The organism is Allobosea sp. Root381 (assembly GCF_001429395.1).
GTDB lineage: Bacteria > Pseudomonadota > Alphaproteobacteria > Rhizobiales > Beijerinckiaceae > Allobosea.
This window is the reverse complement of sequence record NZ_LMJT01000005.1, coordinates 221,629-277,162: the sequence shown is the minus strand read 5'-3', so window position 1 is coordinate 277,162 and position 55,534 is coordinate 221,629. Positions and strand designations below refer to the sequence as shown.

Below are 55,534 nucleotides of genomic sequence, written 5' to 3'. Positions count from 1 at the left end.
AGGAAGAGCTTCACGGCGAAGCCTGTGGGGTCGCCACCGCCGAGTTTCAGCCGGCGGGAGAGGAAGTGCAGCGCGCCGAGAAGGGCGAAGCCGGCGGCGATGACCTTGAGCGTGTGCATGCCGCCGGTCTCCTCAGTGCCGGAAGTGTCGGTGGCCGGTGAAGACCATGGCGAGGCCGGCTGCGTCGGCCGCCTTGATGACCTCGTCGTCGCGCATCGAGCCGCCAGGCTGGATGACGGCGGTCGCTCCGGCCTCGGCAGCGGCGAGCAGGCCATCAGCGAAGGGGAAGAAGGCGTCAGAGGCGACGACCGAACCCTTGGCGAGCGTCTCTGGCAGGCCCGCGGCCCTCGCGGCCTCGCCGGCCTTCCAGGCGGCGATGCGGGAGGAATCGACGCGGCTCATCTGGCCGGCGCCGATGCCGACGGTCGCGCCGTCCTTCACATAGACGATGGCGTTCGACTTGACGTGCTTGGCGACGCGGAAGGCGAAGCGCAGATCGGCGAGCTCGGCCTCGCTCGGCTGGCGCTTGGTCACGACCTTGAGTTCCATGTCGTCGACCACGGCATTGTCGCGGGCCTGGGCGAGGAAGCCGCCGGAAACCGTGCGCAGCGACAGGCCGGCCTCGCGGACATCCGGCAGGCCGCCGGTCAGCAACAGGCGGAGGTTCTTTTTGGCGGCGATCAGCGCGATCGCTTCCTCATCCGCATCCGGGGCGATGATCACCTCGGTGAAAATCTCAACGATCTTCTTCGCGGCCTCGGCGTCGAGCTTGCGGTTGAGGGCGACGATACCGCCGAAGGCCGAGACCGGATCGCAGGCCAGTGCCCGCTCATAGGCCTCGAGCAGCGAGCCACCGGCGGCGACGCCGCAGGGGTTGGCGTGCTTGACGATGACGCAGGCGGCCGTGGCTGCGGGATCGAACTCGGCGACGCATTCGAAGGCGGCGTCGGTGTCGTTGATGTTGTTGAAGGAGAGCTGCTTACCCTGGACCTGGCGAGCGGTCGAGACGCCCGGCCGGGCGCCCGGCGTGCGGTAGAACGCCGCCCATTGGTGCGGGTTCTCGCCATAGCGCATGGTCTCGGCGAGTTGGCCGCCGAGCGCACGATAGGCCGGGCCCGTGTCGCCCAGTTCATTGGCGAACCAGTTCGAGATCGCAGCGTCGTAGGCGGCGGTGCGGGCATAGGCCTTCTGGGCGAGCTTGCGGCGCAGCGTGAGCGTGGTCGCGCCCTTCTGGGTCTCAAGATCGGCCAGAACGGCCGCATAGTCCGAGGCATCGACGACGACCGCGACGTCGGCATGGTTCTTGGCGGCGGCGCGGATCATCGCAGGTCCGCCGATGTCGATGTTCTCGATGCAGTCGTCATAAGGCCTGCCGGCGGCGACAGTCGCCTCGAAGGGGTAGAGGTTGACGACGAGCAGGTCGATTGGCGCGATGCCGTGGCCGAGCATCGAGGCCTGGTGCTCCGGATGCGAGCGGACCGCGAGCAAGCCGCCATGGACCTTCGGATGCAGCGTCTTGACGCGGCCGTCCATCATCTCGGGGAAGCCCGTGAGATCGGACACGTCGGTCACCGGAAGACCGGCCTCGGCGATCGCTTTGGCGGTGCCGCCGGTCGAGACCAGCGCTATGCCGAGCCGGTTCAGCGCACGCGCGAACGCGATCAGCCCGGTCTTGTCGGAAACGGAAAGGAGTGCGCGTTCGACACGGCGAAGCTCTGTCGGCATCGGGATCGTTCCAGGACTTTGCGAGGCAGGCGGTTCGGGCGAGCTATCATGCTGCGGCGTGCAAAGCAAAGAACGCCGGCGCCGAGGGATCATGCGCCCGGTGCCGGCTCCGGCGGACGGGCTGCTCCTGACGCAGGCGGCCGGAACCTCGCGCCGGGCGGAGCGGCGGCACCGACGCGGCTGAAACGCCAGGTGATCCGAGGCGTCGCGACGGCATCGAAGGCGACGCTGAGCTGCTCGCTCCGGTGCCGGCCATCGGTCGCGGCGAGGAAGATGCTCTCCTCGATGGAGATGATGGCGCCCGCGGCCTCGAAGGACCAGACCTCGCCATTGGGCAGCGCCAGCACGGCGCCTTCGCCCTCGCGGATCAGGCTCGGCTTGACCGAGGGGTGCAGGTGGAAGCGGGCGACCGCGGGCAGGCCGGCAGGCGAGCCGGTGAGGGTGACATCGTCCTCGCCGTCGAGCGCGCTCCCGTCGCGGGCGAGCAGCAGCCGGCGGGTGTGGACGGCGCCGAGGCCGCGGCGATAGCCGTCATGGCTGCCGACCCATTCCTGCCCGGCTTCGGCATCCTGCCTCGCGACGCGGACATCGCTGGGGCCGGCGACGATCCGCACCTCGCCGAGCACGAGGCCGAAGGAGGCGCTCGAACGGTCGTCGAGCACCACCGTCGAATGCGCCGCCGTGCTGCGCGCGGCGAGGCGCAGCTCGGCCGGGCCGTGGCGGCTGGTGCCGCAATTGACGACGAGCCGCTGAGCGCCGCTGGAGAATTCGAAGGCGAGGCAGCCGGCATGGGCTTCCACCGAGTGGGCGCCCCTTGGCGGTGGCCCCGCATCGACCACGACGATGCTGCGCTCGCCGGTCAGCCGGCTGTAGCCGGAATAGGCGGCCTGCTCGATCGGCCGGGCCCGGGCGTCGTCATAGGCGGCAAGCGTCGCCATCAGGTCCGGCGGCGTCGTGCCCATGCCGTTGAACAAGGCGAGCGCGCCATCGCCATGCCGGAACAGGCGGAGATGCGGCATCATCCGCTCGATCGCCATCAGCACGCCGCGCGGCGGTTCGACGCCGCGGGTCATGAAGGTCTCGCGCAGCGGCAGCAGGTCGAGCAGGAATTCGATCAGCAGGCGCGGATTGCGGCTGAGATGGCCGCCATCCGGCAGGATCTGCTGGTCGAGTTCGTCCGAGAGCATGAATTCCAGGCGCTTGCGCCGGGAATCCTGGCCGTCGAGGCAGATCGCCGCGAAGGTGACCGCGATCAGGCAGTTGAGCCGTGCGGCGCCGTCGACGGCACCGGCGAGGGCGAGGTTCAACTGGTCGGCCAGCCGCGCGACATGGCGCACATAGCGTTCGTAGAAGGCATGATCGGCGCCCTCCAACAGCAGGGGCGAATGCGAGAGGAAGGCGATCAGCCGCCGTGCCGCCACGGCCGGGCGGCGCGCGATCTCGCTGCGATGGCGCCGCTTCGCGATGAAGTCGTCGACGAGGGCTCGGGCATTGGCGCGCGCGATCGCCGTGTCGGCGGCGTGCATGTGTCGCAGCCAGGCGAAGCCGTGCAACGACTCGGCCCAGGCCTCGCTCGGTGGTGCGCTGTCGAAGGGCGATTCACCATGCGTGCGCAGCGTACGGCCGGCAAACGCATAGTAGCCGGCATAGATATCGCCGGCCGTCGTCGGGTCGGCGGTGCGCAGGTCATGCGGGGCGAAGAGCAGGCGCGTTGCGGGCGAGCGGCCGAAAGGCCAGAGCTTGCGCGCGAGCCCGACAAGCTGACCACGGGTCCGCCGCGCCGCCCGTCCGATCGCGGCCTGGGCAAGTCCCCTGCGCTCAGACCACCCGCTCAATGCCTCCATACGCCCCGTACTCATTACGCCTGTGGCTGTTCGCCGATGCGAATCCCGACATGGTCATAGCCTGATCAGACGGGTTGCGTAAAATCCGCTCCATCCGGAGAGGCGGGGTGTTTCGTTGCGTAGCTGGTGGGGCAGGGTGCGCAGGTCGCCGTTGCGATCGATCGCCTCGCTCAGACCGCCGATTTCGGCGGCCTCGATCGGCTTTCGGGCGAACTCCGGATGGGTGGCGAGGAAGGCCTCGACCTGCTCCTCGCCCTCCTGCGGTTCGAGCGAACAGGTGCAGTAGACCAGCCGGCCGCCCGGCCGCGTCAGCCGCGCCGCGGCCTCCAGCAGCCGTGCCTGCAGGGCGACGAGCTTGTCGCGATCCTCGGGCGTCTTGGTCCAGGCGACATCGGGGTGGCGCCTGATCGTGCCGGTGGCGCTGCAGGGGGCGTCGAGCAGCACGGCGTCGAAGGGCTCGGCCTCCCAAAGCGTGGCGTCCTTGCCGATGATCTCGGCCGTCAGGCCGAGCCGCTCGAGATTTGCCCTGAGACGGCGCAGGCGCGGGCCGGACCGATCGACCGCCGTGACGTTCGCGCCGAGCGCGGCGAGCTGCGCCGTCTTGCCGCCGGGAGCGGCGCAGAGATCAGCGATGCGCTCGCCGGCCTTCGCTGCCAGAAGCCGCACCGGAAGCGCGGCGGCGGCATCCTGCACCCACCATGCGCCCTCGTCGAAGCCGGGCAGGCCGGTGATGCCCTGGCGCTCGCGCAGGCGGATCGAGCCGGTCGGCAGCAGCAGGCCGTCCAGCCGCTCGGCCCAGCCCGCGGCGTCATCCTTCATGGAGATGTCGAGAGGCGGTTCGTCGCGATGGCTCTCGGCGATGGCGGCGGCGGTGTCCTCGCCATAATGCTCCATCCAGCTCTCGGCGAGCCATTCGGGCGTATCGAGGAAGGGATCGACGGCTTCCGCCAGGATCGCCTCGCGCTCACGCGCCAGCCGCCTCAGCAGCGCGTTGCCGAGCGCGACATAGCGCGAGGAGCGCGCATCCTCGTGCAGATGGCGGATGGCGAGGTCGACGGCCGCATGGTCGGGAACGTCGAGGAACAGGATCTGCGCCGCAGCAGCGACCATGATCGGCTCGAAGGGGCCGGAATTGCGCGGGCTGCCGCGCTCCAGCCGGGCATTGATCGCGTCCTGGATCGTGCCGAGGCGGCGGAAGGCCGTGATCGCGATGGCGCGGGCGAGTGCCGAGTCGGCCGGGTCGAGCCCGTAGGACAGCGCCAGCCGCTCATGGGTGTCGTCCAGCGCCAGTCGCGCGCGCAAAACCTCGTCGATGACGGCCGCGGCGAGCCTTCGCGCCGGCAGGCCGGGAACCGCAGCTGTGGTTTCGCCGGCTTCCTCGTGCTGCATCTGGCTGCGGTCGGCGTCCTTGATCCCTTTCGCCACCGGATCAGCCCCAGGGACCGGGCCGGCCGCCCGAACCCGACCCGCCCCAGGGGCCTTGCGACGCCTGGCTCATGAAGCCGCCGCCGGCGCTGCGACCGAGGCCCATGGCACGGGCCTGCTCCATCAGCGCGGCAATGCGGTTGCCGGTATCGGGGTGAGTCGAGAACAGGGAATCCATGCCGCCGCCAGTCAGGGGATTGATGATGAACATATGCGCCGTAGCAGGCTTCGCCTCCGCCGTCTCGTTGGGAATGTGGGCGACACCGCCGGCGATCTTGGCGAGCGCGTCCGCGAGCCAGACCGGATTGCCGCAGATCTCGCCGCCGAGCTTGTCGGCCTCGTATTCGCGCGAGCGAGAGATCGCCATCTGGATCACCATCGCCGCCATCGGCGCCAGGATCGAGAGCAGGATCTGGACGATGAAGTTCGGCCGGTTGTCGCGCGAGCCGAACATCATGCCAAAGGTGACGAGCGAGGAGATCGCGCCGGCGAAGGTCGCGGTGATCGTCATCGTCAGCGTGTCGTGGTTCTTGATGTGGGCGAGTTCATGCGCCATCACGCCGGCGAGCTCCTCGTAGCTGAGCGTGCGCATGATGCCGGTCGTGGCGGCGACCGCGGCATTCTGCGGATTGCGGCCGGTCGCGAAGGCGTTGGGCTGGTCCTCGTCGATCAGATAGACGCGCGGCATCGGCATGTCGGCGCGGGCTGCGAGGTCGCGGACCATGCCGTAGAGCTCCGGCGCGCTGCGCTCATCGACCTCGTGGGCGTTGTGCGCCGCCAGCGCCAGCCGGTCGGAATTCCAGTAGCCAAACAGATTGGTGACCGCGGCGAAGCCGAGCGCCATCAGCATGCCGCCGCTGCCGCCGATCAGGTAACCGACCGCGCCGAAAAGCGCGGTGAGGCCGGCCATCAGCATGCCGGTGCGCATGTAGTTCATCGTCACCCCCCGCAGGTCGCATGCGCGGGTCGCGGCGACATGCCTCTCCCCGGATGCGGATTTGCGTCTTATGTGGTGAAGGCGGTGCCGATCCCGCAAGAGTGAGCGAGCCGATGAGCCAGCAGACCGACGAGACCAGGGTCCCGGACGCGCGGGAGACGCAGCCGGCGCGCTCATTGTCGCCTGCGGCCCAGCGTGCCCTGGCCGAGGCCGAGGAGCGGCGGGCGGCGATCGATGCCAAGGCGGCCGAAGTCGCCGCGACGCGCGAGATCAATGGGCGCGGCGGGCTCGAGCCGGTCCGTTACGACGACTGGGAGGTCAAGGGCATCGCCAGCGACTTCTGACGCGGGCCTGAGCGCAGCCGTTCCGGACAATGCTGCCCGGAACGGCGTGTAGCGTTCGTCCTTACTTCTTCGCGCGCTACTTCTTCGCGCGCTGGGCGCCGACCATCTCGTCCCATTTGCGGAAGGCGACGACCATCTTGTCCGGCTTCAGCGGCAGCTCGATCGGGTTGTTGGCGATCAGGTCGGCATATTCCGGCCGGCCGAACTCGGCGATGACCTTCTGGCTGCTCTCGGGCGCGAGCGACAGCGGCACGTTCTTCACCGCAGGACCCGGGTAGAGATAGCCCTCGTCATAGGCGTAGGCCTGCATCTTCGGCGTCAGCACATGCGCCATCATGTCGAGCACGACCGCGAGGCGGTCGTTCGGCACGCCCTTGGGCACGCACATGAAGAAGGCGTCCGAGACCCAGTGGAAGCCCTTCAGCGTCTGGATCTTGGCTTCCTTCGGCACGATGCCGAGCGCGCGCGGATTGATGTCCCAGCCCGTGGTCGAGATGATGATGTCGCGCGAGCCGTCGCCGAACTCCTTCATCGTCGCGCCGGTGCCGGCGGGATAGTACTCGATGTATTTGCCGAGCTCCTGGAGATAGGCCCAGGTCTTGTCCCAGCCATTGACCGGGTCCTGCGGGTCCTTGTCGCCGAGGATATAGGGCAGGCCCATCATGAAGGTGCGCCCCGGGCCGGAATTGGTCGGGCGCGCATACATGAACTTGTTGGGATTGGCCTTCGCCCAGGCCAGCAGCTCCTCGGCCGTGGTCGGCGGGGTCTTGACCCGGTCGGGCATGTATTGGAGCAGCGGGCCGGACGGGTAGTAGTTCACCACGACGCCGAAGCCGTCGCCCTGCACCTTGTGCAGCGCGAGAGCGGCCGGCTCGTAATTCTCTTCGATGTTCGGGAACTTGTCGGCGAAATCGGGCAGGATCTTGAGCCAGAGCTTCTGCTCGAGGCCGGCGGCGAGACCGTCGCTGCCGGTCAGGACAAGATCGAGATCGGCGCGGCCGGCTTCCTGCTGCGCCTTGATCTTGCTCGCGAGCTCGGGAGCCGGCGCCTTCACGAAGGCGATACGCGAGACCAGCTTCGGATTAGCGGCGCGGTAGTCCTCGAAGGCCTTTTGCATCAGCGCGAGCGCGCCGCCGACATCAATGATCGAGATCGTCACCGGGGCGCTCGGCAACGGTGGCGAGGAAGCGAAGGCGCTGCCCGTTCCCCCCGCGGCCATTGCGCTCAGGCCGCCCAGGACGGTGCGGCGGTCGAGGCCTTTCAAATTCAGGCTCATATGATGGTCTCCCCTTTTATGGTTCAGGCGTCAGGCGGTTGTCGGATGTCCAGGTTTGCGACGGGGCCGAAGCGGCGTTCGATCGGGCCGAGGCGGATGCGGGTGACGGCGAGATCATCCGACCATTCGATTTCGCCGCGATCGGGCGTGATGCCGCGCGCCCGGAGCGCGGGCTCCAGCGCCGCGAGCGGATTGTCCGAGGCCAGGGCGACCGCCTCACGCGGTGAGGCCAGGCCCCAGGCGACGAGATTGCGCACGGCTTCGTCGAGGCAGAGCGCCGAGCCCGCGAGATTGGCGACACCCGGCTGGCGCACCGAGCCGTCCGTGCGCAGCTCCACCGTCATGCCGGCGAAGGGATGGTCGCCCGGTTGCGAGGCTGCGGCCGAGACCGCATCCGTCACCAGGATCGAACGGTCGAGGCCTTTCGCGCGCAAAAGCGAGCGCAGGGCTTTCGGATGAAGATGGATGCCGTCGGCGATGAAGGTCGCCCATAGCCTGTCCTCAGCCAGCTGGGCGAAGAGCGGGTTGACCAGCTTGTGGAGCTGCTGCGGCAGGCCGTTTCCGAGATGGGTCGAGAGGGTCGCGCCGGCATCCGCGGCGGTGCCGACCTGGTCGAAATCCGCGGCAGAATGGCCGAGGGCGATGACGCGGCCGGCCGTCGCCAGCGTGGCGATGAGCGCCGTCGCGCCCTCGACCTCCGCCGCCAGCGTCACCAGCAGGATCGGCCGCGACAGCGCGCCTTCGAGCCGGTCGACGAGCGTCGGGTCGACTGCCGTCATCGCTTCCGGCGGGTGGCAGCCGGCATAGCCGGGTGCCGGGTTCAGGAAGGGGCCTTCGAGGTGATAGCCCGGGCACATCAGCGGGCCGAGGCGGCTCGCCGAGATCGCTGTGTCGAGGGCCTTCAGGCGCTGTGCCAGTTCGTCCTGATGGGCGGTGATGATGGTCGGCAGACAGAGCGTGACGCCGGTCGCCAGCATCGCTTCCAGCGCGCGGTCGATCTCGGTTGGCGTGACGGTGCCCGAGTTGAAGTCGATGCCGGCGAAGCCGTTGACCTGGAGATCCACGAGGCCGGGCGTGCGCATCGCCGACCCTCGCTCAGGCGTTCTTCAGCAGCGAGGCGGCCGGCGGATCGATGAAGGCCACCGTGTTCCTGTGCGTTTGCAGGATCGAGGCCGGGTGCAGGTTGGTGACCGAACCCTCCAGGGCATCGCGCGTGGCCTGCGCCTTGCGGGTGTCGGAGATGGAGAGGACGATCAGCTCGCTCTTCAGGATCTGGCGCACGCTCATCGAGATCGCCTGCTCGGGCACGGCCTCGAAGGAGGGGAACCAGCCCTCGCCGAATTGCTGGCGGCGGCAGCCTTCGTCTAGCGTGACGACGATATAGGGTTGCTCGGTCTCGAAATCGGCTGGCGGGTCGTTGAAGGCGACATGGCAGTTCTCGCCGATGCCGGCGAAGCAGACATCGATGCGCTTGCCGGCGATCAGGCCGTTGAGGCGCTGTGTCTCGGCCTCCGGATCGCCCTCGCCGTCGACCGGCACGAATGCGGGCGCATTGCCGAGCGGGGTCATGAAGCGCAGGCGCAGATAGCGCCGGAAGCTCGCCGGGTGCTCCTCCGACAGGCCGACATACTCGTCGAGGTGGAAGGCGGTGACCTTGGTCCAGTCGATGCCCTCGGCGACCACGAGGCTCTGCAGCAGCTCGAACTGGCTCGCGCCGGTGGCGACGATGATGTTGGCATGGCCGAAGCGGCCTTGCGCCTCGCGGATCGCCTGGGCTCCGAGCGCCGCGGCCTGCGCGCCGAGCGTCGCCTTGTCGGGGACGATGCGGATGTCGACCATGCGATTTTTGAACCTTTGCGTATGTGTTTGTTTTTTATATCCTCTCAAGAGCTTATGGGCAGAGGTGGGAAAGGCAACAGCTATTTTTGAACCACTCTGTTTCGAATAAAAGGCTCACCGATCGTGTTTCTGACAGCCTTCGACGACAGCAGCTTCCAGGCGGCGCATGACCGGGACTGTGCCCGCGTCTACCGGCTGATCCTCGCAGGGGGCGCGCATTCGCGCGGGGAGATCGGCAGGCATCTCCGGCTGCGGTCGACCACGACCTCGAGCGTGGTGGCCGATCTCGTCGACCGCGGCCTCCTGCTGGAGACTGTTGGACAGGCGGCGCGGCGTGGCCGGCCGGCCGCAACCCTGCTCGCCAATGTGCGGCGCCTGGGTGCGTCGGTGATCCATGTGGCGAGCCGGTCGCTGTCGGGAGCGCTGGTCGATCTCTGGGGAAACATCGTGGCCGAACGCTCGATCACGATCGACCCCGATGCGGACACTGACGCGATTGCGGACGTCATGGTCGCGATCGCCGGTCAGCTCCTGGAGGCGATGCCGCCCGGCATGAGTCATGCGGGCACGGCGGTTTCGCTGTCCGGCCTCATCGACCTGCCGCGCGGGCAATGGCTGCTGGCATCGCGCTGGCCGCGGATGCGCGGTCTCGACGTGGCCGCCGTCATCGCGCCCATTGCCGGGCCGGTCGAGATCTGCCGCAACCTCGACGCCGAGCTGCGGGCGCGGGCGGTGCGCGAGCCGGAGAGCTTTGCCGGCAGCACGCTGCTGCTACATTGGGGCTGGGGCATCGGCATGTCCTATGCGGTCGAGGGGCGGCCCTTCGCGCCCGCCGGTTCGTTCGGCGAGATCGGCCATTGGCGGGTTTCATCGCTGGGCGGGCAGCGCTGCGGCTGCGGCAATACGGGCTGCCTCGAGACGGGGGCCGCGCTCTGGTCGCTGCTGCCGGCCTTGCGCGCGCACTGGCCCGATCTGGCGGAGGACGAGGCTCGCCTCGCGCGGCAACTGGCCGGCCGCGATCTGGTCAACCTGCCTGAGATCGACGCCGCGGCGCGGCTGTTGGCGCACGCGCTGGCCAATGCCTGCCGCATCTTCTTTCCGACCCGGATCGCGGTCAGCGGGCCCTTTACCGCCAATCCCGGCCTCTGGGCGCGTTTCGAGGCGCTGTTGCGGGCAGAGGGGATGATGGACGGCGTGGCCATGCCGGAAATTTTCAGCGTACGTGCAAGCGAGCGGCACGAAATCCAGGGAGCGGCGGCGCCCTTGCTCGCCCGCGCGACGGAAGCCTTGCTCAGGCAGCGTGGCTGAGCCTTGGGTTTCGACCCTGCCCCAACCGAACCGGCATTGCTTTACCGCACGCAATGCGCAGCCCACACCGGCTTGCCGCTTTGACACGTTCGCGATTTATGGCGCCTAAGGACGATACCTGAAAGTCTATCCGTGAAATCGCCTCGTTCAGCTTTCCGCCATTTTTGGTTCCCCGTCCTGCCTGCCAAGCCGGCCGGTCTTCCGGCCGCGGCGCCGCGATGAGCGTCGTCCTCGCCTGCGATCTCGGCGGCAGCAGCTTTCGCGCGGCTCTCATCGACGCGGAGGGCCAGGTTCTTGCCGAGCATGCCATCGCCGGCCCGGTGCTCTCCGACCATCTCGATCGCTCGGAGATAAGTGCCCATGCCTGGTGGGCGCTGCTGCTCGAAGCCGTGGGCCGTATCGCGCTCAACACGCCGGAGGCGTTCGCCGAAATCGCCGGCATCGCGATCTGCGGGGTAACACGCACGCAGGTCTTTCTCTGTGCGGACGGAGGCGAGATCCGGCCGGCGCTGACCTGGAAGGACGCGCGCTCGGAAGGCGCGGCCGGACGCTTGCGGGCGAAGCTTGGCAGCCATCCGGAGGCGGGGCGCATCAATGCCTTCCATCCGCTCGCCCGTCTTGCCTGGCTGGCCGAGGAGGAAACGACAAGCTTTGCCGGCCTCGCCTCCGTGCTCGAGCCCAAGGACTATCTCAATTTCCGGCTGACCGGCCGGCAGGCAAGCGACCCCGTCTCGATGGCGCGGCTCATCGCCTGCGCCCAGGCGGACGAGGCCGGCTCGGCGCTCGCAGCGCTCGGTCTGGCAGCAACGATCATTCCGCCGATCCTGGCGCCATGCGACGAAGTCGGTCCGGTCGGACCCGGCCTGCCTGCTCCGTTCGACCGGCTCGCCGGGGTGCCGGTGTTCTGCGCCTGCAACGATACCTGGACGGCGGTCGCCGGGCTCGGGGCGCTACGGCCGGGCTATGCCTACAATATCTCCGGCACGACCGAGGTTCTGGGCGTGCTCGGGCCCGAGCAGGCCGAGGCCGAAGGGCTGATCACGGTCGATTGGGGTGGAATCTGGCATCTTGGCGGGCCGAGCCAGAACGGCGCCGATACAGCGAACTGGCTAGTCTCGCTCCTCGACCCTGCCGGCACAGGGGAAGGCGTGGCAGCGCGGCTCGAGGCGCTGCTCGCCGGGCGTCGCCATCCGCAGCCTCTGCTCTTCCTGCCGTATCTGCAGGGCGAGCGCGTACCCTACTGGAACCCGAACCTGCGCGGCGCCTTCCTGGGCCTCGGCCGCCAGCATGGTGCGACCGACATGGCCTTTGCCGTGCTCGAAGGCGTCGCCTGCCTCAACCGCATCGTGCTGGAGCGGGCCGAGGCCGCGCTGGGCACGACCGTCGGCGAGATCCGCTTCGGCGGCGGCGCCGCCGCCAACCCGGCCTGGGCCCAGATCAAGGCCGATCTCTGTGGGCGGCCGGTCGTCGTCGGCGGCGCAAAGGAACCTGGCCTGCTCGGTGCCGCGATCATCGCCTGGACCGGGCTCGGCCGCTTCGCCTCCATCGTTGAGGCGCAGGACGCGCTGGTTCGCGTCGCCCGGCGATACGAGCCGGATCCGGAACGGCGCGCAGCCTATGATGCCCTCTTCGCCATCTTCCGTCGCGCCGAGGACGCGCTGGCGCCGATCTCGGCCGATCTCGCCGGGCTCGCGCGCAATCCCGGCCCCCTTGTGGTGGCTCGCGCCGCAGATGCCGTCGCCGTAACGACCGCCCGATGACTGCCCCCGCACCCAAGATCAGCTACGGCCCGTCTCATGGGTGACGGGCGCCTCGCGGCCCGTGCCGATGGTCGAATGGGCGGACGACGAGTGGGACAAGTTCGTCGACCTCAACCTCTCCGCCGTGTTCCGCGCCTCGAAGGCGGCGGCGCGCCAGATGATCGCTCAGGGCGAGGGCGGCGCGATCGTCCATCGATCCGCGTGAATGCGGTTGCGCCGGGCATCATCGATACGCCAATGGTACGCGACGGCTTCGCCGCGCAGTTCGATGCGCTGGTTGAGGGCGCCGCGCTGCGCATTCCGCTCGGCCGCTTGGGAAAACCTGAGGATGTCGCTGCCGTGATCGCCTTCCTGCTCTCGCCCGGTGCGGCCTTCGTCACCGGAGCGCTGATCCCGATCACCGGCTGCATCGAGATCCTGTCGCCGCTCTCGACCATCGCGAAGGGAGCCTGAGGCGCATGGGCCGCATCGACATGCGCGAGGTGATCGGGCGCTACGGTACGGCGATCGCCGGGCTGGCGATGATCGTCTTCTTCCTGATCTTCGCGCCGAATTTTGCCAGCACGATGAACATCATCAACGTGCTGAAGGATACGAGCTTCCTCGCCATCCTGGCGCTCGGCTTCGCGCTCGCCTTCACGGTTGCCGAGCTCGACCTCTCGATCGCGGAGGTTGCGAGCCTGGCAGCGGTGGTCTGCGGCTGGATGGTGCATGCGCAATATCCGCCGGGAGTGGCTGTCGCGGCGGCCTTCGGCGTCGGCATCGTGCTGGGCTCGTTCAACGGCTACGGCGTCACGGTGCTGCGCATCCCATCGCTGATCATGACGCTGGGCACGGCGGCGATCGCCAAGGGCCTCGCCTTCATGATCACGCAAGGCGTTGCCTTCGTCGGCCGCTGGCCGGTCGGCTTCACCAGTCTGGCGCGCGGCTACACCTTCGGCGTTCCCAATCTGGTGCTCTGGATGGCGGGTGCGACGCTGTTCGCCTGGGGCCTGGTCAAATGGACCCGCACCGGCGCGCATATGGTCGCGACCGGCGAGGCCGACGAGGCGGCGCGGCTCGCCGGCATCGCGACCACGCGGATGAAGCGGATCGGGCTGCTGCTGGCCGGGGTCTTCGCCGGCGGCATGGCGATGCTGCTCGCCGCCAATTTGTCCTCGGCGGCGCCGAACATGGCCGGCGACTACCTGCTTTATGCGATCGCGGCCGTGCTGCTCGGCATGACGATGTTCGAGCCCGGCAAGCCCAACATCCCGGGCACGGTCTTCGCGGCGCTGGTGCTGAAGGTGCTCGGCAACGGCTTGGTGCTGCTGGGCGCGCCCTATTACATCCAGGACATCGTTCTCGGCGTCATCATCATCGGCTCGGTCGCCTTCTCGGCCAGCGCGATGAAGAAGGCGGCATTCAAGGTCTGACCCGTAATTTCAGTTCAAGCGGTCAAAGGCGAGGGGAGAGGTCATCATGTTCGGGTTCAGGAAGATGCTGGTGGCAGCTGCAGCGCTGGTCGCGTTCGGCCAGTCGGCACAGGCCTTCGAGGTCGGCATCATCGGCTTCCAGTTCTCCTCGGAGACGCATGCGCGCGTTGCCAACGCCGCGGCGGCCGCGGCCAAGGCGAAGGGCTGGGGCGTGACGCTGCTGAACTCGGAAGGTGCGCTGCCGAAGCATGCCGAGCAGTTCGACGCGCTGATCGCCAAGAAGGTCGACGCCATCATCATCGCCATGGGCAAGCCGGTCGAGGCCGATGCGCAGTTCAAGGCGGCGAAGGATGCGAAGATCCCGGTGATCACGGTGCAGTCCGGTGCGAGCCAGCATGCGCTGTTCGACATCCAGAGCAACGAATACAAGGTCGGCGCCGATGCGGCGCTCTACCTGCTCGGCCAGCTCGGCTACCAGGGCAACATCGTCAGCGCCCGCTTCGACCTCAACGTTGCCTCGCGCATTCGCGGCCGCATCCTCGATGCCGTGCTCGCGGAAAACCAGGCGGTGAAGGAGCTCGGTAAGTTCTCGATGGCCCGCACCCAGAGCTGGCGCGACGACGTCCGCGCCGGCATGCAGGCGCTGCTGCTGCAGAACCAGGGCAAGATCAACGGCATCTGGGCCTCCTTCGACGGCCAGGCCTACATCATCGACGACCTGCTGCAGGCCCAAGGGATCAAGAAGGGCCAGATTCCGCTGGTCTCGGTCGATGGCGGCAAGGAGAGCTATGAGCGCATCGCCGATCCAAGCTCGACCCTGATGGCCACAGTCGCAATCCCGTTCGAGGAGATGGGCCAGCAGGCGATCGACGCGGTGCAGGCCATCGTCGTGGAGAAGAAGCCGAAGGAGAGCGTCACCACCGGCCCCTATCTCTTCACCGAAGCCGTGCTGGTCGACCAGAACAACGTCCAGCAGTTCCTGAAAAAGTGACGGCGCATGCCGTCATTGCGAGGGGCGAAGTGACGAAGCAATCCAGGAGCCGCGGGGCTGAACGTTCCGCCTCGCCCCCTGGATTGCTTCGCTGCGCTCGCAATGACGGCTTTGCGTGAACATGCAGGCAGATCGACCATGACCACTCCCATCCCCCTTCTTTCGCTGCGCGGCATCGGCAAGAGCTACGGCCCGGTCGTGGCGGTGCGCGAGGTCGATCTCGACATCTTTCCGGGCGAGGTCGTGGCGATCTGCGGCGACAACGGCGCCGGCAAGTCGAGCCTGATCAAGGTCGTCTCCGGGGCCGAGGAGCCGAGCGCCGGATCGATCAGCATGCGCGGCAAGCCGGTCTCGTTCGCTTCCCCGCATGACGCGCTCGACCATGGCGTCGCGACGATCTACCAGGACCTCGCGCTTGCCCCGCGGCTCTCGATCGCCCAGAACGTGTTCATGGGCTCGGAGCTGACCAGGCCCTTCCTGCTGCCGTTCCTGCGCGTGCTCGACAAGAAAAGGATGATCGCGGAATCGCAGCGCTACCTGTCGCAGCTCTCTGCCGCGGTCACCGACATGACGCGCCCCGTGGAGCGCCTCTCCGGCGGCCAGCGCCAGGCGGTGGCGATCTCGCGGGCCCTTCGCTGGAACGCCGAGGTCATCATCATGGACGAGCCGACGGCGGCGCTCGGCGTCAAGGAAAGCGCGCTGGTGCTCGAGCTGATCCGCAAGTTGAAGAGCGATGGGCGCACCGTGATCCTGATCAGCCACAACATGCGCGACGTGGTGGCGCTGGCCGACCGTGTCGTGATCATGGGTGCTGGCCGAAAATATGTCGACCAGCCGCTGGGCGACCTCTCGGCCGACGACCTCGCGCATATGATCATGGCCGGCAACGCCAAGGCGGCTTGAGCCGATGCCTGAGCCGATCATCATCGATACCGATCCGGGGCAGGACGATGCGGTGGCGCTGCTGCTCGCCTTCGCCAGTCGCGACGAGCTCGAGCTGCGTGCCATCACCACGGTCCCGGGCAATGTCCCGGTGGCGCAGACCACCGCGAATGCACTGCGCATCCGCGATCTTGGCGGCGCGGCTTCCGTGCCCGTCTATCGAGGGGCGGAGGTGCCGCTCATCGTCGCGCTGGAGACTGCCGAATTCGTCTGCGGGCCGGACGGGCTCGCCGGTGCCGGCCTGCCGCCGCCCGCGAGCGTGGCCGAGGCAGGCCATGCAGTCGAGGCGATCATCGCGATCTGCCGCGCTGCCCCCGAGGGCTCGATCACGCTCTGCCCGCTCGGGCCTTTGACCAATCTCGCGCTGGCTTTCCGGCTGGCGCCGGACATCCTGCCCAAGGTCAAGCGGATCGTGCTGATGGGCGGGGCGATCGGGCTCGGCAACATGACGCCGGCGGCCGAGTTCAACATGCATGTCGATCCGCATGCCGCGGCCGTGGTCTTCGGCGCTGGCTGCCCGATCACGATGTTCGGCCTCGGCGTGACGCTGCAGGCGATCGCCAGCCATGAGCAGATCGAGCGCATCGGCCTGCTCGGCAATGCGGTCGGCAAGGCGATCCACGGCATGCTGACGCGCCCGCGCCCCGGCGGCCTCGGTACGGCCGGCCACCCGATGCACGACCCTTGCGTCATCGCCTTCCTGCTCTGGCCGGAGCTGTTCGCGGGTCGCGATTGCTTCGTCGCGGTCGAGACCGGCGACGGGCCGCTGCGCGGCCGCACCACCATCGACTGGAACGGCCGCCTCAAGCGCGAGCCCAACGCCCATGTCGTCGCGACCGTCGAGGCCCATGAGCTGTTCGAGCGCATGATCGCCCGCCTCGCGACATTGCCCTGACGGAGACCGCCATGCCCCATTTCGTCGATGCGCTGCAGCAGGAGGCTTCGGCCGCCATCGCCCGCATGCGCGAGGCCGCGATCGAGGCGCGGCGCCTCCATGCCCGCGCCGAGCTGATGCGCCATATGCTGACCACGGCGCGCAAGGTGAAGGACAAGCCGAAGGCCGAGGCCGTCGAGACGGTCGTGACCGAATGGATGGACGCCTGGAATCTCGGGCGCTCCGACTGGCCGCATATCGCGCGCGAGATGGAGGTCTTCACCGAGGCCTTCCACGATTATGCAAACGAGCCCAGTGACCCCAATGATGGGCGCGTCGCCGCCGGGGCCGAGGCGCTCGACGCGGCGCTGGCGCGGGAAGGGACCTCGATCGCCGAGCAGATGGCCTTCCGCTCGCAATGCGCCCATGGCTGGTGGGAGCTCGTCGCGCCGACGCCGGCCGACCTGCCCGGCCGCAAGCCGCGTCCCTCGGTGCCGGCCCTGCGCGGCGATGCGCCGTTATGGGAAGCCGGCTGCGCCGATTTCTGCCGATAGGCCGCTTAGCCCGGCAGGAACGCCACCCGCCCGTCGCCATCCGTTACGGTCTCGACCGGCACGCCATAGAGCTGTCGCAGCCGCTCCGGCGTGAGCAGTTCCGCCGCTTTGCCGCTCGCGAGCGCCTGTCCGTCGCGGATCATCATGACGCGGTCGGCGTGGCGCAGGGCCTGGTTCGGGTCGTGCGTGGTGAAGAGCGCGCCGAGGCCTTCCGCCGCGAGGCGCCGGATCTCGCTCATCACCCGGCCCTGATTGCCGAAGTCCAGGCTCGCGGTCGGCTCGTCGAGGACGACATAGGCCGGCTCCTGCGCCAGCGCGCGGGCGATCAGGGCGAGCTGGCGCTCGCCGCCCGAGATCAGCGTATAGGGCCGCTCCGCCAGGCGTTCGATGCCCAATCGTTCCAGCATGGCGTGAGCGATCGCGCGATCGCGGGCGGAGGGGGCGGCGAAGAGCCCGGCATGGGCGCTGCGGCCCATCAACACGACCGAGAGCACCGTGAAGGCGAAGGTGCCGGCATGGGCCTGCGGCACATAGCCGAGCGCCCGCGCCCGTTCCGGCGGCGAGAGCTCGGAGAGCGGCCGCCCGTCGAGCGTGAGCGACCCGCCTTTCGGCGGCAACAGGCCGAGCAGCGTCTTGAGCAGGGTGGTCTTGCCGCTGCCGTTCGGGCCGAGCAGAGCGAGCACCTCGCCGCGGGCGAGAGAAAGCGCGATGTCGCTGCCGATCTCGCGCTCGCGGTAGCCATAGGCGAGGGCATTGGCCGCAAGGCTCACGACCAGCCCCCGCGCGAGGAAGCCAGGAGCCAGATGAAGAACGGCGTGCCGATCACCGCGGTGAGGATGCCGAGCGGAGTCTCGACAGGGCCGGCCGTGCGCGCCAGCGTGTCGATGACGAGCAGATAGCCGCCGCCGAGGATCGCCGCAGTCGGCAGCAGCCGGCCGAAATCGGGGCCGACGAGGAAGCGGGCGAGATGCGGCACGACGAGCCCGACCCAGCCGATGATGCCCGCGGCGGCGACGCTCGCCGCGGTCACCAGCGTCGCGGCGACGACGATGGCGAGGCGCAAGGGGCCGGTGCGCAGGCCGAGCGCGCGCGCTTCCTCCTCCGGCAGCGACATCGCGTTCATGCGCCAGCGCAAAGCGACCAGCACGGCGCAGCCGATCAGCACCGGGCCGAGCAGCGGCAGGAGGTCGGTCTTCGCGGTGCCGGCGAGGCTGCCGAGCAGCCAGAAGGTCATGGCGGGGAGCTGGTTGTAGGGATCGGCCCAGTATTTCACGAGGCCGATTCCGGCGCCCAGCAGCGAACCGACGACGACACCCGTCAGCACCAGCACGAGGACCGGGTCGCCGCGCCGGATCGCCGAGCCGACGGCATAGACGGCGCCGACTGCGACCAGCCCGCCGATGAAGGCGGCGAGCTGGATCGCGAAGAGGCCGAGCGAGAGATAGATGCCGAGCACGGCGCCGAGTGCCGCGCCGGAGGAGGCACCAAGGATGTCCGGCGAGACCAGTGGGTTGCGGAACAGGCCCTGAAAAGCCGTACCGGCGATGGCAAGCGCCGCGCCGCAGAGCAGAGCGGCAAGCACGCGCGGCCCGCGGATGTTCCAGATCACGGTTTCCACCTGCGCGGGCAGGCCGGAAGGCTCACCGCTCAGCGCGGACCAGAGCAGGCGGCCGAGCTCTGCCGGGCCGATCGGAAAACGCCCGAGCCCGAAAGCGAGCAGGACGGCGATGGCGAGCAGGCCGACCGCGATGGCGTTACCGGTGATCGAGGATGGTCGCATGAGTGTCAGGACGGATCGGCAACCACACCGTCATTGCGAGCGTAGCGAAGCAATCCAGCGTCTGGGGCGGCCCCCTGGATTGCTTCGCTACGCTCGCAATGACGGTGTGCGTCCGATCGAGCCATGGGTCAGTTCCGCCCCGCCAGAATGCGGTCGAGCTGCTCTTCGCTCGGCGTAACCTGGTAGAACAGCGTGTGGAACTCGCGGGCGAGGGCGCGGATATCCTCGGGGAAGGCTGCGGGGTAGAGTAGCTTCGCGAGCCACCACAGCCCGATCATGCGGTTGACCGAGGGCGGGAAGTCGACCCAGCCGAAGGGCAGTTTCGGTGAGAGATGGACGCGGCCGGCCTGCACCGCCCTGACGCCGGCCCAGCCGGGGTCGCTGCGGACCGTCTCGGCGAAGGCGAGGTCGATGGTGACGATCACCTCGGGATTCCAGGCGAGCACCTGCTCGAGGGAGACCTGAGCCAGCCCGCTGCCGGGCTGGTCGGCGACGTTGCGGGCACCGAGGAAGGACAGCGTCTCGACATTGATCGAGCCGCCGAGCCCGGTTTCGAGGCCGCGCGGGCCGCGGGCATAATAGACCGAAGGGCGCTTCTCCGGCGGGATGGCGGCGATGCGGCCGCGGATCGTCGCCATCGCTGTCTCGCACCAGCCGGCCAGCGCCTCGGCCCGCTCGACGCGGCCGGTCAGCCGGCCGAGGATGCGGTAGCTCTCGGGGATTGCACTGAAGCGGCCGTCGAGCAGGGCGTAGGGAATGCCGGTCTGGCCCTGCACGCGTTCGGCCAGCTCGACATAGGTGCGCCCCGTCGAGCCGGCATCGACGATGAGGTCGGGCTTCCATTGCAGCACCGCCTCGAGATTGGCGCTGTTGCCGCGGCCCGTGATGCGGCCGAGCTCGGGCCTGTCGCCGATGCCCGGCAGCAGGAATTCGCGCTCCTCGGCACGGTTTGGGCGCGGCCAGCCGAGAAGCAGGTCGGGCGCAAGCGTATAGAGCTGGATCGCGGCGGGCGGGCCGGCGGGAAAGATGCGCTCGACCTTCGCCGGAATCGCGATCTCGCGGCCGGCGCCGTCCCTGACCGTCGCGGCGCGGGCGATAGGCGGGGCGAGGATTGTCGCGCCGAGACCCGCCAGGACGAGGCGGCGGTCAGGACGCGGCATCGCGTGGCTCGGCGGATGCGTGCCGGCAGTGATGCGGCTTGATGTCGAGAAGCGGCGTGCCGTCGACGCAATCGAGCCCGCGAACGAGAAGCGCGCCGTCCTCGATGCCGAGCAGCCTCACCCGCGACAATGCGATGGGGTTCGGCCTCACCGGCGAGCGCAGGGCGAAGGTTCCGGTAGGCTGCCCGCCGCGCGGCGTCTGGGTGAGAAGATCGCGGCGCGCCAGATTCATCCAGTAGAGCAGGTCGAGTTGCTCGAAGTCCTCGATGCCGGCAAGCGCCCCGCGCCAGGGCTCGTCGATCTCGACGCGGCAGACGGGGCCGTTCTCAGCATCGCCCCGCCGCGGGCACTCGTCGCGCGAGGCAAAAGGCGTGCGCAGGCGGCCGATGAAGACGAGATGCGCATCCTGCCGCTCGGGCAGCGGAGCGCATGTCTCGCCCGGGCGTATCGCCTGCCAGTCCATTGGGCCTCTCCGTTCAGCCGCCCTCGCGGGGCAGCGTCGGTGCGGCGAAGCCGTGCCTCGCCAGGATTTCCTGCGCCTCGCGCGCGAGGATGAACATGGCGAAGCGCCAGGCGTTTGGCGAGGCCCCGCTCGTCACGGTCAGCCCGTAATCCGCGCCCACGGCCAGTTCCGGCGGGAGGCGTACGAGCCGGATCGCAGGCTGCTCCCTGGCGATGGACGCTGCATTGGTGCAGTAGGCGAGGAAGATGTCGGCCTCGCCCGAGGCGAGCTTATGGCCATAGGTGTTGATGCCCTCGGGCGCGGGCATGCTCGCCGGGCCGCCGGTGAGCTGCAGAGCCTTGGCTTCGAGCGCGGCACGGGTGCCGGGCTTCACGGCCTCGGCGCGGGCGAACACCTTGAACGCATAATCGCCCGAGGGGTCGGCGCGCGGCGTCGAGGTGCCGAGCTTCACCGCCGGATCGAGCATGCGCTCCAGAAGAGTCTGCGGGGTGGCGTCGATCTCCGGCCGCAGGAAGGCACAGAGTTCGTTGCGGGCGAAGAGCACGACCGGGCCCGCGCGCCCGGCCTGCGCCAGTGCGAGGGGATTGCCGAGATCGGCGGAGGCGAAGACTTCCGCCCGTTCGCCCTTCTCGATCCGCTCCCGCAACAGGCCGGATGCACCGAATGCGGGCTTCACGGCAATGCCGTTTGCGCTGGTGAAGGCCTGCGCAACCTCGGTCAGGGCGGCGCGCAGGCTGCCGGCCGCATGCAGGAGCACGGGCTCCTGCGCGCGGCCGGCCGGGGCGGTCGCGATCGCCGCCATCAGCAGAAGCCCGGCGACGATGGCGCGACGCATCGGATCACGCGCCGGCCTGGGTCGCGTTCGGGAAGAAGAGCTGCTGACCGTCGATCTTGTAGTCGGCGATGGCCTTCTGTCCCTCGGGGCTGACGAGCCAGTTCACGAAGGCCTGGCCGTCATTGATCTTCACATGCGGGTGTTTGGCCGGGTTCACGGCGATGACGCCGTATTGGTTGAACAGCCGCTTGTCGCCCTCGACCGAGATGACGAGATCGCCGCGGTTCTTGAAGGAGAGCCAGGTGCCGCGATCGGCCAGCACATAGGCGCCCATGCTGCCGGCGGTGTTGAGTGCCGCGCCCATGCCCTGGCCGATCTCGCGATACCAGGCGCCCTTCTTTTCGGCGAGGTCGATGCCGGCCGCCTTCCACAGTGCCAGCTCCGCCGAATGCGTGCCGGACTTGTCGCCGCGCGAGACGAAGGGCGCTCCCTTTTCCTGGATCGCCTTGAGAGCGGTGGTGATGTCCTTGGCGCCGGCGATGCCGGCCGGGTCGGCCTTAGGGCCGATCAGGATGAAGTCGTTGTACATCACTGGCTTGCGCTCGAGCCCGAAGCCATCGGCGACGAACTTCTCCTCCTGCGCCTTGGCATGGACGAAGACGACGTCGGCGTCGCCGCGGCGGCCCGTGTCGAGCGCCTGGCCGGTGCCCTGCGAGACGACGCGGACCTCGATGCCGGTTTTCGCCTTGAACAGCGGCAGGATATGGCCGAACAGGCCGGAATCCTGGGTCGAGGTCGTCGAGGACACCGTGATGAAGCGGCTGCCGGCATCGGCGGGCGCGGTCTTTGCCGGCGGCGTGGCGGTCGTCGTCTGGGCGAGCGCCGCGCCGGACAGCGCGACGGAGAGGCCGGTCAAGAGCAGCAGGCGTCTGGTCAGGGTCATCGATCGTCTCCTCGGGCGTTTCTTGAAGGTAAGCCGGTCACCAGAGCAGTTCGCCGGCGATAAAGGCGCGGGCCTCGGGTGAGGCCGGCACGGGGAAGAAGTCGGCCGCCGCCGCGTCCTCGACCAGCCGGCCGTGATGCAGAAAGAGCACGCGCGAGGCGAGGCGCTTCGCCTGGCCGAGATCATGGGTCGACATCACCACGGTGATGCCCTCGGCGACGAGGCCGGCGAGCAGTTCCTCGATCTGCCGCGTCGCCGCGGGGTCGAGCTGCGAGGTGGGCTCGTCGAGGAAGAGCAGTTCGGGCCGCAGCGCCCAGGCGCGGGCGATGGCGAGGCGCTGTTGCTCGCCGCCCGAGAGCAGGCGCGCCGCCTGCGCCGCCTTCTCGGAGAGGCCGAAGCGCGACAGCGCCCCGCGGCTGCGTTCGCGGCGTTCGGATGCGGGGAGGCCGGCCGCGGCGAGCGCATGGGCGATGTTGGCCTCGACCGAGCGGCGCAACATGATCGGCTTCTGGAAAACCATGGCGTGGCGCCTGGCGCGGCCTTCCGTCATTGCGGCCCAACTGATCCGGCCCCGGCTCGGGGTCAGCAGCCCATGGCAGAGCCGCAGCGTCAGCGATTTGCCGGCACCGTTCGGCCCGAGCAGCACGGTCAGGCCGCCGGCGGGGATGGTGAAGCTCAGGCCGTCGACGAGCGTCCGCCCATCGCCGTGATAGGAGACGTCACCGGCGGCGAGCGGCAGGATCGAGGTGATGTCACGCATGGCGCTCACCCCGCATAGCGCGCGCCGATGCGGCTGGCGCCGAAGGCGACCGCATTGATGGCGAGTGTCAGGGCGATCAGGACCAGGCCCAGCCCGAGCGCGAGCGGCAGGTCGCCCTTCGAGGTCTCCAAGGTGATCGCCGTCGTCATGGTGCGGGTGTAGCCGGCGATGTTGCCGCCGACGATCAGCACGGCGCCGACCTCGGCGCTGGCCCGGCCAAAGCCCGCCAGCAGCGCCGTCGCGAGAGCGAAGCGGCCGTCGAAAAGCAGCGTCGGGATGGCTCGCAGGCCTTCAAGGCCGACCGAGCGGAGATGGTCCCGATACTCGCCCCAGAGGTCCTCGACCGTCTGGCGGGTCAGCGCGATCACGATCGGCAGGACGAGGAGGACCTGCGCCGCGATCATCGCGCTGGGCGTAAACAGCAGGCCGAGAGGCCCGAGTGGGCCGGAACGCGACAGCATCAGGAAGACGAAGAGCCCTGCGACGACGGGCGGCAGGCCCATCAGCGCGTTGAGGCAGATGATGACCGCAGAGCGTCCGGGGAAACGCGCCAGCGCGAGCGCCGCGCCCAGTGGGAGGCCGACGAGCGCGGCGATCAGCACCGCCGTGAGCGTGACCCGCAGCGACAAGCCGACGATCGCCAGGAAGCCGGGGTCGAGCCCGACGACCAGCGCGAATGCCGCCTTGAAGATCGCCCCGAATTCCAAGGCCTGCCCGCTCCCGCTTCGTTCTTGTCATGCAAAGCCTTGTATTTTTTAGACTTCAATGCGACCAAATGCCAATTCAGGAAAGAACGCAGGCGAAGACATATTCATGCAGGATCCGGTTTACTTCACGACGGAAGAAGCGGCCGGCTATCTCAGGCTCAAGGACCGCAAGCTCTATGAGCTCGTGGCGCAGGGGGCGGTGCCCTGCACAAAGGTCACCGGCAAATGGCTGTTTCCGCGCGCCGCGCTCGACCGCTGGCTGGAAGCGGGGCTGGCTCGGCCCGAGGGGCTGGAGCCTGCGAACCCGCCGCCCATCGTCGGGGGCAGCCAGGATTCGCTGCTGGAGGTGGCGGTGCGCGATTCCGGCTGTGGCCTGGCGCTGCTGGCGGAGGGATCCCAGGCTGGGCTCGACCGCCTGATCCGTGGCGAGGTCGCCATCGCGGCGATCCATCTCCATGCGACCCCCGACATCGACGAGGCCAATCCGGCCGCGATCCGGGCCGAGTCCAGCCTGTTCGATGCGGTGGTGATCGGCTTTGCCCGGCGCGAGCAGGGGCTGCTGGTTGCGCCGGACAATCCGCTGCGGCTCGCCGGCCTGGCCTCTGCGGTCGCAGCGCGGGCCCGCTTCGCGCGGCGGCAGAAGGGGGCGGGCGCGCAACTCCTGCTCGACAGCCTGATCGCACGTGAGGCTGTTCCGGCGCAGGCGATGGTGCTGGCAGAGGGCGTCTGCGCCACCGGGCAGGACCTCGCCCTGGCGATCCGCACCGGCCGGGCCGATTGCGGCATCGCCTCGCGGGCGATCGCCTCCGCCTTTGGCCTCGATTTCCTGCCGCTGGTCTGGGAGCATGTCGATCTGGTGATGCGGCGCCGGACCTATTTCGAGCCGTCGACGCAGAAGCTGCTGTCCTGGATGCGCGGGGATGCGATGGCCGCCCGCGCGCGGGAACTGGGCGGCTACGATCTCGCGCGGAGTGGTGAGGTCAGGCTGAACCGATAGTGCGGGCCGATTCTGCTGGAGCCTGCGCGCTCTAGCGATCTGCTTCCGGCAGCTGGCGGCAAGCGGTGCCGAAATCTCGCCATGCCCGGACGCTGTGAACCGTCTCGCGATCGGCTTCGACTTCGCCGAACGGCACGACTTGCCAGTCCCAGCCCTCGTCATGCGGCGGGAGGGCGGCCCCGCGCATCAGGTCGAACCGGTCATGGACCGTGCCGGCCCTGTCGCGCTCCACCGTCTCGACATCGGTAAGCAGGACGACGCGGCAGCCGAAGCGCGCGAGGTCGTCGCGATGCCAGGCGATGCAGCGGGCCGGCAAGTCCGGTGGCAGCACCGAGGACGGCCCGGCGTTGTCCTCGAGCCAATCCTCGACCGGCCAGCCGAGTTGCGACATCAGGTTGGCCGAGATCACCAGGTCGAGCGTCTCGTCGGCGACGAGATCGGCCACCGGATCGACGCGGCCGTCGCGCTCCCCGCCGAGCCAGTCCATGATGCCGCTCAGGTCACGCGTGACGAGGGTGACATCCGGGCGAAAGGTCGCCGCCAGCCGGATTTGCGGCAGGTGGACGGCATCGACCAGCAGCACGCGTTCGAAGCGTTCGCGCAGCAAGGCGAGCGGGATGTCGCGGAGCAGGCCGGAGCCAAGCACGGCGACGCCGCGCCGGTGGGGAAGCTCCGCGACGACTTCGGCGATCAGCGCCCGGCAACGCCCGTGATGCCCTGCCCAGGCCTTGCGCTGGCGCCGTCCGCGCGCCCAGAGCGCGACGCTTTCGGAGACCAGGCCGAGCCGCCGCGCCATGCGGCTGGCCGGCGTCGCCAGCCAGAGCGCGATTTCGGCCAGCAAGGCTTCAGGTCAGGGCGCCGCGCCCCGCGACCGGCCAGAGCGCCTCGACATGGGCCTCGGGCGTGTGCAGGCCGCGGACGCAGACATACCAGTCGTGCAGGTTGACGGTCGGGTCGCAATGACCCGGCACCAGCAGCAGCCGGTCGCCACGATGCGGCAGGGCGATCGGCTCTCCTGTCAGCATGCCGTGCTCGTCGGATGGCTTGCTGTAGACTACGCCGTCGCGTCGAAAAGGGGTCGGCAGGCCTGAATCGATGCTGGCGGCCTTGTGCCCTGCATCCACGACCGCGCGATCCGGTACCGGCTTGCTCATCACGCCGCTCAGAATGAAGAGGGCGTGCTCGAAGGTGCGGAAGGGCGTGCCGTCGGCCTGGCGGTTGCGGGCATAGTCGGCGTCCATGAAAATGTAGGATCCGGCCTGAATCTCGTTCCAGATGCCGGACTGGCTCTCGATCTCGAAGGTGCCGGTGCCGGCGCCGCTGACGACACCGCAAGTCAGCCCGACCTGGGCCAGCCGCTCGACCGTGTTGCGCGCGCCGAGCCCGGCGCGCTCGATCGCCTCGCGGCGTTCGTCGATCGAGCGCATGTGCTGGGCCGTGCCGTGATAGGCCTGCAGGCCGCCGAAGCGCAGTGTGTTGCTACGCGCGATCGCCTCGGCCAGGCGCACCGCGGTCTCACCGGGGGCGACGCCGCAGCGCCGGCCGCCGACATCGATTTCGACAAGCACGTCGAGCACGACATCCTGGCGGGCGGCCGCCTCGGCCGCCTCGCGCACGCCGTCGAGATGGTCGACGCAAAGCCCGATCCGAGCCTGCCGGGCGAGCCGCGCCAGCCGGTCGAGCTTGGTCGCCCCCGCGATCTGGTTGCTGACGAGCACGTCCGTGACCCCGCCCTCGACCAGGATCTCGGCTTCCGAGACCTTCTGGCAGCACTGGCCGACCGCGCCATGGGCGATCTGGCGCAGCGCGATCTCCGGGCTCTTATGCGTCTTGGCGTGGGGACGCAGCCGGACACCGTGGCCTTGCGTGTAAGCGGCCATGGTCACCAGGTTGCGCTCGAAGGCGTCGAGATCGAGGACGAGGGCCGGGGTGTCGACCTCGTCGAAACTCTGGCCGACCTGGGCCGGCGGATGGATGGGCATGGGCTCTCGCGCTTTCCTGAATCAGTCGTGGCCATGGGACGACAGCTTCTTGTCTGGAGCAAGACTTCTCCTCACAAAGATCCGGGCGCCCGGCCTGCGCGCGCGCCACATCCCGGCCATTGGCGCTTCGCCCCCTCCGTGATAGGTCGCGCGCCATGAAGATTGGCCGCGTTACCGACGACACCCTCGCGCTTTTCCGCCGCGTCTGGCGCGAGCAGGTCAAAGCCTATCTGCCGCAGATGGCGATGATCCTGGGTCTCGTGGTCGTGATCGCGGCGACGACGAGCTTCTATCCGCTGCTGATCAAGGCGGCCTTCGACGCCTTCGCCGATCCGCTGACGGCCGAGGCGACCGGCTTCGTGCGGCGGATGGAGCGCCTCGTCTCGAAATCGGTCGGCATCGATATCGGTGTCGTCAACGCGGTCGCGGTCGTGGTGGTGATCGTCACCGCGATCAAGGGCTTCTCGCTGCTCGCGCAGACGGTGATGACCAACAGCGTCGTCAGCCGGATCGAGGCCGACATGCAGACGGCGCTCTATTCACATCTGATCCGGGCCGATCTCGCGCAGCTGCATCGCGAGAATCCGGCCTCGCTGACGCAGCGCTTCACCACCGACTTCACCTTCGTCAAGGAGGCGCTGACGCGGCTGATCAACATCGCCGTACGCGACGTGCTGACGGCGATCGCCCTCGTCGGGGCAATGTTCTGGATCGATTGGCAGATGACGCTGGTGGTACTGCTGATCGCGCCCGTCGTGGCGCAGCCGATCGGCAGTATCGGCCGGAAACTGCGCCGCATGGCGACCTCGCAGCAGGAGCAGACCGGCCTGATGGCCAGCCTCGTCACAGAGAGCCTGCAGGGCGCCCGCGCGGCCAAGACCGATACGCTCGAGCCCTATCTGGAGGGCCGGGCCGCCGCTGCCTTCGAGCGCATCCGCGCCTTGAAGATGAAGGCGGCGAATGCGCGCGGCCGGCTCGACCCTTTGCTCGAGGTCGGCGGTGGCCTGGCGGTTGCCGGCGTGCTGGCGGCGATCGGCGTGCGCATCACCTCGGGCGGCTCGACGGTCGGCGATTTTACCGGCTATGTCTCCGCGCTGCTGCTCGCGGCCCAGCCGCTGCGCTCCCTCGGCAACCTCAACGCCATCGTCCAGGAGGCCGGCGCCTCGTTGAAGCGCTACTATGCGCTGATGGACGAGCGGCCGATGATCGTCGAGCGGCCCGACGCCAGGCCGCTGCAGATCGGCGCCGGCGAGGTCGCCTTCAAGCAGCTGCGTTTCCGCTATCGCGACGATGCGCGGGCGCTCGAGGGCATCGACCTCGTCGCTCAAGGCGGCAAGACCACAGCGCTGGTCGGCCGCTCCGGCTCGGGCAAGTCGACGCTGCTGGCGCTGGTGCCGCGCCTCTACGATCCCTCCGAAGGCCGCGTCGAGATCGACGGTCAGAATCTGCGCGAACTGACGCTCGCCTCCTTGCGCGCGCAGGTTGGCGTCGTCAGCCAGGATGTCGTGCTGTTCGACGATACGGTCCGCGCCAACATCGCCTTCGGGCGGCCGGGCGCGAGCGAGGCGGAGATCGTCGCTGCCGCAAAGGATGCCGCAGCGCACGACTTCATCATGGGGATGCCGGAAGGCTATGATTCCTCCGTCGGCGAGCGCGGGCAGAAGCTCTCGGGCGGCGAGCGCCAGCGAATCGCGATCGCTCGAGCGATTCTCAAGGATGCCCCGATCCTGCTGCTCGACGAGGCGACGAGCGCGCTCGACGCCGAATCCGAGCGCCTCGTCCAGCAGGCTCTGGGCAGGTTGATGAAGGACCGCACCACCCTCGTCATCGCGCATCGCCTGTCGACGGTCCGCGAGGCCGACCTGATCGTCGTGCTGGAAGAAGGCAAGATCGTCGAGACCGGCAACCATGAAACATTGCTGGCGCGGAAGGGCGCCTATGCGCGGCTGCACCGGCTGCAATTCGTCGAGAACTGACGGCCCCGCAGCCGATGGATGACCCGGCCGCGTGGCGGCGACTCCGTGGCTGGGGTCGGCTCGATCAAGCGCTTTGTCTGTTTCGCATCGGCGTGATTTCAGGATGCTCCTCCCGCTCGCCGGTGAGCCGTGCTGCGGCTGCGGCCGAGGGGCGGGGGCGGGCTGGGGAAACTTTCGCCAGCTAGACGACTTTGAGGGTTGCCAAGGCGCGAGAGAGCGGCTATCTCCCCCGACATCGGGCCGGACGGCAGTCGCCGTTTCCCGATACGCGCCCGTAGCTCAGCTGGATAGAGCATCAGACTACGAATCTGAGGGTCAGAGGTTCGAATCCTTTCGGGCGCGCCATTTTTCTCTTAACATTCAACTATTTGTTGAGCTCCTACCAGAATGGTGGCGGGCTGATTTCTCATCAGCCGCCGTTCGGGCCAAGCTTGTTGACAAGCTGATCCCCGCTCCCGCCTGTCACCTAGCTGTGGATCGCATGGTTCTCATTCGAGAGAGAGCCATTGGGTTCAGGGCGCCAACCAAGCTGCGTCACCATTCCTCGCAGCTTCGATAAGCGTCATCCCAACGAGCGTGCCGCCGGACAACACCAACGAAGCGCGCCCGCGTGTCGACCGTTCCGCAAGACCACCGAACGGCGCGATGCGCCGTTTCAAGCGTGGTCCCAGCGGAAATCGGCCGCCTTCGTCCTTCTTGGATGCACCCTCCCAGTCCCGCAAGGGGACGCGAAATTTGGCGCAATTCGGGGAGAAGGACAGCTCAGCGAGAATCCAGCGCCGTCAAGGTTCATGCCTTCAGAATCGAAGCTCTGACACCTAGCACGATAAAACAGCCCCTACAGGGCGCCCTCCGGTCCACCCTTTTTCGTGCTCGCCCGTTTGGTACCCAATCGCATCGGTGTCGGGTCGTTGGCCGACGCGACCGAAGACCCCATTTTGAATGAGTCATGTGCGCGCCTGTAGGGGCGCGGCTCTCAAAGGTCGCAGGGACCCCGAATCGCGACAGTTGCAATCAGCCGCAAACATCGCCCCGCACCGTTCGCCGACTATCGCGGGTGCCAGCGGGCTTCTGCGCGTCGCGCTGTCAGCCTCGCGCGCTAGCTACGGACATTGAGATGTCGCCTGAAAGCCGCTCTGATGACGTATAGGCTATCGGGGCTATCGAACAGCCAACATCATCATGCGGTAAATATCACGAGAGGCAGGTATCGATGCGGTGTACAAGACGATCTGCCGGGCGGCTGGCTCTGGGTATGCTCGGTGGCATCGTGGGAGCCGGGCAGGCACGACCTGCCGAGACGGACCGCCCCTCCGGCAGGACCTTCTACTATTCCGGTCCGGTCAGCGATCATTTCGATGGTGAGCGCTTTTTCAATCCCCAACGGAGAGCCGAGCCGCGGGGCCTCGCGGACGTGTTGCGATGGCGCCTCACCGGCGACCGGCAGAGCTGGCCCTATCCCTATCCAAGCCCTTTCGCAGGCGCGCGCCCGCCGAGACCTGCGCAGGGCGGGCTTCGCGCGATCATGGTCGGCCACGCGACCTTCCTCCTCCAGATCGGCGGCCTCTCGATCCTCACCGATCCGGTCTGGTCGGAGCGCGCGAGCCCGTTTTCGACCGTGGGCCCGCGCCGCCATAATCCACCGGGCATCGCCTTCGCGGATCTTCCCCGGATCGACGCCGTCCTGATCTCGCATAATCACTACGACCATCTCGACCTGCCGACGATCGAGCGCCTTTGGCGCCGGGACCGGCCGCTGATCGTGGCCCCGCTCGGCAACGATGCGATCATCAGGGCGCGGGATCCGGCGATCGCGGTCACGACGCTGGACTGGGGCGAGCGGACCGTGCTGGGGCCCGGCGTGACCGCCAGGGCGGTGCCGGCCCAGCATTGGTCCGCGCGAACCCTGAATGATCGCAACCATGCGCTCTGGGCAGGGTTCGTGCTCACGGCCCCTGGCCGGACGGTCTATTTCGCAGGTGATACCGGGCTCGGCGACGGACGAATCTTCCGGGCGGTCGCTGCGCGACATCGGCACATAGACCTCGCGCTCCTGCCGATCGGCGCATATGAGCCGCGCTGGTTCATGGCGGACCAACACATGAACCCGGACGACGCAGTTCAGGCCTTCCGGCTGCTCGGTGCAAGACAGGCCCTCGGATTTCACTGGGGGACGTTTCAACTGACCGACGAGGGGGTCGAGCAGCCGGCCCTCGATCTCAGCCGTGCGCTTGCAAGGCGAGCCGTCCCGAACGATCGGTTCCTGGTGGCAAGGCCGGGCCAAAGCTGGGTTGGTTGAAGCGAGCCGGTGCCGACGGCCAGTCAAGCTCATTCCGCTTTTTTCGATCGCGGCCGGGCCGAGACGGCCGCTGGTCGAGTGCCTGCGGACCGTTTTGTAAAGGCGCGCGATGCAGTCGCAGAGGTCAGCCTTCGTGGCGCCGCGCGTCCGATGCGCCTTGGCGCTGATGCTACGATGACCGCAGAAACACGTCGTTGACCTGAGACAGATGCGCGCTCATCTCGCGGCCCGCGACATCGGAATCGCCGGCGGCGATCGCGTGGAAGATTCGCTCGTGGAACTCGTATGAGATCCGGCACTGTTCCTCGGCACCGAAGGACGCAGTCGCGGTGCGCTGGGCGTAGAGCCAGGTGCTCATCGCCTTGATGAAAGCCGGGAAGACCGGGTTGTCGGTCACGGTGCTGATCGCCTGGTGAAACTCGAAATCGGTCTCGACGAAGCGCGGCTGGTCGCTGATCGCGGCACGGTTGCGCTCCAGGATCTCGTGCAGCCGCTCGACGAAGCTGGCGCTGACGAGCTCGGCGGCGCGTCGCGCCATGCCCACCTCCATCACCTGCCTGAACTCGTGGAACTGGCCGGCGCCCAGCGGGTCGGCGACGAGGAATTGGGCGATCTCGTTGCTCGACGTCAGCAGATGCTCGGCGGTCGGGTGCTGGACGCGGCCGCGCTGCCCCGAGCGGACATCGATGAAGCCGAGTCGCGTCAAGGTGCCGAGCGCTTCGCGAACGGTCGAGCGGCCGACGCCGAATACCTCCATCAACTCGTGCTCGGATGGGAACAGGTCCCCGTCGCGATACACGCCGCCACGAATGTCGCGCAGTAATTGTTGGGCGAGCGATTCCGGCAGCTTCTGGCGAACCAGCCTGCGATTTGAGCTGCGATCTTGCGCGTTGCTGTCCATGTCTCACCCCCGGCAGGATCACCGCCGCTGCGCAAATTATAGATCCTGAGGCCTTGCGATAGCGAGTTTTGTGTGCATTGTCATCCTGTCTGACAGCTATAAGATTTCGAGGGAGAGTAAGGCATGACTACCGGCAGGGCCGATCGGGCAGGCTCGTGCGCACTTGTCGGCGCCGGCGAATTCGGCGCGACATTCGCCGCCCAGGTCAGGCGCATTCCAAGCCTGCGCCTCGACGTGATCTGCGACCGGGATGTCGAGCGGGCCTTGCGGGTCGCGCGGGCAAACCGCGATGCCGGAGACGTCGTGTCCTGCGACAGCCGCGCCGCTGCGCTCGCCGCGATCGAGGCCGGCAAGCTGGTGGTCGTGGCTGACCCTGAGCTATTGCGCGACCTGCCGCTCAAGATGGTGGTCGAGGCGACGGGCGATCCGCGCTTCGCCGCCATGCTGATGACCCTCGCCCAGGACAGCGGCTACAACACCACGCTGGCGACCAAGGAGGCCGAGAGCGTCGTCGGACCGATCCTGGCCCGTCGGGCGAAGGCGCGTGGTCTCGTCCATACGCCGGTCGAGGGCGACCAGCCGAGCCTGCTGATCGGCCTCGTCAACCGGGCGCGCGCACTCGGCCTGCCGGTGGTGACGGCCGGCAAGGCGGGCGAGTCCGATTATGTCTACGATCCCGCCCAGCGCAGCCTCACCGCCTGGGGGCGGACGGTCGAGCTTCATGACGAAGCCGCGTTTCGTTTGCTTGACGGGGACGTCTCGCGCCTCGCGGCCCGCGTCCATCCGCAACTCGAGACCTCGACACCGCCGGATCTGTGCGAGATGGGGGTCGTCGCCAACCATACCGGCCTGATGCCGGACACGCCGGGGCTGCACTTCCCCGTCGCCCACACCACCGAGCTGCCGTCGATCTTCCGGCCGCGCTCCGAGGGCGGCCTGCTGGAGAAGAGCGGCATCGTCGACGGCTTCATCTGCATGCGCCGGCCGGACGAGCTCAGCTTCGCCGGCGGCGTCTTCGTCGTGGTCGAGGCTCCGGACCAGGCGACCGGCCGGTTGCTGGCCAGCAAGGGCATTCCCGGCAGCCCGGACGGGCGCTACCTGCTGCTGCACAACCCGGTGCATCTGCTCGGCGTCGAGGCGCCGATCTCGGTCATGGCGGCGCTCGGTGAAGGGCGCTCGACCGGAGGGCCGGACGTGGCCCCGCACACGGACCTCGTCGCCGTCGCCAAGCGCGACTTCGCCGTCGGCGAGCGCTTCGAGCTCGGCGCCCGGCACACCCTGCCCGACATCGAGGCGCGGCTGCAGCCGGCCGCGGCCCTCGGCATGGACAGCCCCGTTCCGTACTACCTCTCGGTCGGCGCGGAGGTCGTCCGTGCGGTCAAGGCTGGCGCGATGGTTACGGGGGGCGACCTCGCCATCGACCAGCAGAATCCGCTGCTGACGCTGCGACGCGAGCAGGACGCAGCTTTCTTCGGCGCCTGACGCCGCACGACCGCAAGGTCGATCGCGGATCCGGCCGCAAAAGGCCGGATCCGCAGTACCAAAAACGAAATCAAGAAACGCATTCAAGGAGGAAATCGATGAACAAGCTCGCAGCATCCTGCATTCTGCTCGCCGTAGCGCTCGCGCCGGCGACCGCGCAGGCCGAGTGGCAGCCGACCAAGCCGCTCGAATTCGTCGTCGGCGCTTCGCCGGGCGGCGGCACGGACCAGTTCGCACGCGTCGTACAGGCGGCGATCCAGAAGCACGATCTCACCAAGGTCGGCATCAAGGTCGTCAACAAGCCGGCCGGTGCCGGCGCCGAATCCTTCACCTATGGCAAGATGTCGGGCGTCGATCCGCACAAGCTGTTCTTCGCGACCCATAACCAGTGGCTCGTGCCGCTGGTCGCCAAGGTCGGCTACGAATCGAAGGACCTGACCCCGCTGGTCTCGATGGCGGCGGACGAGTTCATCCTGTGGACGCATACCGACGCCCCTTACAAATCCGCCAAGGACGTGATCGCGACGGCCAAGGAAAAGGGCAAGGCCTTCCGTTGGGGCGGCAGCCAGGCAAAGGACACCGATCACATCCTTGCTCGGCAGATCGAGAACGCGACGGGTGTCGGAGTCACCTACATCCCGTTCAAGAGCGGCGGCGAGGTCGCGGTCCAGCTCGCCGGCGGGCATGTCGAGGTCAACACCAACAACCCGAACGAGAATATCGGCCAGTGGCAGGCCGGCAAGGTGCGTCCGCTCTGCGTCTTCGCCAAGCAGCGCTTCACCTATACCGACAAGGTCGCCGGCGACGTGTCCTGGGCGGACATCCCGACCTGTGCCGCGTCCGGAATCCCGATCGAGGAGTTCAACATGCCGCGCACCGTCTTCACGACGGGCGGCGTCTCGGCCGAGCAGATCGCCTATTACGAGCAGCTCTTCGCCAAGGTGCGCGAGACGCCCGAATGGAAGGAGTGGATGGCGCGCGGCGTGCAGTCGGACTTCTTCATGACCGGCGACAAGCTGCGCAGCTACATCGCCGAGGACGAGAAGCGCTTCCGCGTCCAGTTCGCCAAGGACGGCTGGCTGGTCAATTGATGCGCCGCTGCGGCCGGCGGGCAACCGCCGTGCCGGCCGAAGCCCGAACCCTTCGGAGCATGCGCCCGCATGCTCCGGTCGCCCGTCGACAAGCGCGCCCGACGCCTGCCCACGCGCCAAGCGGATGAGATTTCATGTCCGATGATGAACGGCCGATCGTCTCGCGCCTGACCATGGAACTGGCGATGGCCGGCGTCCTGCTCGGCATCGCCCTCGTCCTGCTCACGGGCGCGACCGGGCACGGCATCGGCTGGAGCGATTCCGGCCCCGAGCCGGGCCAGGTGCCTTTCCTCGTGGCCTGCGTGCTGGCGCTGGCCAGCCTCGGCATCGCCGGCGAGGCACTCTGGAAGCGCGGCCGCACCGTCGCGACCTTCCTCAACCGCACGGAAGCGCACCGCGTCGTGACGCTGTTCCTGCCCCTGCTCGGCTATATCGCAGCTGTCTACTGGCTCGGCCTCTATGTGCCGACCTTCGTCTATATCGGCGCGGTGATGCTGCTCCAGGGGCGCTATTCGGCGGTTCACAGCGTCGGCGTCGCCAGCATTACCGTCGTCGCCATGTATTTCATCTTCGAGAAATGGTTCCAGATCGACCTGCTCAAGGGCCCGGTCGAGAGCTGGCTGGGCCTCCACTAAGGCATCGGCCCGAAAGGTGGCATGCGGCTTTCGGGAAAGCCGCTGCGAGGACAAAAACCTGGATCATCGGGCTTCGGACCGATGATCCAGACGGTTTCGGCCAGATGTGAGGCCGGAACTCGTGGGCGGGCTCGATCCTTGATCAAGGCCCGAGCGCACCGGCAGATAAGCAGATCGTCCGTGGCCGCGTCTTCGACGGCGCAATGATCCAGAGCAGCGAGTACATCGACCCATGAGCAACGCCGAACTGCTGTTCCAGGGCTTCCAGAACGTCCTTTCGTTCGAGCATCTGCTGATCATGGCGGCCGGCGTCATGCTTGGCCTGCTCGTCGGCGTGCTGCCCGGCCTCGGCGCCGCCAACGGGGTCACCCTGCTGATCCCGCTGACGCTGACCATGGATCCGCTCGCGGCCATCATCCTTCTGACCAGCATCTATTGGGGCGCGCTGTTCGGCGGCTCGACCACCTCGATCCTGTTCAACATCCCGGGCGAACCGTCGTCGGTGGCGACGACCTTCGACGGTCACCCGATGGCGCGCAACGGCGCCGCGACCGAGGCCCTGAGCTACGCCTTCCTCTCTGCCGGCATCGGCGCGCTGGCCGGCGTCGTGCTGATCACGCTGCTCTCCGGCCATGTCGCCGACTTCGCCATGAAGTTCTCTCCGCCGGAATTTTTCGCCGTCTTCCTGCTGGCCTTCGCCAGCTTCGTCGGTCTCGGCGCAGGCAGCCCGTTCAAGACCATCGCGATGATCGCGCTCGGGCTCGGGCTCGGTCAGATCGGCACCGATACGGTCTCGGGCGAGATGCGGCTGACCTTCGACCATATCGAGCTGATGCGCGGCGTCAGCTTCCTGGTCGCGGTGATCGGGCTGTTCGGCATCGGCGAGTTGCTGCTGACTGTCGAGGAAGGCCTGAAGTTCAAGGGCGTCACGGCCAAGATGCGCCCGCGCGTGATCTTCGAGACGCTGTGCAAGATGCCGAAATACTGGGTGACGCTGCTGCGCTCGACCGCTGTCGGCTGCTGGATGGGCGTCACGCCCGGCGGGCCGACGGCCGCATCCTTCATGAGCTACGGCTTCGCCAAGCGCTTCTCGCGCACGCCGGAGCGCTTCGGTCACGGCGCGCCGGAAGGCGTGATCGCGCCGGAGGCGGCGGACCATTCGGCCGGAAGCTGCGCCATGCTGCCGACGCTCGCCCTCGGCATCCCCGGATCGGCTACGGCGGCGGTGATGCTCGGCGGCCTGATGATGTGGGGATTGACGCCCGGGCCGATGCTGTTCGTAACCCAGCAGGATTTCGTCTGGGGTCTGATCGCCTCGATGTATCTCGGCAACATCGTCGCTGTCGTATTGGTGCTCGCCACCGTGCCGTTGTTCACGATGGTATTGCGGGTGCCCTTCTTCATCATCGCGCCGCTGATCATGGTGATCTGCGTCGTCGGCGCCTACACAGTGGCAGGTGCGCGATTTGACCTGATCCTGCTGCTGCTCTTCGGCATTCTCGGCTATTTCGCCAAAAAGCTCGATTATCCGCTGGCCCCGCTGATCCTCGCCATGGTGATCGGGGACAAGGCGGAAGACGCCCTGCGCCAGTCGCTGGCCATGTCGCAGGGCTCATTCTCGATCTTCTATTCGAGCTCGATCGGCGCTGTCGTGCTGAGCCTGGCCGTGCTGCTGGTCGCGAGCCCGCTTCTGTCGCCTTTGCTGAAGCGCGTGAGGGCGAAGAAGGGCTGAAGGCATCGTTCAAACTGATTCAGGCAAGCGCTACCCGCTAGATCATCGGACCGAGTATCGTATTCGGCCCGATGATCCAGTTCTTTGATCTTGCATGCGGCTTTTCGGGCCGACGCTTCAGGATCAATCCGCAGTCAGGATTTCGCTTTGCGATTTCGTGTCCTGATCGGGAGATCGCCATTCGTCGTGCCGATCTCGAGCAGGACGACCTCGCAGACGCCTTCGAGCGCGGTCGGACACCGTTCGACTCCATGCGGCACGACGATGAACTCGCCTTCCGCGATGACCTCGTCGCGGTCACGGAACTTCATCAGCAACCTGCCCTTGTGAACGAAGAAGACCTCGTCCTCCTGGCCGTTGAAATGCCAGCCGGCCTCGCCCTCGAACTTCGCCAGCTTGATCTGCAGATTGTTGACCCCCGCGGCGAGCTGAGGAGGCCAGCTGTCGGAAAAGCGTCCGAAGGCGCTGTTCAGGTTCTCCTTGTGGAACGGCGAGATATGCCTGTTGAGCATTGCGACGTCGCGGATGATCGTCGCGAGCTGGCTCGGCACGTCTGTGTCCTTCGCCGGATATTTGCCGTCGAGAGCGGCCGTGCCGATCGTGAAGCCCGCCGCCCCGGCCTGCTTCAAGGCGGCGATGCGGCCGGGCGTATCGATCGATCCGGCGACATAGACGGGCTTCGACACCGCGGAGCAGACCGCTTCGATCAGCGCCGGGACGTTGCCATGGGAGCGATAGGCCAGCAGGTCGAGCCCGTGCACGCCGTCGCGTGCGGCCAATGTCTTGGCGCTGGCGACGATCTGGTCGATGCTGCCCTCCAGAACGCTCGGATGTCCGGAGATCGTGCCCGGGAACGGGCAGTACTGGATCGCCGTGCCGGCGATGATCGGCAGCACGTCGTCGACCCTCGTCCCGCCGAGCAGAATGTCGATACCGATCTCGACCGCGGCTCTCGCCGACGCGATCTCGCTGTCGCGATCGAGCGAGACGACTTCGAGATAGGAGGTCGCGCTGCCTGCCTTGATGGCGGCGTTGAGCGCTTTCAGCTTGTCGAGCGGCAGGCCGATGTCCTTGAAGCCGATATGCCGGACTCCGAGAGCCAAGGCCGTCCGAAGCTGCTCCACCGCATCGCTGACCGTGCGGTCGTTGCGTGTGAGCATGAAGATGAAGCGAAGGCCCATCGGGATACCTGTTCCATTCCGTTTGTCCGGGCGCGCTGCGACCCGCCCTGCGCTGGGGACTATGCTGGCCCAGTTTAAGAGTTTCGCAACCGCCGGCGCTCGGTCCTCCGATTGCCTGTCATCAATCTCTTCGTCATTCGGACAAGCCGCGCATGCGGCGCCGACCCGGAATGACGCGTCGGGATGATAATCCTCGAAACCACATGATGGATTTCAGGCCAGCTTCCAAGCACGGTGAACCGAGGTTCGGCACAAGCGTTGCGCCGGACGTATTGTCCTTGGGGACAAGTTCTTGCCGCGCTCATTCGTTTAAGATCAGGCGCCGGCATATGCCGGGGCAGGCTGACTGCGCACCGAACCATCAGCGTCGCCCTGGCCGCCGCCGGTGCGGGAGTTAGCGTCATGATCAGTCGAATTGTCTTGGGAGGCATCTTGGCGACGGCCGCGCTTCTTGCCTCCGCCGGTCAGAACGATGCCTTCGCCTGCAACAGAACGGCAGGCTGCGTCATGGATGTGTTCCTCGAGGACTACGCCATGAAGCATGACGGCCGGATGGACGAGGCGATCCGGGCCGGTCGCGCCAATGTCGAGGCCTTTCGTTCCTTTCAGGAAGCCGAGAAGGCCTATGCGTCGAAGAGGTGAACGGCCCTTCTGCGGCCGGTGAGTGCCTTTCCGGACTCAGCCGGTTCATGTGTCTTGAAGAGCTCGGGAGCGTCGCTGACGCCGGCGCCCTTCCACGGGAGAAAGCCATGTCTGCGCGTATCGTGCTGGCCTGCGTCGTCGCTTGTGGGCTGGTGTCCCAGCCGCTCGCGCAGACGTCTTCGCCTCAGCCTCAGCCTCAACCGCCGGCCGGCGCTCCGGCGGACCAAAGCGAGCAGTTGCTGAGCAGCGCGCAGTTGGACGCGCTCGTCGCGCCGATCGCGCTTTATCCCGACACGCTGCTGGCGCAGGTGCTGATGGCCTCGACCTATCCGCTCGAGGTGGTCCAGGCCGACAGATGGGTGAGTTCCAACAAGAAGCTCAAGGGGGATGCGCTGAAGGCCGCGGCCGAGAAACAGCCCTGGGACGTCAGCGTGAAGTCGCTCGTCGCCACCCCCTCCGTGCTCGAGATGATGAGCAAGAACCTCGACTGGACGCAGAAGCTGGGCGACGCGGTCCTCGCCCAGCAGCCCGATGTGATGGATGGCGTGCAGCGGATGCGGACACGTGCCTATGATGCCAAGAAGCTCTCGTCCGGTTCCCAGCAGACGGTCAGCGTCCGACAGGAAAGCGGCCGGCAGACGATCGTGATCGAGCCTACACAGCCGGGGACGGTCTATGTGCCGTATTACGATCCCGGAGTGGTCTACGGTTCCTGGCCCAATCCAACCTATCCACCCTATTACTTCCCTTATACCGGCTACATCGCGGCGGGCGTCGTCGCGACCGGACTTGCATTCGGGGCGGGCTACGCGCTGGGGCGCTGGAACACGGGCAATTACTGGGGCGGCAACGTCAACTGGAACAACAACAACATCAATGTCGACCGCAATCGCGTGACGCATTGGGAGCACAATCCCCAGCATCGCCACGGCGTCCAGTACCGCAACAACAACGTCCAGCAGCGTTTTGCGGGCAACAACAATCTGAGGTCTGGGGCCGAGGGGCGGATGGATTTTCGCGGGCGCGGCGGCGACCAGGTGCTCCGTCCCGAAGGCGGTCTCGGGGGCGCCGGAGCTGCGGCAGGGGTCCGGCCGGAGCAGAGGCCGGGAGACCGCGCGAGCGCGGCCAATCGGCCTGATCGCGGGCCTGGAGATCGTGCCGGTGCCGGCAGCCGGGCGGATCGTCCGGGAGGCGAGCGCGCAAGACCGGGAGCCGATGGCGGGCGCGGCGGGCAGCGGGCCGCGACCCAGCCCAAGCGCCCGAATGCCGGCGCCAACCGTGGCGGCCCGGCGCGCGATGGCGCCTTCGGCAACATGCAGCCGGGCCGGGCCGCGAGCCTGCAGTCGCAGCGCGGGCATGCCAGCATGGCGCGCGGGCCCAGTCCGCGCGCCATGGCCGGCGGTCCGGCAATGCGCGGCGGTTACGGTGGCGGAGGCCGGGTCGGCGGTGGTGGTTACGGCGGCGGAGGCCGGGTCGGCGCGGGTGGCGGACGTGGCGGAGGGGGCGGAGGACGCGGCGGCGGTGGCGGGCGGCGATCCGACATCCAGCTCAAGCACGACATCATGCTGATCGGGCGTCTCGACAGCGGGATCGGCTTCTACCGCTTCGCCTATAACGGCTCGCAGCGGCCCTATGTCGGCGTGATCGCGCAGGAGGTGCAGGGTGTCGCGCCCTGGGCGGTGAACCGCGGCGCGGACGGCTATCTGCGGGTCGACTACCGCCGGCTCGGCGTGCCCTTCCAGACCCTCGAGCAATGGAAGGCGTCCGGGGCGCGGCTGCCGGCCGGAGGCGCCTGGCATTGATAAGGATCGCCGGCATCAGGCCGGTATCGGATGGTGGGGATGCAGTTCCATGATGATCGCATGGTCAGCGGCGCGCCTGCTCCTTTGTCTGCTCTGCGGGAGCGCGGCCGGAACTCTCGCGTTGGCGACCGGCGCGAGTGCCCAGGAAGCCTTCAAATCGCCGGCCGAGGCGGCGTCGGCACTGGTCGAGGCGGCGCGCGGCAGCGATGCGAAGCGCTTGCGCGCCATCCTGGGCGGCGCCGGGCGTGATGTCCTGTCCTCCGGCGACGCGGTTGCCGATGCCTCCGACCGCCGGCGCTTCCTCGAGGCCTATGACAGCCGTCACACGGTCAGCGAGAAGGCGGATACGGCGACGCTGCTGGTGGGGCCGGACGAATTCCCGTTCCCGATCCCGATCATGCGCAGCGGTGGTGGCTGGAAGTTCGATGTCGAAGCCGGCCGCAAGGAGATCATTGCCCGGCGGATCGGCCGCAACGAGCTCGCCACGATCCAGGCCAGCCTCGCCTTCTTCGATGCGCAGCAGGAGTATGCAGCCAAGGACCGTACCGGCCAGGGCGCCGGCATCTATGCGCAGAGGATCATCAGCCGCGCCAATGCCAGGGATGGCCTCTATTGGGACAGTGCGGCGGGCGAAGAGCGCAGTCCCCTCGGAGAGCTCGCTGCGGAAGCAGCTGCGGAAGGCTACCGGGCGGGCGAGACGCGAAGCCCCTTCCACGGCTACTATTACAAGGTCCTGAAGCGGCAGGGACCTGCGGCACCCGGCGGCGCCATCGATTATGTCGCGGGGGGCAGGATGATCGGAGGCTTCGCCCTCCTGGCCTATCCGGCGGAATATGGAAGGTCCGGGGTGATGAGCTTCATGCTCAATCACGCGGGCACGGTTTATCAAAAAGACCTCGGTCCCGGCACCGGCCGCATTGCGGCCCGCATGCAAAGCTTCAATCCGGACAAGGGCTGGGAGAAGGTCGCGTCGGAGAAGCAGTAGCGTGATGAAGGCCGGGCTTTGGCAGTGATGGACCGCTCGTTGTCGCCTCTCACGGATCAGGATCGCGTCGATCCGGGCACCAAGATGCTGAGGCTGCGCTTCGCCGAAGGCGACCGGCGCCTGGTCCTGAAGCTCCTGCGGGCCGCGGGCGCGAAGGCAGCGGGGCGCGCGAAAGCCTTCAGAACCGTCTACTACGATACAAGGCGCGAAAAGCTTCGTCGCGCGGGTTATCGGCTGTCCGTTCGTGTACAGGGGCGAAAGCGCGTCCAGCGTATCGAGGCGGCCGGTAGCGTCTCGGTGCTGTCCGCAGCCCCCTGCTGGACCAAGGACGTCGAGGGCGACGCGCCGACCCGGAAATCGGTCGCGGCAACGCCGCTCGAAACGCGCCTCGGTGGTCGGGCACTCGGTAAGCTGCTGCCGGTGTTCGACCTCGATCTCCGTCGTGGTACGAGCGTCATCGACCGCGATGGCGCCAGCATAGTCGCAAGCCTGGATAGCGGAACGATTGCAGCGGGCGGCGGCATCGAGCGCATCTGCGAGCTGCGGCTGGAACGCGTCGCCGATACCTTCGCGGAAAGCTCGCCCGCCGCCCTCTTCGATCTGGCGCGCGAGCTTTCCGCGAAGGTATCGGCGACCCCTACCCTGCGCTCGCATGGTGAGAATGGCTTCCAGCTGCTGCATGCGCAGCGCGAGGATCCGGGCGGTGATTCCGCTGGCGATCTCCGCGATGGGATGACCATGCAGGAGGCTGCGGACAGCATCTGCCGGAACTCTGCGGCGGCTCTCATGGACAATCTTGCGCTGCTGCCCTCCGGCGGCGGGCAGGACGCATTACACCGCGGGCGGATCGGGCTCAGGCGGCTGCGCGCAATCCTGTGGTTCCTCAAGCCGATCCTCGGCCCGGAGGCGGCGGCCCTGTCCGGTCGCCTGCGTTCGCTTGCGCAATTTCTCGGAGGCGCCCGCGAGCTCGATGTCTTCTGCGATGGCGTGCTGGAGCCTCTGCGGCTTGGCCATCCCCATGCACCAGGGGTGGATGCGCTCATCGAGGCTTTCGAGCGCCGCCGCCGCGAGGCCCATGCCAACATCCTAGGGTTTGGGCGGTCGCCCGCGATGCTCGACTTCTGCCTCGATCTCATCGGAAGTTTGGCCGCATTGTCCGGCTCACAATCCATCTCGGCCAAGCACGCCGAGCTGCGCGCTGGCCCTGTCGCGGAGTTCGTGCAGGATCGCCTCCACCGCCGCCTCCAGGCCTTCCTGAAGGCGAGCCGGCATCTGGAGCGCTGCGCTCCCGACCGCCAGCACGACATCCGGGTTGGCGCCAAGAAGCTGCGCTACGCCATCGAGGCCTTTCGTCCGGTGATCGGCGCCAAGCGAAGCGGGAAGCTCCTCGTCAAGCTGACACGGATGCAGGACCTGCTCGGCGGGCTCAACGATGCCCGGAGCGGCCATGCCATCGCGCTGGCCTATGCCCTGGAGAGCGCGGGGGAGAGCCAAAGCGAGCAGACGCTTTTTGCGGCCGGGCTCGCTGCAGCTGCCTGCGACATCGATCCCAAGACAGCGCTCGCCAAGGCGGCAGCCGCACGAGACGACTTGGCCGATTTGGCGCGATAGCGCCCCGATGGCGGGGATGCGCGCTCTCCAGGAGAGGTGCCCATGAGCGTCCGCCTTCCAATTTTGAGCGGCATGCGGGGTTACAGGCTGGAATGGCTGCGCTTCGACCTGACGGCAGGGCTTGCGGTCGCGGCGGTCGCCATTCCCAGCGCCATCGCCTACCCCGCGATCGCAGGATTGCCGGCCGAAGTCGGGCTCTATGCCAGCATCCTGCCGCTGGTCGGCTACGCATTGCTCGGGCCGTCGCACAAGCTGATGGTCGGGCCCGACGCGGCGACGATGACGGTCCTGGCCGCGGCGCTCGCAAACATGCGGTTCGACAATCCGGCGGACCGTGTCGCGGCCGCTGCGGCGCTGGCACTCATGGTCGGCGTCATGTGCATCTTCGCGGGGAGGCTGGGTCTCGGGGTGGTCGCCTCCTTCCTGTCCCGCCCGATCCTGATCGGCTTCATCTCCGGGATTTCGATTTCGATATTGGTCGGTCAGATCGGCCGCTTCACCGGGGTGCGGATCGAGTCGGACGGGTTGATGCAGCCGCTCGCCGAAATCCTCCGGAAGGTTGGCCTGATCCATTGGCCATCCGTCATGTTCGGTGGTGCGATGTTCGGGCTGCTCGTTCTGTTGGCACGCCTGCGTTCGCCAATTCCCGGGCCGCTGGTCGTGGTGATTCTCGCCGGTGTCGGCTCGGCCCTGTTCGATCTCGAGGGCCGCGGCATGAAGGTGATCGGCAGCCTGCCGAGCGGTATGCCGGCGCTCGCGCTTCCCGACATCTCCCGGTTGCCTCTCACCGACCTCCTGCTCGGCGCCGCTGCGATCTGGCTCGTCGCCGTCAGTTCGGGCCTTGTCGCAGCCCGCAGCTTCGGAGCCAAGGATCACTTCGAGATCGATGCGGACCGGGAACTGACCGGGCTTGGTACCGCGAACATCTTCTCCGGCTTGTTCAGTGGCTTCCCGGTCACGGTTTCGGACTCGCGAACCGCGATAAATATCTCGGCGGGCGCCCGTTCGCAGGTCTCGGGGCTGGTTGCGGCCCTTGCGCTGACGAGCCTGCTGCTCTTTCTCAACGACGCGCTGCGTCTTCTGCCGAACCCGGCGCTGGGCGCGATCCTGGCCTTCGCCGCTCTGAACCTGATCGACGTTCAGGGCCTTCGGGAGATCTGGCGTGTCAGCCGCGTGGAATTCGCCTTCGCGCTGATCAGCATGTGGGGCGCCATCAGTCTCGGTGTCCTCAGCGGCGTGGTCATCGCGATCGCCGGCACGTTGCTTCACGTCCTGCTCAAGGAGATGCGCCCGCGCGACGCCCTGCTCGGGCGCATTCCGGGCCGTCCGGGATTCTATAAGCTGCACCGGACTGCGAATGCGACGCCGCTGCCTGGGATGGTGCTGTTCATGGTCCAGGGCAGCATCCTGTTCTTCAATGCCGACTATGTCCGCGAGCGCTTCGAGGCGATCGCTCGCGAAACGCCGGCCGGCACGGCATGGCTCGTACTCGATGCCGGCGCCGTGGCACAGATCGACTCGACGGCGGCCGCGATGCTCCGGCAGCTGCGGGCCGAGCTGGCCGAGCTGGGGCTCGCCTTCGCGATCGCCGAGCTCCACAAGGAGCCTCGCGAGATTCTGCAGCGCGCGGGGCTCTTCGACGGTCCCGATGCGACGCTCGCCTTCGATGAGCTCGAGGATGCGGTGCGCGCGCTCTCGGAGCCGAGGCCGTGACGGGGCGGAGGCACTTTTCAGGACGACGGCCCGGCATGCCCGTATTCGCGCAGCAGGATGTCCCCGCTGACGATGAGAACCCAGAGCGGAAAAACCAGGAACGCCCAGTCGACGGCATGGCTGCCGAGCAGGATGAACGCTGCGGCGGCATAGCCGACCATGGCCGTCCAACGTGCGGTGATCCCAGTGCGTAGCACGATGGTCGAGGCCGTCAGCAGGAAGACGCTGGCGACCTTCATCGCGTAGATGCTCGTCAGGTTGTAGGCGAAGGCCCGCGCCAGGGTGAAGGTCACCGACCCGGAGAGCTCTCGCGGCAGCGCCGCATGGGTGATCAGGATCGCACCGATGGCGGCGGCGGCGGTGAACAGCATCGCGACGAAGAGCAGCCCGCTACCGAGAAACACCGTCGCGAACAGCTTGTGCTCCTGTGCTCCCATCCGGTCGCGGAGCACGCCCATGAACCAGAGGAAGGCGATGCCGGCGAAGGGGATCAGGTTCAGCGCCAGGGCGACCTTCCAGGACTGCGCCCCGAGCCACTCGCCCGGATCGCGCGGGTGCAGGCGCAGGGTCTGCAGGACGAGCAGGACCGCCAGGAGCAGCAGGACCGAAAACAGGATGCCGGCGACCGCGGCGGCCCGCGGCGTCTTCAACCCGTCCGGGTTGTGGCGAGGTAACGACACGGTTCAGTCCAATCATGGAGTGGATAGACGTACGGCCGGCCCCTGCATCCTCACGGGGCTAACCGGATGAGGTCAGTTGGAAACGCGCCGTCATCCTGAACAAGCGGCGCAGCCGCGCCGCTCCGGGGTGGATCATAAGGCAGGCCATCGCCCCATGAAGGATCCTGGGACGACTTCGGTTGCCCAGGATGACGGCGTGGTTCCACGCAAAATCATCAAGCCACATCTAGCGGAGGCCGGAACTGACCGAGCCGCTCGGCGCAGGAGACGAGCTCGACGACCGAGCGGACCTGGAGCTTCTCCATGACCTTCTGACGGTGGGCCTTGATGGTGCGCTCCGTCGTCCCGAGCTCGAACGCGATCTGCTTGTTCATCCTGCCGCGGACGACGCGTTCGAAGACCTCGCGCTCGCGTCTCGTCAACCGTTGCACCCGCATCATCGCCGCGCGGAGCCAGCTCTCCCGCTCATTGGCGAGGCGATGCCGCGCGATCGCGCGGTCGATTGCCCCGATGAACTCCTCGCGCTCCACCGGCTTCGTGAAGAAATCCTCCGCCCCCGCCTGGATCGCGCGTACGCCGGCCCTAACGTCGCCGTGCCCGGCAAGGAAGATGACGGGCAGGCTCGAACCGGCCCTGCTCAGCCGGTCGAAGAGGTCGGGTGCGGCTGCGTCGCGGGCCTGCATGTCGATGACGATGCAGCCTTCGCGTCCGCCGTCCGGTATCTTCCGGAGTATCTCGTCGGCACTGCTCCAGGCCTTCGTCTGATAGCCGCATGTCTGGAGCAGGTAGCCGATCTCGGCCTGCGAGGCCGCATCGGCTTCAACGACATGTACGAGAGCTGACATGGCCGATCCCCCGATTTCCATGTTGGTAGCCTCGGTGATCAGGCGGCTCAGGGCGGCTTCAGCGCGTCCCGGCTACAGCGCTGATACCGGGTCGCGATGCCGCCTTCCAGGGAGTGGTGACGGTAGAGGCTGCCGTCACCCGCCGGGGAGAGCACCGCGCGAGCGGTACTAGGTGAGACGCTCGTCGTGCAACTCAGGCGCAGGACCAATCTCTCGCCGCTGTGGCTGATGCCGGCGAGTCCGCAGGTCGCCAGCGGTGTCGAGAGGCGCCGGCCGGAGATGATGAAGGCCGGCGCGAAGGCGCTGGCCGGTCGCTTGAACGCGACCGCCTTCGGTGTCGCCACGAAGACGCTTTCGCAGGACGATCCCTCTTCGAGCCATGCGCCCTGGAGACGGCTGGCCTGTGCCTGCGTGTCCTGTAGCGGTGCTGCCGCCATGACCAGGACGAACAGGAACAGGCGACGGTCGATGACGGTCATTGAGGCCCTCCGCGTCTTGGTTGCATGCCCGAGCGACGCATCGCTGTCGCGATCCCTTGCTTCGGCGATCGTGCGATGAACCACCCGCTCACCGATGGTGCCGCCGCCGCCGTCGCGACAGGTCCTGTGAGCGGTAATCAAAGCCGCAATCGGTCTTTCAGGTAGTAGGTTACGGTTTGCTACACGCGACGAGCGCTCGCGGCAGGGCCGGTTCGAAGCGGAAACCGGTGGCTGGCTCGACGCGCGTCCTATCGGACGCGAAGTGTCGATCCATCTCTTTGCTTCGGCATCGGAAGGATCCGAAAGTGTATTCCACTTTTCGGTCCGAGGCTCTATTCCGCACCGGCCGCGAAGCGTGTCTGGACCGGAAAGCCGGCCTGGATGGCGCCGCGAATGATGATGGCGCGGTCCCTGGCGTTGAAGTTGCGCTTGCCGAGCTCGCCGTCGAAATCCTCGAAGAATCGTGGCCGCAGCTTCAGGAACTCGGCGCGGCTTTGCGCCGTCTCCGTCTCCAGCCCGATCCTCGCGAAGATCAGCGCCGCGACAAAATGGTAGATCGAGAACCCGCGCAGATTCGCCCGGCGGATGAGATCGGCAGCCCTCGCATCGTCGCCCTGCATATAGGCGGCGAGCGCCAGCAGCCCGACATAATATCCGGAATGGCCTGGGTTGCGGACCATGGCTTCCTCGATCAGTGCCGCTCCTCGCGCCCAGTCTCCGGCCTGGGCCACGCGACTCCCGAACTCGCCGAGCAATTCGGTATCGTTCGGGTTGAGCGCGAGCGCCCGCGAACCGACCCGGAGTGCCTCGGCCGGTTCCTTGCCGAAGTAGAGCACCGTCATCAGCGCCTGCAGCGCGCGCACATTCTCCGGGTCGATGCGCACCGCGCGCTCGGCCGCGTCGCGCGCCCGTTCGGCCGGCTGCGGCGAACCCGGGCGCCGGTTCAGCTGGAAGCGATCCTCGTCGAGATAGAGATAAGACAGCATCGCCCAGCCCGTCGCGTGCTCGGGATAGCGCGCGGTCACCTGCTCCAGGCATGCGCGCGTCTCGGCATGCGCAGCCTGGTCGAGCACGGTCCGGTAGTTATAGAAGCGATACGAGCAGCGATAGGCTTCGAGGCTTTGCGCCCCCCGCGCCTGCACCGGGCGCGGAGGCGCGCTGAAGATGATGCCGTAGGGCTGTGCCACTGCGGTTGCGACCTTGGAGGCGATCGTCAGCTGAATGTCCGCGATGTCGTTGGCCCGCGGGTCCGCATCATACGTGCCCGACCAGATGATGGCGGAGGTTTCGCCGTCCAGGACGCGGCTCGTCACCCTGAGCTTCCCCTCGACCATGCGCACGCCGCCTTCCAGGACGTAGCGATTGCCGAATTGCTGCCGGATCTCCGCGGCGGAAGCGCCGGGCAGCACTGCGACCGAGGTCTCCCGCCCGAACACCGTCAGTTCCTTGAAGCGTGCGAGTTGGCTAAGGAGTTCTTCGCCGAGCCCTGCCACATAGATGTCGACGTCCGGGCTCTTCGACAGGTTGACGAAAGGCTTGACGATCAGGGAGGGCTCCTCGGGCTGAGCGCTCACTGTTGCGGACGCGGCCGGCGGCGACGGCGTCTCCAACCGGACCAGCGAGGTAACGCCAATCACCGCCGTAGCAACCAGGGAGGCAACAAGCCAGGAATGTGGCCGCAATGCATCGGCCAACCGACCGAAGCTTCGCTTGCGTAGGGGCTCCGGTTGCGGGGCGGCTTCCCCGTTCTTCAAACGGTTCTCCCGCTGGTGGAAGCGGGGTACATAGCCGCCTTTCGGGATTTCGATCAGGATCGGGTCGGCGTTTCCGGAGAGAAGGTAGTACCGTTCAAGGGCGCGCCTGAGCCGCCCCGCCTCGATGCGGACGACAGGGTCGTTCTGAATATCCAGATTGGTATCCCGGCCGAAGACCTCCACCGCGACCGAATAAGCCTTGATGCGCTCCGACCGGCCGGCGAGCGTCTCGCTGACGATACAGAGCAGGAACTGGCGAATCCGCTCCGGAACGCTGAACTCGGTACTCGACAGAATCCGCGCCAACTGGGCTCGGATATCGATTTCGCTCGGCGTCGCGTCGGCGGGCATGTCGCGGCTGCAGGAATTGTCCGACTTTTCTCGATCCATGGACGCCGTCCCCCAGACGAGTATCCGAATGAGAACCAAGCACAGAAGGCGATCAGATCAGCGTAGCCTCCCGTAAATTACTCCCACGGCCGCTCCCTGGCGACATAATTGTGCACATCGCGGGGGCTCGATCCGATGGATCCGGGAATTCTGGCGGCCATCCGGTTTCTGCCGAAATACAAGAGCGTGATCATGGAAATGGCGCTGCAAAGCGAAAGCTTCCGCGGCTTGTGCGCAGATTTCGCCGATGCGGAGGAGGCCCTGCGGCGGCGAAAAAATGCGGAAGCTCCGGAGCATGCAGCGCAATACGCTGAGTACAGGCAACTCGTGGAAGGCCTCGGAGCCGAGCTTCGACAGGCAGTTCTCGAATGGCCGGTCCGGCCCAACGGCCCGGACCGAGATTGAAGCGCATCCAAAATGTGGAGAGTTCCGATGCCGAAGCACATGGGTTGGATCCTGGCTCTCGCGCTTGCGGCCGGCGCCGCCGGTTGCGCGCCCTATCCGACGGTGACCACCAGCACCGTGATCGTCGCCGGCCTGGGGCCGGTGGAGGTCGAACAGCTCGATGTCGAGGTCGTCGACGTGCAGCCGTCCGAGCGCATCGTGCTCGTCCGGCAGGGCGCCCGGTCCTGGCATGTCGCGGTGCCGGAGGTGTTCGGTACCCTGCAGAACATCCAGCCGGGTGACAGGGTCGAGATCCGGCGCGTCGAAGGCGTCATCCTCGGGGCAAGGAAGGCTCGGCGCGGCGCGCGGCCGGGCATCGTCTATACCGAGGTCACCAGCGACCCTTCCTTCCAGAACCTGCCTGAAAAGTTCGTCGTGCGCGCTCTGACGGTGACGGCTCGCTTCCAGGCGTTCGATCCGACGACCGGCATCGTCAGCTATGTCGGCCCGCTGGGGCCGCGCTCCCTGACGGTGGTCGACCCGGAGATCAAGCAGGATCTCAGGCGCCTGCGGCGCGGCGACATGGTCGAGTTGACGTTCGCCGAAGCCTTCCACTTCCAGAAGTACTGAACTGGCCCTCCCGGCATGCAGGCCACGTGCCTGCATGCCGGGAGGCGTCAAACCGGGAGAAGCAGCCATGTCGACCGCCAGCCGGAATCTCGATGCGGCAAGGCTCGGCGACGAGAGTTTCATGTCCGCGGACGATCTGCGCGTCTACATGACCGAGCTCGAAACGGCCAAGGCGTCCAAGATGCTGGGTGCCATGGACAAGGCCGAGCAGGCGCGAAAGAAGCTCGTCGCCGCCCTTCAGGAGGAGATCGCCGTTACGCCGGAGAAGATCGCGGAGATCAAGCACAGTCTCGCGAACAAGACGCGCGCAGCCGCCCAGCGCGGCGAAACGGAGGTGCTCGTCATGCGCTTTCCGAGCGCGCTCTGCACGGACAGGGGCAGGGCGATCAACAACGCGGAGGCCGATTGGCCGGCGACGCTCACCGGACGGCCCCGACAGGCCTATGAATTCTGGAAGGAGCATCTGCAGCCGGCGAAGTACAAGCTGCGGGCGATGATCATCGACTGGCCGGGCGGCATGCCAGGCGATGTCGCATTCTTCCTGAGCTGGTCCTAGCGTCGAGGGAGGCCGCGATGAAAGCCGATGCCAGCGAGCCAGTGAAGAGAAAGGCCTATGAGCGCCAGCTCCGCGAGCTGCACGCGGAACTGGTCAAGCTGCAGGAATGGGCCAAGCATGCCGGCGGCAAGGTCTGCATCGTCTTCGAGGGCCGCGACGGGGCCGGCAAGGGCGGCGTCATCAAGGCGATCACCGAGCGCGTCAGCCCCCGGGTCTTCCGCGTCGTCGCGCTGCCGCCTCCCACCGAGCGCGAACGCTCGCAGATGTATGTCCAGCGCTATCTGCCGCATCTGCCGGCGGCCGGGGAGATCGTGATCTTCGACCGCAGCTGGTACAACCGCGCCGGCGTCGAGCGCGTCATGGGCTACTGCACCGAGGAGCAGGCGAAGGGGTTCCTCCAGGTCGCGCCGGGCGTCGAGAAGGCGATCGTCGATTCCGGCACCATCCTGCTCAAATACTGGCTCGAAGTCGGCCAGGAGCAGCAGACGCTCCGCATGCAGGAGCGCATCAGCGATCCCCGGAAGATCTGGAAGCTCTCTCCGATGGATCTGAAGTCCTATTCGCGCTGGTACGATTATTCCCGCGCCCGCGACGAGATGTTCCGCGCCACCGATACGGCCTGGGCTCCGTGGTACGCCGTTCACTCCGACGACAAGCGCAAGGCCAGGCTGGCCGTGATCTCGCACATCCTCGACTCGGTGCCCTACGAGGCGCCGCCGCGGGAGAAGATCAAGCTGCCCAAGCGACAGAAGCCGGACGGCTACGAGGAAGCCGATTTCGCCCGGAACTGGCTGGCCTAGTGCCGGGCCCGGCGGATGGCCGATCCCTGGCGCCACTTTACGATTTGCCTTGAAGCGGGAGCGCTCCCATGACCACCGGCCTTCATTCCCTCGCGCCAGGCCATCTGCCGGCCTTCATCACCGCGCCGGGGGAAACCGATGTCCTCATGGTCGTGACGGGTGCGATCCTGCTCGCGGCGCTGTTGGGCGTCGGCCTCGTCTTCCTGCGACTGCACACCTTGCCGGAACGCATGGCGCATAAATCCCAGAAGCTGCAGTTCGAGATCGTGGCGGTTCTCGGCCTGCTGGCGCTGTTCACCCATATCCATCTGTTCTGGGTCGCGGGCCTTCTCCTGGCGTTGATCGACATTCCCGACTTCTCGGGGCAGTTCGGCCGGATGGCGCATGCGCTCGAACGCATCGCCGGCATGGCGCCGCGCCGTGCCGAGTCCAGCGAGGCCGCCGGGCAGGCTCCAGGTCCTGTCGTCGATGCCGCGAATGACGCAGGCGCACGTGATCGGAGCGAGCCGAGCCATGCTTGAGCTTCTGTTCTGCTCCCTGCTGACCATCGTGCCGGACTATCTCTACAGGCGGTATCGGCAGGGCAAGCGCCTGGGCAAGGAGATCACCTTCTACTCGGTCTGGTTCGAGCTGCGATGGGGCATCACCGCCTGCCTGATGCTGACGATCGGGCTGATCACCGTGATCTTCTACAACCACCCGTCCACGACCGCCGCCACGGTGATGTTCCGCACCGTGCCGATCGTGCCGGAGACGAACGGCCGGGTCTCGCAGGTCCATCTCGGGGTCAGCGGCGAGGTGAAGGCGGGCGATCCGATCTTCAGGCTCGACAGCAGCAAGCAGGAGGCCGCCGTCGAGACCGCGCGGCGGAAGATCGCCGAGGTCGAGGCTGCGCTCCTCGTAGCGCAGGCGGAGGTTTTGACCGACGAGGCCAGGATCCAGGAGGCCAGAAGCCAGCACAAGCAGGCGCTCGACGAGCTCGAGACCAAGCAGGAACTCCGGCGCCGCAATGACGACGTCGTGGCACGGCGCGAGATCGAGCGGCTCGAGAACCTCGTGGCGGGCCGGGACGCGGCCGTTTCCGCCGCGACCGCCGCAAAAGCGGCCGCGCAGACGCGTATAGCGACCTTGCTGCCGGCCGAGAAGGCGAGCGCGGAGGCGGCTCTGGCCCAGTCCCAGACCGATCTCGACAAGACGGTAATCCGCGCCGGCGTGGACGGGCGCGTCGAGCAGTTCACCCTGCGCGTCGGCGACATCGTCAACCCATTCATCCGGCCGGCCGGCGTGCTGATCCCGGCGGAAGCGGGACGTACCACGCTTCAGGCCGGCTTCTCGCAGATCGAGGCGCAGGTGATGAAGGTCGGCATGGTCGCCGAGGCGACCTGCATGTCGAAGCCCTGGGTCGTGATTCCGATGGTCGTGACCAGCGTGCAGGACTTCATCGCGACCGGCCAGGTGCGCGGTAGCGAGCAACTGCTCGATGTCCAGCAGGTTTCGCGGCCGGGCACCCTGCTGGCCTTCCTGGAGCCGCTTCACACCGGTGGGCTCGACGGCGTCACGCCGGGCAGCAGCTGCATCGCCAACGCCTATTCCAGCAATCACGAACTGATCGTCTCGGGCAAGCTCTCCTCCGGGCGCAAGATCTTGCTCCATGCCGTGGACGCGGTCGGCCTCGTCCACGCGCTGCTGCTGCGCATCCAGGCACTCGTCCTGCCGATCCGCACACTCGTCTTCGGCGGACATTGAAAGCAATCGTGGTCCCCTCCCGGGAGAGGAAGCCCTGCAGATACTTCGCCTGGGCTTCAGCGCTTCCTCGACGAAGATTGTCGGGGTGCCTGCCGGGCCTCGGCTGTCATTGGCGCCGCGATGGTTGGCGGAACCATGGGGCGCGGCTCTCGTTCCCGTCGCTAGGAAGGAGGCAACCATGACCGAGAAGACGACCATCATACCCACCGCCAGCGCGCCTGGCCGGTTCAGGACGGCTCAGCGGCCCGGCCAATCCGGCGAGCAGAATGAGCGCAGGCCCGGGCCGAGCCCGCTCTCGCGGCATCCGACGGGGCCCCACGCACCCTATGACGAGCAGGAGACCGAGGGCGCCCCGGCCATCAAGCACGACACCCACGGGCGGTAAGCCGGAGGCGGCCGTTTCAGGCACTCTGCGGACGGGCGGGAACTCTAAAATTCTCGCCAAAGCGAGGGGATGAACGTTACCTTCGCGAGGCAAGCTGACGCATCGTAATTCGCTCACAATTCCGGGGGGAAGCAATGCGCCTGGCTCGCCTGTCGTCGATCGCCACATCGCCACAGTCGCGAAGGAAGGCCATGCGCCTGGCCTGCTCCGCATGGCTCGCGGGTGGCCTCGTCATTGCTGCCTCGCCTCAGGCACAGGCCGCGGAGATGGACGCGGCCAGGATTCAGGCGCTGGTTCCCGAATTAGAGAAGCAGCTTCAGGCGGGGATGAAGGAATTCTCGGTCCCGGGCGTTGCGGTCGGCATCGTGGCCGAGGGCAAGCTCATCTACGGCAAGGGCTTCGGTGCACGCGAGATCGGCAAGCCTGCGCAGGTCACGCCCGAAACGATCTTCCAGATCGGCTCGACGACCAAGGCCTTCTTCTCCGCGACGCTGGCTCAGGCGGTCGATGCAGGCAAGCTTGAGTGGAACGACCCGGTCATCGACCATATGCCGGCTTTCCAGCTCGCCGACCCCTGGGTGACGCGCGATTTCCGGATACTCGACCTTGCCGCGCAGCGCAGCGGGCTGACGCCCTATGTCAATGACGGGCTCGCCTTCCTCGGCTTCGACCCGCAGACGATGATCCGCTCGCTCAGGGTCGCGCCGCAGATCGCGCCGTTCCGTTCCGATTTCCGCTATCTCAACATCCCCCATGTGATCGGCGGCGAGATCGTCGCCGCGGTGAACGGCGAGAAGAGCTGGTTCGATTCCTTGAAGAAGACCGTGCTCGACCCGCTCGGAATGGCTGAGACCTCGGCGGATCCGGAGACGATCGACAAGGCCGCCAACCATGCCGTCGGCCATCGTCTCGACGACATGCCGGTGCCGATCCCCTTCCACGGCTCCTTCCCCTATTCGCTCGGCCCGGCGGGGGCGCTGAATTCGAATGTCCCCGACATGGCCAAGTGGCTGCAGCTGCAGATCGGGCGCGGGCATGTCGGCGAGAAGGTGCTGGTCTCGGAGGCAAACCTGGCTGCGACCTGGACGCCGCGCGTCGCGATGACCGACCGCCTGAGCTACGCCGTCGGCTGGGTTGCGATGGCGACGCCGCGCGGGCGCGTAATCTGGCACAATGGCGGCACCACCGGCTTCGGCGCGCATGTCGGCTTCCTACCCGATTTCGGCGTCGGCATCGTGATCCTGACGAATATCGGCGGCCCCGGCATGGCCGACGCGCTGGCCCACTGGTTCTACGACCGCGTCCTCGGCAATCCGCAGGTCGACAATATCGCGCTCGCCGCGCAGGCCGCGCGCAAGCAACGCGAGGCGGAACGCTCGGAAAAGGCGGCCTTCGTGGCGGGCCCGTTGCCGCCGGATGCGGCGGCGCTCGCCGGTGACTATGTCTCTCCGATCCTCGGGACGGCGCGTGTGACGCTGAAGGACGGCAAGTTGCGGGCCGTGCTGGAGAAGACCGAAGCGGTGCTGCTGCTCGAGCCGAGCCGGCCGGATCCGAACCAGTTTTCCATCCGCCTGTCCGGTACAGGGGCCTATCAGCCGATCGCGGCGATGATCGGCGATACGACGCTCGGCATGCTGCGCTTCGAGCGCGACGCGGCCGGCGGCGCCACGCAGTTCCGTTTCGTCGATCCCGGGCTGCCGCATGCCTTTGCCCGGCAAGCAGCGGAGTGAAGGCCGGTCGTGTCGGACTCGACCAAGGCGAGCCTCGTGATGCGATCTCCGGACCGCAACCCGCCGAAGGCATAGGCGGGAGCTTCCTGCGGGCCATCCGGATGGATGGTCCTCGTATCATAACTCTGCGATGGATCCCGGATCGGCGCTGCTTCGCAGCTTGTCCGGGCTGACGTCGTGCGTGAAAATCAGAATGCCCTGAGCCAAGCGCGGTATCCCCGGCGCTCGAGACAGGGCTCGATTGCAGTCATGATCGATCGGGATCGCGATCCCGGGCACCAGGCGCGTTCCTTGTCTTGTCTTC

The 55,534-nt window shown here is 67.5% G+C and carries 55 protein-coding genes and 1 tRNA gene (2 of these 56 running past the window's edge); 31 read left to right on the top strand and 25 right to left on the bottom strand.

From position 1 onward, the window contains the following. The 5 genes from ASE63_RS07470 to htpX form a co-directional block, all read right to left on the bottom strand. Positions 1-119 carry the beginning of a hypothetical protein gene (locus ASE63_RS07470; protein ID WP_056798835.1) on the bottom strand. It extends 148 nt beyond the left edge of the window, so the window shows 119 of its 267 coding nt (coding positions 1-119); it begins with the start codon at positions 117-119; its stop codon lies beyond the left edge, outside the window. A 13-nt stretch (positions 120-132) separates the two neighbouring features. Beyond that, positions 133-1,725 (bottom strand): bifunctional phosphoribosylaminoimidazolecarboxamide formyltransferase/IMP cyclohydrolase, encoded by a 1,593-nt coding sequence (gene purH / locus ASE63_RS07465; RefSeq protein WP_056798832.1) that lies wholly within the window; start codon positions 1,723-1,725, stop codon positions 133-135. Between the two features lie 89 nt (positions 1,726-1,814). Further along, entirely contained in the window at positions 1,815-3,560 is a 1,746-nt protein-coding gene (locus ASE63_RS07460) for a heparinase II/III family protein (RefSeq protein ID WP_162261733.1), read from the bottom strand. A gap of 63 nt (positions 3,561-3,623) precedes the next feature. Further along, the gene (locus ASE63_RS07455; RefSeq protein ID WP_244491321.1) at positions 3,624-4,994 is read right to left on the bottom strand and encodes an RsmB/NOP family class I SAM-dependent RNA methyltransferase; all 1,371 of its coding nucleotides are present in this window, start codon (positions 4,992-4,994) and stop codon (positions 3,624-3,626) included. Positions 4,995-4,998: 4 nt separating this feature from the next. After that, positions 4,999-5,931: a zinc metalloprotease HtpX gene (gene htpX / locus ASE63_RS07450; RefSeq protein WP_056798972.1), complete on the bottom strand. Its 933-nt coding sequence runs from the start codon at positions 5,929-5,931 to the stop codon at positions 4,999-5,001. A gap of 113 nt (positions 5,932-6,044) precedes the next feature. On the opposite strand from htpX, the gene ASE63_RS07445 reads away from it, so the two are divergent. Next, positions 6,045-6,275: a DUF1674 domain-containing protein gene (locus tag ASE63_RS07445; RefSeq protein WP_056798826.1), complete on the top strand. Its 231-nt coding sequence runs from the start codon at positions 6,045-6,047 to the stop codon at positions 6,273-6,275. 76 nt (positions 6,276-6,351) lie between these two features. On the opposite strand, the gene ASE63_RS07440 is transcribed toward ASE63_RS07445, so the two are convergent. Genes ASE63_RS07440 through ASE63_RS07430 form a run of 3 tightly spaced genes read right to left on the bottom strand, consistent with a single transcriptional unit; the run spans position 6,352 to position 9,390 of the window. Beyond that, entirely contained in the window at positions 6,352-7,551 is a 1,200-nt protein-coding gene (locus ASE63_RS07440; protein ID WP_056798824.1) for an extracellular solute-binding protein, read from the bottom strand. 23 nt (positions 7,552-7,574) lie between these two features. Beyond that, the gene (locus ASE63_RS07435) at positions 7,575-8,633 is read right to left on the bottom strand and encodes an amidohydrolase family protein (protein ID WP_056798820.1); all 1,059 of its coding nucleotides are present in this window, start codon (positions 8,631-8,633) and stop codon (positions 7,575-7,577) included. Positions 8,634-8,646: 13 nt separating this feature from the next. Then, positions 8,647-9,390 carry a glucosamine-6-phosphate deaminase gene (locus ASE63_RS07430; RefSeq protein ID WP_056798816.1) on the bottom strand — a complete coding sequence of 248 codons (744 nt, stop codon included), beginning with the start codon at positions 9,388-9,390 and terminating at the stop codon, positions 8,647-8,649. A gap of 123 nt (positions 9,391-9,513) precedes the next feature. Here ASE63_RS07430 and ASE63_RS07425 point away from each other — a divergent pair, with 123 nt between their 5' ends. The 9 genes from ASE63_RS07425 to ASE63_RS07390 all read left to right on the top strand — a co-directional run bounded on the left by ASE63_RS07425 (position 9,514) and on the right by ASE63_RS07390 (position 17,234). Then, a complete protein-coding gene (locus tag ASE63_RS07425; RefSeq protein WP_056798813.1) occupies positions 9,514-10,698 on the top strand; it encodes an ROK family protein in 1,185 nt (394 codons plus the stop codon). A 218-nt stretch (positions 10,699-10,916) separates the two neighbouring features. After that, positions 10,917-12,458, top strand: coding sequence for an FGGY-family carbohydrate kinase (locus tag ASE63_RS07420; protein ID WP_056798811.1), 1,542 nt, complete (start codon positions 10,917-10,919; stop codon positions 12,456-12,458). A 40-nt stretch (positions 12,459-12,498) separates the two neighbouring features. Continuing rightward, positions 12,499-12,663: an SDR family NAD(P)-dependent oxidoreductase gene (locus tag ASE63_RS28295; protein ID WP_082609730.1), complete on the top strand. Its 165-nt coding sequence runs from the start codon at positions 12,499-12,501 to the stop codon at positions 12,661-12,663. 32 nt (positions 12,664-12,695) lie between these two features. Beyond that, positions 12,696-12,911 (top strand): SDR family oxidoreductase, encoded by a 216-nt coding sequence (locus ASE63_RS28290; protein ID WP_082609741.1) that lies wholly within the window; start codon positions 12,696-12,698, stop codon positions 12,909-12,911. 5 nt (positions 12,912-12,916) lie between these two features. Beyond that, a complete protein-coding gene (locus tag ASE63_RS07410) occupies positions 12,917-13,873 on the top strand; it encodes an ABC transporter permease (protein WP_244491320.1) in 957 nt (318 codons plus the stop codon). Positions 13,874-13,919: 46 nt separating this feature from the next. Further along, positions 13,920-14,864 carry a sugar ABC transporter substrate-binding protein gene (locus ASE63_RS07405; protein ID WP_056798805.1) on the top strand — a complete coding sequence of 315 codons (945 nt, stop codon included), beginning with the start codon at positions 13,920-13,922 and terminating at the stop codon, positions 14,862-14,864. Positions 14,865-15,002: 138 nt separating this feature from the next. Beyond that, a complete protein-coding gene (locus tag ASE63_RS07400; RefSeq protein WP_056798801.1) occupies positions 15,003-15,767 on the top strand; it encodes an ATP-binding cassette domain-containing protein in 765 nt (254 codons plus the stop codon). Positions 15,768-15,771: 4 nt separating this feature from the next. Beyond that, positions 15,772-16,701 (top strand): nucleoside hydrolase, encoded by a 930-nt coding sequence (locus ASE63_RS07395; protein WP_056798798.1) that lies wholly within the window; start codon positions 15,772-15,774, stop codon positions 16,699-16,701. Positions 16,702-16,712: 11 nt separating this feature from the next. Beyond that, complete coding sequence (locus ASE63_RS07390; RefSeq protein ID WP_056798796.1) at positions 16,713-17,234, top strand: hypothetical protein; 522 nt, start codon at positions 16,713-16,715, stop codon at positions 17,232-17,234. A gap of 5 nt (positions 17,235-17,239) precedes the next feature. Here the strand turns inward: ASE63_RS07390 and ASE63_RS07385 are convergent, their stop codons facing one another. The 8 genes from ASE63_RS07385 to ASE63_RS07350 all read right to left on the bottom strand — a co-directional run bounded on the left by ASE63_RS07385 (position 17,240) and on the right by ASE63_RS07350 (position 23,807). Continuing rightward, positions 17,240-18,004, bottom strand: a complete 765-nt coding sequence (locus tag ASE63_RS07385) for an ABC transporter ATP-binding protein (protein WP_056798793.1) — start codon at positions 18,002-18,004, stop codon at positions 17,240-17,242. Next, positions 18,001-19,014, bottom strand: coding sequence for an iron ABC transporter permease (locus ASE63_RS07380; protein WP_056798790.1), 1,014 nt, complete (start codon positions 19,012-19,014; stop codon positions 18,001-18,003). Before ASE63_RS07380 ends, ASE63_RS07385 begins: the two co-directional genes overlap by 4 nt. A gap of 128 nt (positions 19,015-19,142) precedes the next feature. After that, the gene (locus ASE63_RS07375) at positions 19,143-20,174 is read right to left on the bottom strand and encodes an iron ABC transporter substrate-binding protein (protein ID WP_056798787.1); all 1,032 of its coding nucleotides are present in this window, start codon (positions 20,172-20,174) and stop codon (positions 19,143-19,145) included. Then, positions 20,161-20,637, bottom strand: coding sequence for an SAM-dependent methyltransferase (locus ASE63_RS07370; protein ID WP_056798785.1), 477 nt, complete (start codon positions 20,635-20,637; stop codon positions 20,161-20,163). Before ASE63_RS07370 ends, ASE63_RS07375 begins: the two co-directional genes overlap by 14 nt. A gap of 13 nt (positions 20,638-20,650) precedes the next feature. After that, the gene (locus ASE63_RS07365) at positions 20,651-21,472 is read right to left on the bottom strand and encodes a molybdate ABC transporter substrate-binding protein (protein WP_056798782.1); all 822 of its coding nucleotides are present in this window, start codon (positions 21,470-21,472) and stop codon (positions 20,651-20,653) included. 4 nt (positions 21,473-21,476) lie between these two features. After that, positions 21,477-22,355: an extracellular solute-binding protein gene (locus tag ASE63_RS07360; RefSeq protein WP_082609729.1), complete on the bottom strand. Its 879-nt coding sequence runs from the start codon at positions 22,353-22,355 to the stop codon at positions 21,477-21,479. Between the two features lie 37 nt (positions 22,356-22,392). Continuing rightward, on the bottom strand, positions 22,393-23,115 hold the full coding sequence (locus tag ASE63_RS07355; RefSeq protein WP_056798779.1) for an ATP-binding cassette domain-containing protein: 723 nt from the start codon (positions 23,113-23,115) through the stop codon (positions 22,393-22,395). 5 nt (positions 23,116-23,120) lie between these two features. Further along, positions 23,121-23,807 carry an ABC transporter permease gene (locus tag ASE63_RS07350; RefSeq protein WP_056798962.1) on the bottom strand — a complete coding sequence of 229 codons (687 nt, stop codon included), beginning with the start codon at positions 23,805-23,807 and terminating at the stop codon, positions 23,121-23,123. A 121-nt stretch (positions 23,808-23,928) separates the two neighbouring features. On the opposite strand from ASE63_RS07350, the gene ASE63_RS07345 reads away from it, so the two are divergent. Beyond that, positions 23,929-24,819 (top strand): helix-turn-helix transcriptional regulator, encoded by an 891-nt coding sequence (locus tag ASE63_RS07345; protein ID WP_056798776.1) that lies wholly within the window; start codon positions 23,929-23,931, stop codon positions 24,817-24,819. 31 nt (positions 24,820-24,850) lie between these two features. Here ASE63_RS07345 and ASE63_RS07340 read toward each other — a convergent pair whose 3' ends face one another. Beyond that, positions 24,851-25,660 (bottom strand): hypothetical protein, encoded by an 810-nt coding sequence (locus ASE63_RS07340; RefSeq protein WP_056798773.1) that lies wholly within the window; start codon positions 25,658-25,660, stop codon positions 24,851-24,853. A 4-nt stretch (positions 25,661-25,664) separates the two neighbouring features. Next, positions 25,665-26,801 carry a DSD1 family PLP-dependent enzyme gene (locus ASE63_RS07335; protein ID WP_056798770.1) on the bottom strand — a complete coding sequence of 379 codons (1,137 nt, stop codon included), beginning with the start codon at positions 26,799-26,801 and terminating at the stop codon, positions 25,665-25,667. 155 nt (positions 26,802-26,956) lie between these two features. Here ASE63_RS07335 and ASE63_RS07330 point away from each other — a divergent pair, with 155 nt between their 5' ends. From ASE63_RS07330 to ASE63_RS07320, 3 genes are all read left to right on the top strand, one after another. Further along, positions 26,957-28,777 carry an ABC transporter ATP-binding protein gene (locus ASE63_RS07330; RefSeq protein WP_056798767.1) on the top strand — a complete coding sequence of 607 codons (1,821 nt, stop codon included), beginning with the start codon at positions 26,957-26,959 and terminating at the stop codon, positions 28,775-28,777. A gap of 268 nt (positions 28,778-29,045) precedes the next feature. Next, positions 29,046-29,122 (top strand) — tRNA-Arg (locus ASE63_RS07325). 1,069 nt (positions 29,123-30,191) lie between these two features. Then, the gene (locus tag ASE63_RS07320) at positions 30,192-31,076 is read left to right on the top strand and encodes an MBL fold metallo-hydrolase (protein ID WP_244491319.1); all 885 of its coding nucleotides are present in this window, start codon (positions 30,192-30,194) and stop codon (positions 31,074-31,076) included. Positions 31,077-31,245: 169 nt separating this feature from the next. Here the strand turns inward: ASE63_RS07320 and ASE63_RS07315 are convergent, their stop codons facing one another. Continuing rightward, positions 31,246-31,977 carry an FCD domain-containing protein gene (locus ASE63_RS07315; RefSeq protein WP_056798764.1) on the bottom strand — a complete coding sequence of 244 codons (732 nt, stop codon included), beginning with the start codon at positions 31,975-31,977 and terminating at the stop codon, positions 31,246-31,248. Positions 31,978-32,100: 123 nt separating this feature from the next. Here ASE63_RS07315 and ASE63_RS07310 point away from each other — a divergent pair, with 123 nt between their 5' ends. The 4 genes from ASE63_RS07310 (at position 32,101) to ASE63_RS07295 (ending at position 36,917) form a co-directional block, all read left to right on the top strand. Continuing rightward, complete coding sequence (locus ASE63_RS07310; RefSeq protein WP_056798761.1) at positions 32,101-33,459, top strand: hypothetical protein; 1,359 nt, start codon at positions 32,101-32,103, stop codon at positions 33,457-33,459. 98 nt (positions 33,460-33,557) lie between these two features. After that, positions 33,558-34,550, top strand: a complete 993-nt coding sequence (locus tag ASE63_RS07305) for a tripartite tricarboxylate transporter substrate-binding protein (RefSeq protein WP_056798759.1) — start codon at positions 33,558-33,560, stop codon at positions 34,548-34,550. Positions 34,551-34,684: 134 nt separating this feature from the next. Next, complete coding sequence (locus ASE63_RS07300; protein WP_056798756.1) at positions 34,685-35,185, top strand: tripartite tricarboxylate transporter TctB family protein; 501 nt, start codon at positions 34,685-34,687, stop codon at positions 35,183-35,185. 232 nt (positions 35,186-35,417) lie between these two features. Next, positions 35,418-36,917, top strand: a complete 1,500-nt coding sequence (locus ASE63_RS07295; RefSeq protein WP_056798753.1) for a tripartite tricarboxylate transporter permease — start codon at positions 35,418-35,420, stop codon at positions 36,915-36,917. A 134-nt stretch (positions 36,918-37,051) separates the two neighbouring features. Here the strand turns inward: ASE63_RS07295 and ASE63_RS28810 are convergent, their stop codons facing one another. Beyond that, entirely contained in the window at positions 37,052-38,098 is a 1,047-nt protein-coding gene (locus tag ASE63_RS28810; protein ID WP_056798750.1) for a cupin domain-containing protein, read from the bottom strand. Between the two features lie 507 nt (positions 38,099-38,605). Between ASE63_RS28810 and ASE63_RS28715 the strand changes: the two genes are divergently transcribed. From ASE63_RS28715 to ASE63_RS07265, 5 genes are all read left to right on the top strand, one after another. Then, a complete protein-coding gene (locus ASE63_RS28715) occupies positions 38,606-38,740 on the top strand; it encodes a hypothetical protein (protein ID WP_280137438.1) in 135 nt (44 codons plus the stop codon). Between the two features lie 107 nt (positions 38,741-38,847). Next, the gene (locus ASE63_RS07280) at positions 38,848-40,542 is read left to right on the top strand and encodes a DUF3300 domain-containing protein (RefSeq protein ID WP_056798743.1); all 1,695 of its coding nucleotides are present in this window, start codon (positions 38,848-38,850) and stop codon (positions 40,540-40,542) included. A gap of 121 nt (positions 40,543-40,663) precedes the next feature. After that, on the top strand, positions 40,664-41,527 hold the full coding sequence (locus tag ASE63_RS07275) for a DUF2950 domain-containing protein (RefSeq protein ID WP_244491318.1): 864 nt from the start codon (positions 40,664-40,666) through the stop codon (positions 41,525-41,527). 39 nt (positions 41,528-41,566) lie between these two features. After that, positions 41,567-43,138 (top strand): CHAD domain-containing protein, encoded by a 1,572-nt coding sequence (locus tag ASE63_RS07270; RefSeq protein WP_162261731.1) that lies wholly within the window; start codon positions 41,567-41,569, stop codon positions 43,136-43,138. Between the two features lie 42 nt (positions 43,139-43,180). Then, a complete protein-coding gene (locus tag ASE63_RS07265; RefSeq protein WP_056798737.1) occupies positions 43,181-44,851 on the top strand; it encodes a SulP family inorganic anion transporter in 1,671 nt (556 codons plus the stop codon). Between the two features lie 17 nt (positions 44,852-44,868). On the opposite strand, the gene ASE63_RS07260 is transcribed toward ASE63_RS07265, so the two are convergent. The 4 genes from ASE63_RS07260 to ASE63_RS07245 form a co-directional block, all read right to left on the bottom strand. Further along, complete coding sequence (locus tag ASE63_RS07260) at positions 44,869-45,531, bottom strand: hypothetical protein (RefSeq protein ID WP_056798734.1); 663 nt, start codon at positions 45,529-45,531, stop codon at positions 44,869-44,871. 215 nt (positions 45,532-45,746) lie between these two features. Next, positions 45,747-46,376 (bottom strand): LuxR C-terminal-related transcriptional regulator, encoded by a 630-nt coding sequence (locus ASE63_RS07255; RefSeq protein WP_056798731.1) that lies wholly within the window; start codon positions 46,374-46,376, stop codon positions 45,747-45,749. 47 nt (positions 46,377-46,423) lie between these two features. After that, the gene (locus ASE63_RS07250) at positions 46,424-46,855 is read right to left on the bottom strand and encodes a hypothetical protein (RefSeq protein WP_156410231.1); all 432 of its coding nucleotides are present in this window, start codon (positions 46,853-46,855) and stop codon (positions 46,424-46,426) included. Positions 46,856-47,187: 332 nt separating this feature from the next. Further along, complete coding sequence (locus tag ASE63_RS07245; protein ID WP_056798724.1) at positions 47,188-48,999, bottom strand: hypothetical protein; 1,812 nt, start codon at positions 48,997-48,999, stop codon at positions 47,188-47,190. A gap of 135 nt (positions 49,000-49,134) precedes the next feature. Between ASE63_RS07245 and ASE63_RS07240 the strand changes: the two genes are divergently transcribed. The 8 genes from ASE63_RS07240 to ASE63_RS07205 all read left to right on the top strand — a co-directional run bounded on the left by ASE63_RS07240 (position 49,135) and on the right by ASE63_RS07205 (position 55,230). Beyond that, positions 49,135-49,404, top strand: a complete 270-nt coding sequence (locus tag ASE63_RS07240; protein WP_056798720.1) for a hypothetical protein — start codon at positions 49,135-49,137, stop codon at positions 49,402-49,404. Between the two features lie 27 nt (positions 49,405-49,431). Further along, positions 49,432-50,013 carry a hypothetical protein gene (locus ASE63_RS07235; RefSeq protein ID WP_056798717.1) on the top strand — a complete coding sequence of 194 codons (582 nt, stop codon included), beginning with the start codon at positions 49,432-49,434 and terminating at the stop codon, positions 50,011-50,013. Between the two features lie 67 nt (positions 50,014-50,080). Beyond that, entirely contained in the window at positions 50,081-50,569 is a 489-nt protein-coding gene (locus tag ASE63_RS07230; RefSeq protein ID WP_056798715.1) for a hypothetical protein, read from the top strand. 17 nt (positions 50,570-50,586) lie between these two features. Next, positions 50,587-51,369, top strand: coding sequence for a polyphosphate kinase 2 (ppk2, locus tag ASE63_RS07225; protein WP_056798712.1), 783 nt, complete (start codon positions 50,587-50,589; stop codon positions 51,367-51,369). 68 nt (positions 51,370-51,437) lie between these two features. After that, positions 51,438-51,890, top strand: coding sequence for a hypothetical protein (locus tag ASE63_RS07220; protein ID WP_156410230.1), 453 nt, complete (start codon positions 51,438-51,440; stop codon positions 51,888-51,890). Continuing rightward, positions 51,883-53,115 carry a biotin/lipoyl-binding protein gene (locus tag ASE63_RS07215; protein WP_056798952.1) on the top strand — a complete coding sequence of 411 codons (1,233 nt, stop codon included), beginning with the start codon at positions 51,883-51,885 and terminating at the stop codon, positions 53,113-53,115. Before ASE63_RS07220 ends, ASE63_RS07215 begins: the two co-directional genes overlap by 8 nt. Positions 53,116-53,293: 178 nt before the next feature. Beyond that, positions 53,294-53,500, top strand: coding sequence for a hypothetical protein (locus tag ASE63_RS07210; RefSeq protein ID WP_056798710.1), 207 nt, complete (start codon positions 53,294-53,296; stop codon positions 53,498-53,500). Positions 53,501-53,691: 191 nt separating this feature from the next. Then, complete coding sequence (locus tag ASE63_RS07205; RefSeq protein ID WP_056798708.1) at positions 53,692-55,230, top strand: serine hydrolase domain-containing protein; 1,539 nt, start codon at positions 53,692-53,694, stop codon at positions 55,228-55,230. Positions 55,231-55,477: 247 nt separating this feature from the next. Here the strand turns inward: ASE63_RS07205 and ccoS are convergent, their stop codons facing one another. Continuing rightward, positions 55,478-55,534 carry the final stretch of a cbb3-type cytochrome oxidase assembly protein CcoS gene (gene ccoS / locus ASE63_RS07200; protein WP_056798705.1) on the bottom strand. 153 nt of this gene lie beyond the right edge of the window, so the window shows 57 of its 210 coding nt (coding positions 154-210); its start codon lies off the right edge, out of view — the gene reads right to left on this strand; its stop codon occupies positions 55,478-55,480.

What these genes read in the sequence shown, in the direction of transcription:
- ASE63_RS07435 (WP_056798820.1), bottom strand. Translation starts at nt 8,633, where the DNA reads ATGCGCACGCCCGGCCTCGTGGATCTCCAGGTCAACGGCTTCGCCGGC.
- ASE63_RS07400 (WP_056798801.1), top strand. Translation starts at nt 15,003, where the DNA reads ATGACCACTCCCATCCCCCTTCTTTCGCTGCGCGGCATCGGCAAGAGC.
- ASE63_RS07230 (WP_056798715.1), top strand. Translation starts at nt 50,081, where the DNA reads ATGTCGACCGCCAGCCGGAATCTCGATGCGGCAAGGCTCGGCGACGAG.
- ASE63_RS07330 (WP_056798767.1), top strand. Translation starts at nt 26,957, where the DNA reads ATGAAGATTGGCCGCGTTACCGACGACACCCTCGCGCTTTTCCGCCGC.
- ASE63_RS07265 (WP_056798737.1), top strand. Translation starts at nt 43,181, where the DNA reads ATGAGCGTCCGCCTTCCAATTTTGAGCGGCATGCGGGGTTACAGGCTG.
- ASE63_RS07315 (WP_056798764.1), bottom strand. Translation starts at nt 31,977, where the DNA reads ATGGACAGCAACGCGCAAGATCGCAGCTCAAATCGCAGGCTGGTTCGC.
- ASE63_RS07255 (WP_056798731.1), bottom strand. Translation starts at nt 46,376, where the DNA reads ATGTCAGCTCTCGTACATGTCGTTGAAGCCGATGCGGCCTCGCAGGCC.
- ASE63_RS07250 (WP_156410231.1), bottom strand. Translation starts at nt 46,855, where the DNA reads ATGACCGTCATCGACCGTCGCCTGTTCCTGTTCGTCCTGGTCATGGCG.
- ASE63_RS07210 (WP_056798710.1), top strand. Translation starts at nt 53,294, where the DNA reads ATGACCGAGAAGACGACCATCATACCCACCGCCAGCGCGCCTGGCCGG.
- ASE63_RS07300 (WP_056798756.1), top strand. Translation starts at nt 34,685, where the DNA reads ATGTCCGATGATGAACGGCCGATCGTCTCGCGCCTGACCATGGAACTG.
- ASE63_RS28290 (WP_082609741.1), top strand. Translation starts at nt 12,696, where the DNA reads ATGGTACGCGACGGCTTCGCCGCGCAGTTCGATGCGCTGGTTGAGGGC.
- ASE63_RS07205 (WP_056798708.1), top strand. Translation starts at nt 53,692, where the DNA reads ATGCGCCTGGCCTGCTCCGCATGGCTCGCGGGTGGCCTCGTCATTGCT.
- ASE63_RS07310 (WP_056798761.1), top strand. Translation starts at nt 32,101, where the DNA reads ATGACTACCGGCAGGGCCGATCGGGCAGGCTCGTGCGCACTTGTCGGC.
- ASE63_RS07280 (WP_056798743.1), top strand. Translation starts at nt 38,848, where the DNA reads ATGTCTGCGCGTATCGTGCTGGCCTGCGTCGTCGCTTGTGGGCTGGTG.
- purH (WP_056798832.1), bottom strand. Translation starts at nt 1,725, where the DNA reads ATGCCGACAGAGCTTCGCCGTGTCGAACGCGCACTCCTTTCCGTTTCC.
- ASE63_RS07390 (WP_056798796.1), top strand. Translation starts at nt 16,713, where the DNA reads ATGCCCCATTTCGTCGATGCGCTGCAGCAGGAGGCTTCGGCCGCCATC.
- ASE63_RS07305 (WP_056798759.1), top strand. Translation starts at nt 33,558, where the DNA reads ATGAACAAGCTCGCAGCATCCTGCATTCTGCTCGCCGTAGCGCTCGCG.
- ASE63_RS07405 (WP_056798805.1), top strand. Translation starts at nt 13,920, where the DNA reads ATGTTCGGGTTCAGGAAGATGCTGGTGGCAGCTGCAGCGCTGGTCGCG.
- ASE63_RS07445 (WP_056798826.1), top strand. Translation starts at nt 6,045, where the DNA reads ATGAGCCAGCAGACCGACGAGACCAGGGTCCCGGACGCGCGGGAGACG.
- ppk2 (WP_056798712.1), top strand. Translation starts at nt 50,587, where the DNA reads ATGAAAGCCGATGCCAGCGAGCCAGTGAAGAGAAAGGCCTATGAGCGC.
- ASE63_RS07220 (WP_156410230.1), top strand. Translation starts at nt 51,438, where the DNA reads ATGACCACCGGCCTTCATTCCCTCGCGCCAGGCCATCTGCCGGCCTTC.
- ASE63_RS07240 (WP_056798720.1), top strand. Translation starts at nt 49,135, where the DNA reads ATGGATCCGGGAATTCTGGCGGCCATCCGGTTTCTGCCGAAATACAAG.
- ASE63_RS07395 (WP_056798798.1), top strand. Translation starts at nt 15,772, where the DNA reads ATGCCTGAGCCGATCATCATCGATACCGATCCGGGGCAGGACGATGCG.
- ASE63_RS28810 (WP_056798750.1), bottom strand. Translation starts at nt 38,098, where the DNA reads ATGGGCCTTCGCTTCATCTTCATGCTCACACGCAACGACCGCACGGTC.
- ASE63_RS07245 (WP_056798724.1), bottom strand. Translation starts at nt 48,999, where the DNA reads ATGGATCGAGAAAAGTCGGACAATTCCTGCAGCCGCGACATGCCCGCC.
- ASE63_RS07430 (WP_056798816.1), bottom strand. Translation starts at nt 9,390, where the DNA reads ATGGTCGACATCCGCATCGTCCCCGACAAGGCGACGCTCGGCGCGCAG.
- ASE63_RS07360 (WP_082609729.1), bottom strand. Translation starts at nt 22,355, where the DNA reads ATGACCCTGACCAGACGCCTGCTGCTCTTGACCGGCCTCTCCGTCGCG.
- ASE63_RS07365 (WP_056798782.1), bottom strand. Translation starts at nt 21,472, where the DNA reads ATGCGTCGCGCCATCGTCGCCGGGCTTCTGCTGATGGCGGCGATCGCG.
- ASE63_RS07355 (WP_056798779.1), bottom strand. Translation starts at nt 23,115, where the DNA reads ATGCGTGACATCACCTCGATCCTGCCGCTCGCCGCCGGTGACGTCTCC.
- ASE63_RS07235 (WP_056798717.1), top strand. Translation starts at nt 49,432, where the DNA reads ATGCCGAAGCACATGGGTTGGATCCTGGCTCTCGCGCTTGCGGCCGGC.
- ASE63_RS07295 (WP_056798753.1), top strand. Translation starts at nt 35,418, where the DNA reads ATGAGCAACGCCGAACTGCTGTTCCAGGGCTTCCAGAACGTCCTTTCG.
- ASE63_RS07410 (WP_244491320.1), top strand. Translation starts at nt 12,917, where the DNA reads ATGGGCCGCATCGACATGCGCGAGGTGATCGGGCGCTACGGTACGGCG.
- ASE63_RS07335 (WP_056798770.1), bottom strand. Translation starts at nt 26,801, where the DNA reads ATGCCCATCCATCCGCCGGCCCAGGTCGGCCAGAGTTTCGACGAGGTC.
- ASE63_RS07420 (WP_056798811.1), top strand. Translation starts at nt 10,917, where the DNA reads ATGAGCGTCGTCCTCGCCTGCGATCTCGGCGGCAGCAGCTTTCGCGCG.
- ASE63_RS07440 (WP_056798824.1), bottom strand. Translation starts at nt 7,551, where the DNA reads ATGAGCCTGAATTTGAAAGGCCTCGACCGCCGCACCGTCCTGGGCGGC.
- ASE63_RS07370 (WP_056798785.1), bottom strand. Translation starts at nt 20,637, where the DNA reads ATGGACTGGCAGGCGATACGCCCGGGCGAGACATGCGCTCCGCTGCCC.
- ASE63_RS07380 (WP_056798790.1), bottom strand. Translation starts at nt 19,014, where the DNA reads ATGCGACCATCCTCGATCACCGGTAACGCCATCGCGGTCGGCCTGCTC.
- ASE63_RS07345 (WP_056798776.1), top strand. Translation starts at nt 23,929, where the DNA reads ATGCAGGATCCGGTTTACTTCACGACGGAAGAAGCGGCCGGCTATCTC.
- ASE63_RS07215 (WP_056798952.1), top strand. Translation starts at nt 51,883, where the DNA reads ATGCTTGAGCTTCTGTTCTGCTCCCTGCTGACCATCGTGCCGGACTAT.
- ASE63_RS07375 (WP_056798787.1), bottom strand. Translation starts at nt 20,174, where the DNA reads ATGCCGCGTCCTGACCGCCGCCTCGTCCTGGCGGGTCTCGGCGCGACA.
- htpX (WP_056798972.1), bottom strand. Translation starts at nt 5,931, where the DNA reads ATGAACTACATGCGCACCGGCATGCTGATGGCCGGCCTCACCGCGCTT.
- ASE63_RS28715 (WP_280137438.1), top strand. Translation starts at nt 38,606, where the DNA reads ATGGATGTGTTCCTCGAGGACTACGCCATGAAGCATGACGGCCGGATG.